31 protein-coding genes, 1 tRNA gene and 14 pseudogenes are annotated in these 44,137 nt (G+C 64.7%); 19 read left to right on the top strand and 27 right to left on the bottom strand.

The genetic code is table 11. From position 1 onward, the window contains the following. From YO9_RS0102860 to YO9_RS16510, 9 genes and pseudogenes are all read left to right on the top strand, one after another. The coding region (locus YO9_RS0102860) for an SDR family NAD(P)-dependent oxidoreductase (protein ID WP_016996161.1) at positions 1–542 on the top strand (542 nt) is incomplete at its 5' end. 50 nt (positions 543–592) lie between these two features. Beyond that, a pseudogene (locus YO9_RS0102855) lies at positions 593–1,738 on the top strand (acetyl-CoA C-acetyltransferase). 51 nt (positions 1,739–1,789) lie between these two features. Further along, a pseudogene (locus YO9_RS0102850) lies at positions 1,790–3,393 on the top strand (fatty acyl-CoA synthetase); the annotation flags it as partial. A 134-nt stretch (positions 3,394–3,527) separates the two neighbouring features. Then, on the top strand, positions 3,528–4,727 hold the full coding sequence (locus tag YO9_RS0102845; RefSeq protein ID WP_016996158.1) for an acyl-CoA dehydrogenase family protein: 1,200 nt from the start codon (positions 3,528–3,530) through the stop codon (positions 4,725–4,727). 40 nt (positions 4,728–4,767) lie between these two features. Next, positions 4,768–5,556, top strand: a complete 789-nt coding sequence (locus tag YO9_RS0102840) for an enoyl-CoA hydratase/isomerase family protein (RefSeq protein ID WP_016996157.1) — start codon at positions 4,768–4,770, stop codon at positions 5,554–5,556. Between the two features lie 253 nt (positions 5,557–5,809). Continuing rightward, entirely contained in the window at positions 5,810–7,075 is a 1,266-nt protein-coding gene (locus tag YO9_RS0102835) for an FAD-binding oxidoreductase (protein ID WP_317259719.1), read from the top strand. Next, positions 7,042–7,230: a BBE domain-containing protein gene (locus YO9_RS20455; RefSeq protein ID WP_317259718.1), complete on the top strand. Its 189-nt coding sequence runs from the start codon at positions 7,042–7,044 to the stop codon at positions 7,228–7,230. Before YO9_RS0102835 ends, YO9_RS20455 begins: the two co-directional genes overlap by 34 nt. A 640-nt stretch (positions 7,231–7,870) precedes the next feature. Then, positions 7,871–8,683 (top strand): MsnO8 family LLM class oxidoreductase, encoded by an 813-nt coding sequence (locus YO9_RS0102825; protein WP_223286010.1) that lies wholly within the window; start codon positions 7,871–7,873, stop codon positions 8,681–8,683. Continuing rightward, the gene (locus YO9_RS16510; protein ID WP_223286009.1) at positions 8,680–8,895 is read left to right on the top strand and encodes a hypothetical protein; all 216 of its coding nucleotides are present in this window, start codon (positions 8,680–8,682) and stop codon (positions 8,893–8,895) included. The genes YO9_RS0102825 and YO9_RS16510 overlap by 4 nt, the downstream gene beginning before the upstream one ends. A 36-nt stretch (positions 8,896–8,931) precedes the next feature. Here the strand turns inward: YO9_RS16510 and YO9_RS0102820 are convergent. From YO9_RS0102820 to YO9_RS0102805, 6 genes and pseudogenes are all read right to left on the bottom strand, one after another. Further along, positions 8,932–9,008, bottom strand: a tRNA-Leu gene (locus YO9_RS0102820). A gap of 69 nt (positions 9,009–9,077) precedes the next feature. Continuing rightward, positions 9,078–10,456: pseudogene (locus tag YO9_RS0102815) on the bottom strand (NAD(P)/FAD-dependent oxidoreductase). Positions 10,457–10,537: 81 nt separating this feature from the next. Next, entirely contained in the window at positions 10,538–11,392 is an 855-nt protein-coding gene (locus YO9_RS0102810; protein ID WP_016996156.1) for a S8 family serine peptidase, read from the bottom strand. 59 nt (positions 11,393–11,451) lie between these two features. Then, positions 11,452–11,613 (bottom strand): annotated as a pseudogene (locus YO9_RS19590) (peptidase S8); the annotation flags it as partial. A gap of 23 nt (positions 11,614–11,636) precedes the next feature. Further along, complete coding sequence (locus YO9_RS16505; RefSeq protein WP_223286008.1) at positions 11,637–11,915, bottom strand: hypothetical protein; 279 nt, start codon at positions 11,913–11,915, stop codon at positions 11,637–11,639. A gap of 75 nt (positions 11,916–11,990) precedes the next feature. Continuing rightward, positions 11,991–12,938 (bottom strand): annotated as a pseudogene (locus tag YO9_RS0102805) (Ppx/GppA phosphatase family protein). A gap of 242 nt (positions 12,939–13,180) precedes the next feature. On the opposite strand from YO9_RS0102805, the gene YO9_RS0102800 reads away from it, so the two are divergent. The 3 genes from YO9_RS0102800 to YO9_RS19580 all read left to right on the top strand — a co-directional run bounded on the left by YO9_RS0102800 (position 13,181) and on the right by YO9_RS19580 (position 15,826). Further along, complete coding sequence (locus tag YO9_RS0102800) at positions 13,181–15,043, top strand: cation-translocating P-type ATPase (protein ID WP_223286007.1); 1,863 nt, start codon at positions 13,181–13,183, stop codon at positions 15,041–15,043. A gap of 67 nt (positions 15,044–15,110) precedes the next feature. Next, positions 15,111–15,623, top strand: coding sequence for a cation transporting ATPase C-terminal domain-containing protein (locus YO9_RS19585; RefSeq protein ID WP_262925554.1), 513 nt, complete (start codon positions 15,111–15,113; stop codon positions 15,621–15,623). Further along, positions 15,620–15,826 carry a cation transporting ATPase C-terminal domain-containing protein gene (locus tag YO9_RS19580; protein WP_262925553.1) on the top strand — a complete coding sequence of 69 codons (207 nt, stop codon included), beginning with the start codon at positions 15,620–15,622 and terminating at the stop codon, positions 15,824–15,826. Before YO9_RS19585 ends, YO9_RS19580 begins: the two co-directional genes overlap by 4 nt. A gap of 54 nt (positions 15,827–15,880) precedes the next feature. Here YO9_RS19580 and YO9_RS0102795 read toward each other — a convergent pair whose 3' ends face one another. From YO9_RS0102795 to YO9_RS0102765, 7 genes and pseudogenes are all read right to left on the bottom strand, one after another. Continuing rightward, entirely contained in the window at positions 15,881–16,501 is a 621-nt protein-coding gene (locus tag YO9_RS0102795; protein WP_016996153.1) for a DUF501 domain-containing protein, read from the bottom strand. 86 nt (positions 16,502–16,587) lie between these two features. After that, positions 16,588–17,226: an FtsB family cell division protein gene (locus YO9_RS0102790; RefSeq protein WP_016996152.1), complete on the bottom strand. Its 639-nt coding sequence runs from the start codon at positions 17,224–17,226 to the stop codon at positions 16,588–16,590. Positions 17,227–17,362: 136 nt separating this feature from the next. After that, positions 17,363–18,645, bottom strand: a pseudogene (gene eno / locus YO9_RS0102785) (phosphopyruvate hydratase). A gap of 76 nt (positions 18,646–18,721) precedes the next feature. Further along, positions 18,722–19,480, bottom strand: a complete 759-nt coding sequence (locus YO9_RS0102780; protein ID WP_016996150.1) for a nucleoside triphosphate pyrophosphohydrolase — start codon at positions 19,478–19,480, stop codon at positions 18,722–18,724. Continuing rightward, positions 19,477–20,614: pseudogene (locus tag YO9_RS21275) on the bottom strand (adenosine deaminase). Before YO9_RS21275 ends, YO9_RS0102780 begins: the two are co-directional and overlap by 4 nt. A 3-nt stretch (positions 20,615–20,617) precedes the next feature. Further along, positions 20,618–21,811, bottom strand: coding sequence for a hypothetical protein (locus YO9_RS0102770; RefSeq protein ID WP_016996146.1), 1,194 nt, complete (start codon positions 21,809–21,811; stop codon positions 20,618–20,620). After that, positions 21,796–22,773, bottom strand: coding sequence for a hypothetical protein (locus tag YO9_RS0102765; protein WP_016996145.1), 978 nt, complete (start codon positions 22,771–22,773; stop codon positions 21,796–21,798). The genes YO9_RS0102770 and YO9_RS0102765 overlap by 16 nt, the downstream gene beginning before the upstream one ends. 396 nt (positions 22,774–23,169) lie before the next feature. Between YO9_RS0102765 and YO9_RS0102760 the strand changes: the two genes are divergently transcribed. Together YO9_RS0102760 and YO9_RS21270 are read left to right on the top strand one after the other, a co-directional pair. Continuing rightward, positions 23,170–24,534: a cholesterol oxidase substrate-binding domain-containing protein gene (locus tag YO9_RS0102760; RefSeq protein WP_262925552.1), complete on the top strand. Its 1,365-nt coding sequence runs from the start codon at positions 23,170–23,172 to the stop codon at positions 24,532–24,534. Continuing rightward, a pseudogene (locus YO9_RS21270) lies at positions 24,461–25,059 on the top strand (cholesterol oxidase substrate-binding domain-containing protein). The gene YO9_RS0102760 and the pseudogene YO9_RS21270 overlap by 74 nt, the downstream one beginning before the upstream one ends. Positions 25,060–25,153: 94 nt before the next feature. Here the strand turns inward: YO9_RS21270 and YO9_RS0102755 are convergent. From YO9_RS0102755 to YO9_RS0102725, 8 genes and pseudogenes are all read right to left on the bottom strand, one after another. Further along, the gene (locus tag YO9_RS0102755; RefSeq protein WP_016996143.1) at positions 25,154–25,546 is read right to left on the bottom strand and encodes a cytidine deaminase; all 393 of its coding nucleotides are present in this window, start codon (positions 25,544–25,546) and stop codon (positions 25,154–25,156) included. Between the two features lie 2 nt (positions 25,547–25,548). Continuing rightward, on the bottom strand, positions 25,549–26,859 hold the full coding sequence (locus YO9_RS0102750) for an ABC transporter permease (protein ID WP_016996142.1): 1,311 nt from the start codon (positions 26,857–26,859) through the stop codon (positions 25,549–25,551). Continuing rightward, positions 26,856–28,064 carry an ABC transporter permease gene (locus YO9_RS0102745; RefSeq protein ID WP_016996141.1) on the bottom strand — a complete coding sequence of 403 codons (1,209 nt, stop codon included), beginning with the start codon at positions 28,062–28,064 and terminating at the stop codon, positions 26,856–26,858. The genes YO9_RS0102750 and YO9_RS0102745 overlap by 4 nt, the downstream gene beginning before the upstream one ends. After that, on the bottom strand, positions 27,991–29,628 hold the full coding sequence (locus YO9_RS0102740) for an ABC transporter ATP-binding protein (protein WP_016996140.1): 1,638 nt from the start codon (positions 29,626–29,628) through the stop codon (positions 27,991–27,993). Before YO9_RS0102740 ends, YO9_RS0102745 begins: the two co-directional genes overlap by 74 nt. A gap of 31 nt (positions 29,629–29,659) precedes the next feature. Continuing rightward, positions 29,660–30,749 (bottom strand): annotated as a pseudogene (locus YO9_RS0102735) (BMP family lipoprotein). A 179-nt stretch (positions 30,750–30,928) separates the two neighbouring features. Then, positions 30,929–31,357: a M20/M25/M40 family metallo-hydrolase gene (locus YO9_RS21265; RefSeq protein ID WP_396350716.1), complete on the bottom strand. Its 429-nt coding sequence runs from the start codon at positions 31,355–31,357 to the stop codon at positions 30,929–30,931. Next, positions 31,270–32,100: pseudogene (locus YO9_RS0102730) on the bottom strand (amidohydrolase); the annotation flags it as partial. The gene YO9_RS21265 and the pseudogene YO9_RS0102730, both read right to left, overlap by 88 nt. A gap of 63 nt (positions 32,101–32,163) precedes the next feature. Then, positions 32,164–33,278, bottom strand: a pseudogene (locus YO9_RS0102725) (mannose-1-phosphate guanylyltransferase). Between the two features lie 328 nt (positions 33,279–33,606). On the opposite strand from YO9_RS0102725, the gene sdhC reads away from it, so the two are divergent. From sdhC to YO9_RS0102705, 4 genes and pseudogenes are all read left to right on the top strand, one after another. Then, complete coding sequence (sdhC, locus tag YO9_RS0102720) at positions 33,607–33,984, top strand: succinate dehydrogenase, cytochrome b556 subunit (RefSeq protein ID WP_016996138.1); 378 nt, start codon at positions 33,607–33,609, stop codon at positions 33,982–33,984. A 4-nt stretch (positions 33,985–33,988) separates the two neighbouring features. Continuing rightward, positions 33,989–34,474, top strand: coding sequence for a succinate dehydrogenase hydrophobic membrane anchor subunit (locus YO9_RS0102715; RefSeq protein ID WP_016996137.1), 486 nt, complete (start codon positions 33,989–33,991; stop codon positions 34,472–34,474). A gap of 103 nt (positions 34,475–34,577) precedes the next feature. Beyond that, positions 34,578–36,327 (top strand): annotated as a pseudogene (sdhA, locus tag YO9_RS0102710) (succinate dehydrogenase flavoprotein subunit). Then, positions 36,327–37,109 carry a succinate dehydrogenase iron-sulfur subunit gene (locus YO9_RS0102705; protein WP_016996136.1) on the top strand — a complete coding sequence of 261 codons (783 nt, stop codon included), beginning with the start codon at positions 36,327–36,329 and terminating at the stop codon, positions 37,107–37,109. The pseudogene sdhA and the gene YO9_RS0102705 overlap by 1 nt, the downstream one beginning before the upstream one ends. Before the next feature lie 74 nt (positions 37,110–37,183). On the opposite strand, the gene YO9_RS0102700 is transcribed toward YO9_RS0102705, so the two are convergent. The 6 genes and pseudogenes from YO9_RS0102700 to YO9_RS0102675 form a co-directional block, all read right to left on the bottom strand. Continuing rightward, entirely contained in the window at positions 37,184–37,987 is an 804-nt protein-coding gene (locus YO9_RS0102700; protein ID WP_016996135.1) for a hypothetical protein, read from the bottom strand. 112 nt (positions 37,988–38,099) lie between these two features. Next, positions 38,100–39,266 (bottom strand): YihY/virulence factor BrkB family protein, encoded by a 1,167-nt coding sequence (locus YO9_RS0102695; RefSeq protein ID WP_223286006.1) that lies wholly within the window; start codon positions 39,264–39,266, stop codon positions 38,100–38,102. A gap of 16 nt (positions 39,267–39,282) precedes the next feature. Then, positions 39,283–39,840 (bottom strand): 2'-5' RNA ligase family protein, encoded by a 558-nt coding sequence (locus YO9_RS0102690; RefSeq protein WP_016996133.1) that lies wholly within the window; start codon positions 39,838–39,840, stop codon positions 39,283–39,285. 51 nt (positions 39,841–39,891) lie between these two features. Beyond that, positions 39,892–40,868, bottom strand: a pseudogene (trpS, locus tag YO9_RS0102685) (tryptophan--tRNA ligase). 164 nt (positions 40,869–41,032) lie between these two features. Further along, a pseudogene (locus tag YO9_RS0102680) lies at positions 41,033–41,796 on the bottom strand (exodeoxyribonuclease III). A 144-nt stretch (positions 41,797–41,940) separates the two neighbouring features. Then, positions 41,941–42,474 carry a hypothetical protein gene (locus YO9_RS0102675; protein ID WP_223286005.1) on the bottom strand — a complete coding sequence of 178 codons (534 nt, stop codon included), beginning with the start codon at positions 42,472–42,474 and terminating at the stop codon, positions 41,941–41,943. 120 nt (positions 42,475–42,594) lie between these two features. On the opposite strand from YO9_RS0102675, the gene YO9_RS0102670 reads away from it, so the two are divergent. Next, positions 42,595–44,052 (top strand): MFS transporter, encoded by a 1,458-nt coding sequence (locus YO9_RS0102670; protein WP_016996130.1) that lies wholly within the window; start codon positions 42,595–42,597, stop codon positions 44,050–44,052. Positions 44,053–44,137: the final 85 nt, after the last annotated feature.

Raw genomic sequence — 44,137 nt, 5'->3', positions numbered from 1 at the left:
TCGGCCCCTTGCGCACCGTGGTCAACTGCGCGGGCATTGCGCCCTCCGCCCGCATCCTGGGCAAGAAGGGACCGCACGACCTGGGACTGTTCGAGACCGTGATCCGGGTGAATCTGCTCGGCACGTTCAACGTTTTGACCCTGGCCGCCCAGGCCATGGCGGAAACGGAACCCGTGGACGAGGACGGCCAGCGTGGGTTGATTGTGAACACGGCCTCCGTGGCTGCATTCGAAGGACAGGTGGGTCAGGCGGCATACGCGGCGTCCAAGGGCGGCGTGCACAGCCTGACCATCACTGCCGCTCGTGACCTGGCGAGCCTGGGCATCCGTGTGAACACCGTGGCCCCCGGCATCGTGGAGACGCCCATGCTGGCCACGGTGAGCGAGGAGTACCGCGCCGGTTTGGCCGCCGGGGTGCCCTTCCCCCATCGCTTGGGCCGCCCCTCGGAGTACGCGCACATCGTGACCACGTTCGTGGACAACGACTACCTCAACGGCACCACGCTGCGCATGGACGGCGCCCTGCGCATGGCCCCGCGCTGATCACGTGTGTCTGTCGCACCCCACTCAACTGACCGTTCGGAGATCTGTTCATGGCTGAGGCCTACATCGTTGATGCTGTCCGCACCCCCGTGGGGCGCCGAGGTAAGGGGCTCGCGGAGGTTCATCCGCTCGACCTGGCCGCCGCACCGCTGCGGGAGCTGGTGAACCGGCAGGGCATCGATTCCCAGGACTACGACGAGGTGATCCTGGGGTGCATCGATCAGCTGGGCCCGCAGTCCATGGATATCGCCCGCAACGCGTGGCTTGCGGCCGGGCTCTCCCATGCGGTTCCCGGCAGCACCATCGAACGGCAGTGCGGTTCGGGACAGCAAGCCATCAGCTACGCGGCGCAGGCCGTCATGAGCGGCACGAGTGACCTGGTAGTTGCCGGTGGAGTGCAGTCCATGTCGAGCATTCCGCTCACGTACTCCAACGTGGCCGCCGAGAAGTTCGGTTTCCCGGATCCGTTCACCGGGTCCACCGGGTGGGCCGAGCGCTACGGCGACCAGGAGATCTCCCAGTTCCGAGGTGCGGAGATGATGGCGCGTCGCTGGGGCTTCACGCGCGATGAGCTCGAGCTTTCGCCGTGGAATCCCACGAGCGCGCACTGGCCGCCCAGCGGGAGGGCCGCTTCGATCGGGAGATCCTTCCGTTGGCCGGGCTCTCCGCGGACGAGGGACCGCGCGAACCCGATCTCAAGAAGCTCCGGTCGCTGAACCCCATCGTGAGGGTGGCCTGCACACGGCCGGCAGCGCGTCACAGATGTCCGACGGCGCCGCGGTCCTGTTGATCGCGTCCGAGGGCGCCGTCGAGAAGTACGGGCTCACACCGCGAGCGCGCATCCACCACATCTCTGCCCGCGGCGATGATCCGGTGATGATGCTGTCCGCGCCGATTGCCGCGACCCGTCACGCGCTGGAACGCACGGGCATGAGCCTGGACGACATGGACCTGATCGAGATCAATGAGGCCTTCGCCGCTGTGGTGCTGGCGTGGCAGCGCGAGACCGGTGCGGACATGTCCAAGGTCAATGTGAACGGTGGGGCCATCGCGCTGGGTCACCCCATCGGTGCGACCGGGGCCCGGCTCATGACCTCTCTACTGCATGAACTCGAACGCCGGGATGCCGCTGGGGGCTGCAGACCATGTGCGAGGGCGGCGGTCAGGCCAACGTCACGATCATTGAACGCCTCTGAACACCCCCGCTAACCCCCGGATCCACTCTCCGCTTAAAGGACACGAACAGCATGAACGCAGCATCCCAGAACCACGAAACCGAATACGCGGTGGCCACGGCACAATCCAACACGGTCGGTGACCTGCTCCGTCGCACGGTCACTCGCAACGGTCCCGCGACCGCCCTCCTGTTCGAGGAGCGGCGCTGGACCTACTCCGAACTGGGCGATGCCGTTCATCGCGTGGCTCGTCGACTCTTGGACGCCGGGCTGCCCTCCGGTGCGCGGGTCGCCGCCTACGGCGCCAATTCGGATGCTTATCTCCTGCTGTACCTCGCGTGTGCAGAAGCCGGGTTGGTGCACGTTCCCGTGAACTTCGCGCTCAAGGGTGACGAGCTGGCCTACATCCTGGAGGATTCCGGAGCGAGCCTGCTCGTGGTCGACAACGCCCTATTTCCGTTGGTCGACGACGTCCGTGCCTCCGGGCGCGCCGCAGGTGTCGGCCAGGTGTGGTCGATGTTCCCGAACGCAGAGCCTGCCCCCGATACCCGACCAGAAGAGGTCTCGCTGCTGGAGACGGCCCTGGACCGGGCGGCGTCGTCGGAACCGGTGGACGTGCCCGTGGACGAAAGCGACCTGCTCCAGTTGCTGTACACCTCAGGCACCACGTCCGCGCCCAAGGGTGCGATGATGACGCACGCCGCGCTGATCGCCGAGTACGTCTCCTCGATCATCGCGCTGGATTTCACGGCCGAGGACCGCCCGCTGATTGCCATGCCGCTCTACCATTCGGCCGCGATGCACGTGTTCCTGCTGCCCTACCTCACGTTGGGTGCCACAGCGCGCGTGATTGCCAAGCCCGACGTCGCTCAGATCCTTGAGCTCGTCGAGACAGAACACATCGGGTCGCTGTTCCTGGCGCCCACCGTGTGGGTTCCGCTGGCGAACTCCCCCGAGCTGGACACCCGCGACCTGTCCTCGCTGACCAAGGCGCAATACGGGGCGTCCATCATGCCGGTGACCGTGCTGCAGCGGTTGCGCTCGCGGTATCCGAGGATCGGTTTCTACAACTGTTTCGGCCAGTCCGAGCTGGGCCCGCTGTGCACCGTGCTGCGACCGGAGGAACATGAGGCGCGGCCGGCCTCGTGCGGTCGGCCCGTGTTCTACGTGGAAGCTCGAGTGGTCAACTCCGCGGGCGAGCTGGCCGCACCCGGTGAACCCGGCGAGATCCAGTACCGCTCCCCGCAGTTGCTGACCGGGTACTGGAACAAACCCGAAGCCACCGAGCAGGCGTTCGTGGACGGGTGGTTCCGTTCCGGTGACCAGGTCACCCAAGATGCGCAGGGGTTCATCCAGGTGGTGGACCGCATCAAGGACGTCATTAATACCGGTGGCGTACTCGTGGCTCCGCGGGAGGTCGAGGACTGCATCTATGAGCTGGATGAGGTCGCAGAGGTTGCCGTGTCGGTCTGCCTGACGAGCGCTGGATCGAGGCCATCACCGCGGTGATTGTGCTCAAGGAGGGCACCACGCTGACTCCGGAAACCGTGCGCGCGCACGTGAAGTCGCGGATCGCCGACTACAAGGTGCCCAAGCGGGTGGACTTCGTCGCGGAACTACCCCGCAACCAGTCGGGCAAGCTGCTCAAGCGGGAGTTGCGGGCGGAGCGAACTCAGGACGCCAACGGAGCATCGTCCAGACAGGGTGACGCGGGTGTGTCCGGTACGGAAGGTGGCGGAGCGGCGTCGTCGCCGGTGGCTGCGGAAGCGAGCGAATCCGGGGCCGGGACCGGGGCCACGGAGGATCACGCATGAGCGCCGGGCCGTCGCAGCGCTATGACCTGGCCGATGCCCTAGGCACCGACTATCTCTCGGTGCTGGACGATTTGAGCGACGAGGACCGGACGCACTGGGACCATGCCCGCGAATACGGTGCGGAGATCCTGCCCCTGATCAACGAGTACTGGGATCGCGGTGAGTACCCCACGGACCTGGTGCGCCGGGCCGGTGAACTCGATCTTCTGACGGATGGTCTGGAGGTCTCGGGGCATCGGTCCATGTCGCCCTTGGCCGCGGGGTTGGTCACGATGGAAATCTCCCGCGCGGACGGTTCCCTGGCCGCCGCCGCGGCCGTGCAGGGTGGTCTGGTGCTGCGCAGCTTGGTGCTGTTCGCGAGCGATGAGCAGAAGCAGCGGTATCTGGAGCCCGTGGCCAGCGGTGAGCTGCTCGGTGGTTTCGCGCTGACGGAACCCAATCACGGCTCGGATTCGGTGTCGCTGGAGACCACTGCGCGGCGCGAGGGCTCCGAGTGGGTTCTGAACGGCTACAAGAAGTGGATCGGCAACGGTGCCGCCGGTGGCATCGCCATCGTGTGGGCGCGAGACCAGGCGGACGGCCAGGTCAAGGGCTTCATCGTGGAGCAGGCCACCCCGGGATATTCGGCCGAGGTCATTCAGGGTAAGGGCGCGTTGCGTGCCATTCATCAGGCTGAAATCACGCTGGACAATGTGCGCGTTACCGCCGATTCCCAGCTGCCCAACGTGAGCTCGTTCAAGGACGTGTCCCGCGCTCTCGTGGAGACGCGCGTGAACGTGGGCTGGTCCGCGCTGGGCCACGCGACATCCATGTTCGAGGCGGCACTGTCCTACGCAAAGCAACGCACACAGTTCGGCAAACCGCTGGCCGGTCATCAAATGGTGCAGGAGCGCCTGGCCCAGATGCTCGCGGAGCTGACCAACATGCAGTTGCAGTGCGTGGCGGTGACGCAACTTCAGGCCGCGGGCACCATGAGGCCCGCGCAGGCCTCGATGCTCAAGTACCACAACACGCGCGCCGCCCGTCGGATCGCTACTGTGGCCAGGGACATGCTGGGCGGCAACGGGATTCTGCTGGAGAACCACGTGATCCGCCACATGACCGATGTGGAAGCACTGCACACCTACGAGGGCACGGAATCGGTTCAGGCTCTCATCCTCGGCCGCGACCTCACCGGCGTCAGCGCCTTCGCGTGAGCGCATCCAAACCATCCCCGACCAGTCCAACAGGAGCACCATGACCTCGAACGACACCCCCTCGGCCGTCCGGATCGAACGCCGCCCCGGCGTGGTTCGGCTCATCATGAACCGCCCGGCGGACGGCAATGCCTTCACGCTCGACATGGCGCGGGAGGCGGTGGCCGCCCTGCGCGACGCCGAGTCCGACCCGGACATCCACGTGCTGACTCTCACCGGCGAGGGCCGGTTCTTCTGCGCAGGCGGGGACGTCACGAGCATGGCGTCTTACGAGCCCGCGGATCGTCCCGCCTTCTTACGCGACCTCGCCGACGCCGCCCACGACGTAGCGCTGGCCATGATGCGTTCGCGTCTGCTCATCGTCGCGGGAGTCAACGGGACGGCGGCCGGCGCAGGGTTCGGCCTGGTCCTGAACTCTGACTGGGTGCTGGCCTCTGATCAATCGAGCATGCTGGCTGCGTACTCAAAGATGGGCCTGTCACCGGACACCGGAGTCGCGTACCTGCTCCCCCGCGCGCTGGGACACCACCGCGCTACCGAGCTGGCGCTGAACGGCCGGGTCCTGAGCGGCGCCGACGCCGTGGACTGGGGCCTTGCGAACGAGGTGACGGCAGCGGCGTCGTTCCCGGAGCGGCTGACCGAGACCGAGGACCGTTTTCTGGCCGGGGCGGTTCAGACGTACGGGCCCACCAAGAAGCTGCTGCGGGCCGCCACGCTGGAGGGGTACGAGCAGCACCTGCGCAACGAATCAGCGAGCATCGCGAAACTGTCCGGACATCCGGAGAGCGTGCAGCGCGTGGATCGGTTCGTCGGCAAAAAACGCAGTTGAGGGCTGCTTCTTTTTGATCACGACGAGATTTTCTACCGTGATGGCTCACTGGCGTAGACCGGGTTACCAAGTGGACTTATAATTGGTTCAGCGTCGTACCGTTCCAGCCCGGAGACACATTGGGAGGCTCCGAGGCCCGGGAATGTCATTCCCCGAGTTCTGCAGTGGCGGCGTGGAGAAACTTCGATCCCTGCAGCCACCATTCATCGTCACGGTAGAGATGCAGATCTCTCATCGGGGAAGCAGCAGCATCATGAGCACGCACACTTCGCACACCAACAGCCCCGAGATCACGGCTGCGCTCAAAAAACTGGACGATTCGTTGTCCGGGGATCTGATCACCCCCGACGATTCCCGGTACGACAGCGCACGAGCGGTGTGGAACGGCATGATCGATGTCTACCCTTGCGCAGTGATCCGTGCGGGATCAGACACTGACATCGATATGGTCCTGGAGGCCGCGCGAGACACGGGACTGCCGCTGGCGATCCGCGGAGGCGGACACAACGTGGCCGGGCACGGCACCGTGGAGGGCGGGCTCGTCCTGGACCTGTGCCAACTCCGGGCCGTGGAGGTTGATCCGGAACGTCTCCTGGTCACGGTCGCAGCTGGAGCCACTCTCTCGGACGTCGATCATGCGACCGCGCCTCATCAACTCGCGATTCCCATGGGCGTGATCAGCGCGACCGGGATCGCCGGGCTGACGCTGGGCGGCGGCGTGGGATGGTTGACCAGGTCTTGCGGCCTGAGTCTGGACAATCTGGAATCCGCCCGTATCGTCACAGCTTCCGGGGAGCATCTCACGGCGAGCGCCGGGGAGAACCCCGACCTCTTCTGGGGACTGCGCGGCGGGGGCGGAAACTTTGGCGTGGTCTCGTCCTTCACGTTCCACGCTCGGTCACTGTCATCGCCCGTATTGGTGGGAAACTTCTTCTACCAGCCGGCTCACTGGCGTGATGCCCTGACTTCATTCGAACACTGGACTCAATCCCTGCCCGACGAGATGACACCCATCATCTCCATCCTGGTGCTGCCACCAGAGTTCGGCATGGGCGACGACCCGTGGATGATCGTGGGTTTCGCGTGGGCTTCGGAGGACCAGGCCGCGGGGTTGGAGCTGATCCAGCAGTTGCGGGAGATTGCGCCACCGGATGGTGAAGACGTACACCTCACGGACTGGATCGGCTGGCAGTCGAGTCTGGACGTTCTCTTCCCCAAGGGCTCACGCGGGTACTGGAAAAACGTGTCCTTCTCCCGGATGGATCGTGAGGTCGTGGATGTCCTGGTCGACATCGCCTCGGAAGTCACCTGGCACGGAACGGGCATCGACATCCATTGCTTAGGCGGTGCGTTTAGTCGCGTAGCGGAAGATGACACCGCATTTCCCAACCGCTCCGCCCGGTTCTGGCTCAACATCTACGGATTCTGGACCGATCCTGCCGAGGACGAGCGGTTGACAGCCTTCGCACGGAAGCTCACGGGCGCATGCAGCCCTTCGCCGAGCAGGGGCAGTACGTGAACTTCCTGGGAGCTGAGGGCGGTCACGACATGACCCAGGCCGCCCGACAGGCTTACGGCCCACAGACCTACGACAGGTTGAAGGACCTGAAGAATCGCTACGACTCTCAGAACCTATTCCGCCTGAACCACAACATCGTGCCGGACCCCACCTGAGCCGACACAGAACCATCGAATATGAGCGGCCCGCTTCTGCGAGAATCTTCACGGAGTTGCGGGCCACATCCTGTGGTGCAGGGATGAAATCGGATCAGATGCGCTGGCTAGCCAACGCCGAGTTCCTTCTTACGCTCATCACGCACTTCTTGCAGCTTTCTTGATCGCTTCAGAAGCTGCTGCTGCTGTTTGGCGCTGTGCGTGTTGACCTTGCCCGGACGAGCGGCGCTGTCAGTTTTGGCCGCCGTCCTGTTCCGCGGATTGCGACCACTAGCGGACGAAGCTCTCATCGTCGCCACGGGTTACACCGTCCTCCTGTGGGAATCCACTCAACACATCGTCCTTGCGACGCTGGAGTGTTTTCCGGGTCACTTGACTCTTCATCCTCCTCGGTGCGTGGGCCCGAGAGTCGATCGACAACTATCTCGTTGACCTGCTCGATCATTTCGATGTCCTCGGTGGTCATGTCAATTTGCAACGACGAGGGCGCGGTTGAACATTTGAGGCTTCGGATCGCAGCTGATCAGGGGGGAATACTGCGAACCCGAGCCATAATTGTCATCGACTGGCAGGGGCGCGATCTACGACCAACTCCCGTAGGGTCGAAAGCATCCGTCGCCCACGTCGAGGAGCGCCCGCTGTGACATTGTCCATCGTTGACCTCGGAACGGTCGCCCCCGGAACCACCGAGAAGGATGCTCTGGCCGACTCGCTGGAAAATACCCGGCACGCTGAAGAGCTGGGATTTCACCGAGTCTGGTTCGCCGAGCACCATCTGAGCCGGTCCGGGGCATCGCACTATCCCGAGCTGCTGATCGCAGCGGCCTCGGCGATGACCTCCCGCATCAGGTTGGGATCGGGCGCGGTGCTGATGAACCACTACAGCCCGTTCAAGGTCGCAGAGATGTTCAAACAGTTGGAGGCCATGGCGCCGGGTCGGATCGATCTGGGCATGGGGCGCGCAACCGCGGGTCCGGTGATCGATGCGGCGTTACAGCAGAACCGCCAACGCCCCGCTCAGGTTGATCACCAGCAACAGATTCTGGAGACTCTGGCCTGGTTGTATGAGTCCTTCCCCGAGGATCATCCCTTCGCCGGAAACCCGCTCATGACCACCGTGCCCGAGGTTCCGCAGACCTGGCTGCTGGGGTCCAGCCCCAACGGATCGAATCTGGCGGCAGGATTGGGCATCGGCTACACCTTCGCCGGGTTCATTAATCCACAAGGCGCAGCCCCGGCCCTGCGTCACTACCGTAAGAACTTCAATCCACAGGGGTTCGGGCTGGACTCACCGCGAGCGATTCTCGCGGTCAACGTGGCCGTGGGTGAGACCACCGCCGACGGCCTGCACCTCGCGGGCTCCCCGAAGGGTTTCTACGCACGCTGCGCCGAGCGGGCCGGGACGCGGGAGCGGTCATGGTCCCCTCCCCCGATGAAGCAGCCGCTGAGATGAGCCAGGCTGAGCAGGATGAGCCTGTCACGATCACCGGCGGCCAGTGGCCCAAGTTCGTGGCAGGCAGCCCTGATGATGTGCGCGCAACGCTGGAGCAGATGGTCGCCGAGAGCGGGGCGGACGAACTCATGATCCAGGATCTCATTGCTGATCCCGCGGCCCGCCGCCGCTCACACGAACTTCTGGCGCAGGCGTTCGACCTCACGCCCTAGTTCGGGCCCGCCGGCGAATACGCGGTCCCCGTCAAATGGTGCCCCCAGTGGGACTCGAACCCACACTGCGCGGATTTTAAGTCCGCTGCCTCTGCCAATTGGGCTATGGGGGCCAGTGCAAAAGCTACCGGTTCACCGCCCGTGAAGGGAGCTGAACCGGTAGCTTCGCGAGCAACCGTAGGTTACAGCCTTGCCTTGGCCTTATCCACTTCGTCACCTGCGGCGATCTTGAACGAACGGCGCGGGTCACGCACGTGGCGCATGCCGGTGGTGTCGCGGCCGAAGAGCAGGTTGATGCCCCATTCGCTGAACACGCGGACCTTGCGCTCCACCGTGGGGATCGCGTAGCCGTGGTACAGACGGTGTGCGGCCCAAGCGGCAGTCCACCGAAGTCCACGCCGCGAATGGTGGCTGCGCCCTTGTACAGGCCCAGGCCCGCCACGGCTCCGAGGTTCTCGTGGTAGTAATCCTCGAGCGGCTTGCTCGCGGGACGCATGATGTTCTTGGCCATGGTCTTGGCTTGGCGCACGGCGTGCTGAGCGTTGGGAACGCAGAAACCGCCGGGGCCGGCACCGGTGAGGTCCGGAACAGCGGCGATGTCGCCAGCGGCCCAGGCACCCTCGATGGGGCCGTCGTCGCCGGTCACACGCAGATCAGCACCGGCACGCACGCGGCCGCGCTCGTCCACGGGCAGGTCACTGTTCTTGACGAACGGCGAAGCTGGACACCAGCGGTCCACACCAGGGTGTCGGTGTACATCTCGCCGGCCGGGGACTTGTCCTTCATGTTGATCAGCTTGACCAACTGGTCCTTGGCGGAGTCCAAGGAGGTGTTCAACAGAACTTCGATGCCGCGCGAACGCAGGTCGGCCACGACCTTCTCGGCGCGTTCTTCGGTGACCTCGGGCATGATGCGGCCCATGGCCTCGACCAGCACGAAGCGCAAGTCGGAAACCTTGAGGCGGTCGTTGCGCTCCACGGCGGTGCGGGCCATGTCCTCGAGTTCACCGATGGCCTCGATACCGGCGAAGCCGCCACCGACCACGATGAACGTGAGCGCTTGCGCTTCTCTGCCTCATCATCGGTCAACGAGGCGATCTCGATGCGCTCCAGAACCAGTTGCGCAGAGATACAGCCTCTTCGATGGTCTTCAGACCGATCGCGTTCTCAGCCAGCCCCTCGATGGGGAACGTGCGGGTCATGGAACCACCGGCAATGACGATCTCGTCATAGGGCAGTTCGAAGTTGGGACCCTGATCGATGCCGCGGATACTGACCGTACGGTTGGCGTGGTCGATGCTCTCCACGCGGCCACCGATGAGTTCGCAGTCCTTGAGGTGCTGACGGTGCGGAACGATGGCGCTACGTGCCTCGATGTTGCCGGCGGCAACCTCGGGCAGGAACGGCAGGTAGGTCATGTACGGGTTGGGATCGACAACCGTAACCACGCCACCCGATTCTTTGATGCGGGTTTGCAGCTGTTGTGCGAGCGTGAAACCGACGTATCCGCCGCCGACGATCAGGAGACGCGGGCGGTCTTTAGCCAATTGATTGAAAGCCATGTCTGAAAGTCTACTCATCGCTGACCTAATTTCCGCTTTGAAAGGCGGGCGCCGGACTGCGCTGATCGTGAAATATCGGTGTCAGCGGTTCATCGAGCGGATGTGCAGCACCGCGGCCACGGTGAGCCCGGCAACGACCAGCCCGAAACCGGCCAGGATCACCACGGGCAGGGCACCGGTTTCATTGAGCGGCGCCTGAGCCACCGGCGGCGTTGCTTCCTCTGTCACCTGTTCGGTGTCCGGGGTCTCGGACGCTTCGGGTGACGACGCCGTTTCGCTGGCTTCCGGAGCCGCAGGCCGGTGCACACTCATCCAGTGCTTCATGCTGCCCAGCGGATTCTCGTCCACCTCGGGCACGTCCTCTTCCACGGCAGCCTTCACGTCCAGGATTCCGTGTCCGTAGAAGGAGTCCTGTCCTTCTTCACCGGCGTCGTGGGCTGTCCGGATGATCTGGTTGGCGATCTGCGCGGCACTCAGGTCCGGGTTCTTGGACTTGATCAGCGCGGCAGTGCCGGAAACCAGCGGCACGGTAGCGGAGGTTCCGGACCATTCGGCGTAAGCGTCGCCGGGCATGGCACCGACCATGTCCTCACTGGGACCCGCCACCGCAATCGAGATGCCCTGGGAGGATGAGTCCCAGCTCGCCTGCCCAGCTCGGTTCACGCCACCCACCGTGAGCACACCGGGTATCGTGGCGGGCGCCCCCACCTGGTTCAGCCCGGAGCCACGGTTGCCAGAGGCTGCAACGACCAGCACGTCTTTTTCCTCCGCGTACGCGAACGCGGAATCCCAAGACTTCGGCCATTCCGTGGAATCCGAGCCCACGGACATGTTGATGACGTCCGCGCCGTTGTCCACGGCCCAGCGCACGGCGTTGGGGATCTGCTCGTTGACATCCTTGACGCCCGGTTCCTCGTTACCGAGCCACAGGGACACCGGAGGATCTCCGCTTCAGGAGCCACACCCACCACGCCGCTCTGCTTGCCAGGGCCGTCCGGATTGTCCTCACCGTGGCCGGTTCCCGCGGCCAAGGATGAGACGAGCGTGCCGTGTTCGGGTTCCGAGCCCAGACCGCGGTGGCCCTTGCCATCGCCCTTGCCGGAGACGTCCGTCCCGTCTTTGACGGTGTCCCGCAAATCCTGATGGGTCGCGTCCACGCCGGTGTCGATCACGGCGATCTTCACGCCCTTGCCGGTGGATTCTTTCCACGCATCCCGCACGCCGTATTCGTCCAGCCAGTACTCGCGGTCGCGGATCGAGTCCACGGGAACGGGCACCTTGCCGTCCGGTGGCGGCGGTGCACGGGGGTTTCCACGGGGATCGACGGCGCGGGTGCGGGAGCTCCCGGGGGCTGTTCGTTGTCGGGCATGGCCACCGCGGGGGCTGCGGCGAAAGACAGGACCATGGCGGCAGCGGCAGCACCCGAAAGTACGCGGCGGCGCTTGGGGTGAACCGACATTACTAACCTCAACTCGACTAGGAACGCACCGGTGGGGACGTCCCTGGCCGTTGGATGTTCAGGACGATCGCGGGGTCAGCGGACCAGGGACAGACCGATGCCGTCCAAAATATCGTGTTCGCTGGCTGTGACCGACTGCACGCGGCCTTGTGTCGCGGAAACCACGCGCTCGATCACGCGCCGCCACACCAGGCACCGCCGCCGATCACGTCCACACGACCCTCGTGCATGAACCCCAACCGGGCCCGTTCCTTCTTGGTCATGGCCGTGAGGTCCTTGCACGCCTTGGCAATCGAGTCCACGGACATGGTCGAGCCGTGAATCTTGTCCGGGTTGTAGCTCTTCAAGTCCATGGCGTGAGCCGTGACAGTGGTGATCGTCCCCGCGACGCCCACCAAGTGAGTGGTCTGGGACAGCGGAACCATGCGGGATACGGAATCCATGGCCTCGTCCACGTCCTGGAGTACCTGGCGCTGCTGTTCGTCGGTGGGAGGGTTGGAGCCAGGTGCCGTTCGGTCATGCGCACGCATCCCACGTCCACACTCTTGGCTGCCCTCACACCGTCTACGGTGCCCAGCACGCACTCGGTGGAACCGCCGCCCAGGTCGACCACCAGCACACGGTCCTCGGGGCTGAGGGGTCCGGTGGCGTTGGCGGCACCGCGGAAGGACAGGGCTGCTTCTTCATCTCCGGTGACGACCTCGGGTACGACACCTAGCCGTTCCTTGATGCCGTCCATGAAGACCTGACGATTGCCCGCATCACGCGTGGCGGACGTCGCGACGAACCGGATCTTGTCCACCTTGTGCTTCTTGATCAGCCGAGCGTATTCCTCGGTCGCGGCGAAGGTCCGTTCCAGGGCGCCTCGGCCAGCCAGCCGGTGGCATCCACGCCCTGTCCCAGCCGAACCACGCGCATCTCACGCACGATGTCGACGAGTTCGGGGTGTCCGTTGGTGTCCTTCACATCCGCGATCAGCAGGCGAATGGAGTTGGTACCGCAGTCAATGGCAGCAACGCGCATGGGTGGTGGATCCTCGGTTCGGTGGGGAATGCGCCCATTCAGCAGCGCGGTCCCACTTTACCCGCGTTACGGGCGTGCCTTGGACCGAATGGTCTGACCAAGGTGTGAAAAAATGAAGGCAGCTAACGATTTCCCTGCCTGACACGCGACAACACGAACGAGACCATCGATGACCTCAGAAATCGGCGACACAGTATCCACCCGTGCCTTCCACGCGCTCACTCCGGCGGAAGCCTGCGGGAATGGGATTCGCAAGAATCGGGCCTGACCAGCGCGCAGGCAACGGACATCCGGGATCGGGTGGGCCCAATCGGTTGCCGGCCGCCAAGCGCAAACCCGCGATTCTGAGGTTCCTGGCGCACTTCAAGAACGTGCTCATCTACATCCTGTTGGTCTCAGCGGTCATCACGGCCTTCTACCGGGAGTGGGTCGACTTCTGGGTGATCATCGCAGTGGCCGTGGGCAACGCGGTCATCGGTTTCGTGCAGGAGGGGCAAGCGGAGAAGGCACTCGCTGGGATCCGCAGCATGCTCTCCGTGCACGCGTCGGTGCTGCGCGACGGCGAGTGGCAGCAAGTGGAGGGCGAAGATCTGGTGCCCGGCGACGTCGTTCGGTTGGGTCCCGGGGACAAGGTCCCGGCGGACCTGCGCCTGCTGGATGCCAACCGCCTAGCCATCGACGAATCCGCGCTCACGGGTGAATCCGAGCCCAGCGACAAGCACGTGGAAGCCGTCGCGGAGGACGCCGGCATCGGCGACCGCACCAGCATCGCGCACTCCGGCACCGTGGTCACCCGCGGCACCGCGCTGGGCGTGGTGGTCGCAACCGGCTCGAACACGGAGATCGGCCGCATCCAGTCCCTCGTGGACGACATCGACCAGCTGGCCACTCCCCTGACCGAACAGATGGACCGCCTGGGCAAACAGTTCGCGCTGGGCATCCTGGTCGTCAGCGCCGTGATGATGCTGGTCGCGTGGTTCATCTACTCAATGCCCACGCAGACGGTACTGAGCTCGTTCATCAGCTTTGCTGTGGCCACGGTGCCCGAGGGCCTGCCGGCGCTCGTCACCATCACACTGGCGCTGGGCGTCCAGCAAATGGCGCGGCACAAGGCCATCACCCGCACGATGACGGCGGTGGAAACTCTCGGCGCGGTCACCACGATTTGCTCGGACAAGACCGGAACGCTGACCCGCAACGAAATGACCGCCCGCGTGGCTTCCGTGCCCGGCGGTCGCTTTGCCATCACCGGCGAGGGGTACACGGATCAGGGCACGGTCGTGGCCTCCGGTGAGGCCGCCGAAGAAGCCTCCCGCAACGCGCGGACGCTCGCGCGCGCCGTCGTCCTCTGTAATGACGCCACCCTGCGCGGGACCGGCGAGCGCATCCAGATCGTGGGCGAGCCGACCGAGGCGGCGCTGGCGATCTTCGGACGCAAGGCCGGGTTCGACGCCGCTCCCTACAGTCGCGTGGGCGCGCTCCCGTTCGATTCGGCCAATAAGTACATGGCGGTGCTGAGCGAGGCTCCCGGCGGCGAGCGCGAGATCCTGGTCAAGGGAGCCCCGGACCGGCTGCTACAGCGTTGCTCGACCCAGTTGCCGGACGCTCACGGCGCCACTGACTTCGATCCGGACGAGTGGGAACGCGCCAACACGGAACTGGCGTCGCAAGGGCTGCGGGTGCTGGCCGCCGCGCGCAAGACCGTTGCCGCGGGCACCGCCACCCTGTCTCACGAAGACCTCGACGACGGGCTCGAATTCGTGGGGCTCGTGGGTCTGGTGGATCCGCCGCGTGAGGAGGCCATCACGGCGGTGGCTTCGTGTCACGGTGCCGGGATCAGCGTGAAGATGATCACCGGTGACCACGCGGAAACCGCTCGTGCGATCAGCCGCGAGCTGGGCCTGTCCACCAATGACGACCCCGTGGTGGTGACCGGCGCCGAGGTCGAGGCCATGACCAAGGAGGAACTGGTCGAGCGCGTCACGGACGTGGACGTCTTTGCCCGCACGAGCCCCGAACACAAGATCCGCATCGTGGACGCCCTCCAGGCCCGCCGCGAAGTGGTGGCCATGACCGGCGACGGCGTCAACGACGCCCCAGCCTGACCCGCGCCAACGTGGGTATCGCCATGGGCATCAAGGCACCGAAGCGACCAAGGAAGCCGCGGACATCGTGCTCGCGGACGACAACTTCGCCACGATCGAGGGCGCGGTCCACGAGGGTCGGCGAATCTATGACAACATCCGTAAGTCCGTGGTGTTCCTGCTCCCCACGAGCATCGGCATGGGCCTGGTGGTCTTGGCGTCCGTGCTCCTCGGCGCAGAGCCGCCCCTGCGACCCACGCAGATCCTGTGGGTCAACCTGGTCACCGCGATCACGCTGTCCATCACCCTGGCCTATGAACCGGCCGAACCAGGCATCATGCAACGCCGTCCCCGTGACCGCGATGCCAACCTGCTGCCCATGTCCCTGTGGTTCCGCGTGGTGTGGGTGGCGTTCTTCATCGGTGCGGCCGCGCTGCTGTCCTACCGGGTCATGAGCGACTCGGGCGCCTCGGACGCCGTAGCCAGCACCACGGCGGTGTCCGTGCTGGTCCTCGGCCAGATCTTCGTGCTGTTCAACTCGCGTTTCCTGCACCTGTCCAGCCTGCACCCGCGCGCCCTGACGGGGAACAAGGCCACGTGATCTCCACGGGCATTCTGTTGGCGGTCCAGATGGTCTTCACCTACGCGCCGTTCATGAACGCGTGGTTCGGTTCTGCGCCGCTGGGCTGGGTGGAGTGGGGCTTCGCGCTGCTCAACGGCGTGGTGATCTTCCTGTTGGTCGAGCTGATCAAGGCCGTGCAGAACCGCGGTGGACGCGGCGCACCCACGTCGGTGCAGCGCTAGCGGTCCGGTTTTGGCGGCCCTGCGGCAGCCCGTTCTGACAGTACGACGCCCGCCTCACGGATGAGCCGTGAGGCGGGCGTCGTTGTCTGCGGTGCACGCGGGTCGTGTGCGGTTGGCGCGGTCAGTCTCGGTGCGCCACTCCGGGTCGCACGCGCACCGGTCCGTGCTCCAGGTGTCCGCGATGAGTTCCAGGGTCTCGTCACCCAGCGGGTTCACGCCGGGGCCGGCGGCCAGGCTGTGGCCCACCAGGACGTGCAGGCACTTCACACGAGTGGGCATGCCACCTGCGGAGATCCCTTCGATCTCGGAGACTTCGCCGATTCCGGCCTTCTCGCCAATCCGACGCCGCTCCCCCAAGTACTGCTCGTGGGCCGCCTGATACTGCTCCGCCAGCTCGGTGTCCTCCTTGATCCGGTCCGACATGCCGTACATGCTGCCCTCGGCCTCCAACCGGGACACGGCGGAGGTGATGACGGGGTGTGTCAGGTAGAACACCGTGGGGAACGGGGTGCCGTTGGCCAACCGCGGTGCGGTGGCAACAACCAGCGGGTTACCGCACACGCAGCGGGCGGCGATTTCCACCACGTCACGCGCCGGGCGGCCGAGCTGGTGTCCCACCACCGTGAGATCCTGCTGGGTCACTGCGGGGTCGTGAGTCGGCTGAGCTTCAGTCACTTGCGTACTACTTTCCGGCGCGCTGCTGGGCCAGTTGGTCGAGGGAGACGGATTCGATCGGAACACGATCCGTCAGGAGGGAAAGGTTACTGCTCGGGCTCCACCGGAGCGATTTCCGGCTCGCTGCGGGGGAAGGCCGAATCCACCACGGACTGCCACAGGCCATCAGCCCAGGCAGGTTTACCCGCTTCGACCTGTTCCGCGGAGGACTCCGCGGCCTGTCGACCCGTTTGGTCGGCTCCGAGCACCAGGTAGGCCCGTTCACCGGGCATCACGTAGAACATGCGCTCACGAGCCTGCTGCTCCACGTACGCTTCGTCACCCCAGCGTTCCTCCTGGAGCTTGAGCTGTTGCTGTTCCTGCTCCTTGGCCGCAATGGATTCTTCGAGAGCGGCAATCTGCGCACGCTGGTCGAAAAAGATCTTGGCGGTGGGCGCGGCCAGGAACAGGATCAGGGTGGCCACCACGATCAGAGCGATGAGTCGACCGTTGAACGAGTGTGCCGGGGTCGGTGCCGTGACCGTGGACGAACCGCCGCCGGAGTGACCGGGGCGCTGGTCCTTGGGTGCCGGTGCGCGGGCTTGAGGTGGCTCGGCCCTCGGACGCCGAAGGCTTCCCGTCCGCGCCCTGTTTCTTCCCGGAGAACCGGGGAATCCTGGGCCTGGGGCCGACCATGCACACCTCCCGCGCTCCACGGTGGTCTCAGCGTGAGACGCACCTTCCATCAATCCTGCGGGTCATTCTAGCGACCCGAACTTGGCTGTTGCCCGCACGCACCGTGGCGAGCTTCAACACACGCAACCGCCCGGTCCCCGCGAGGGGAACCGGGCGGAATGCTCGCCCATAACTGGGCGGTGTGTCTTACTTGGCCGAGAAGCGCGGGAACGCGGAAGCGCCGGCGTAGCGAGCGGCGTCGCCGAGCTCCTCCTCGATGCGCAGCAACTGGTTGTACTTGGCCACGCGCTCGGAGCGAGCCGGAGCACCGGTCTTGATCTGGCCGGCGTTCACCGCCACGGAGATGTCCGCGATGGTGGTGTCCTCGGTTTCACCGGAGCGGTGCGAGACCATGCAGCGGTAACCGTTGCGCTGAGCGAGCTCCATGGCGTCGAAGGTCTCGGTGAGGGAACCGATCTGGTTGACCTTCACGAGCAGCGCGTTGGCCACGCCACCCTCGATACCGCGAGCCAGACGCTCCGGGTTGGTCACGAACAGGTCGTCACCGACCAGCTGCACCTTGTCGCCGATGGCGCGGGTCAGGGTGGTCCAGCCTTCCCAGTCGTCCTCGTCCAGCGGGTCCTCGATGGAGACCAGCGGGTACTTCTTGACCAGGTCCGCGTAGTAGTCGGACATGTCCTTGGCAGAGCGCTTCTTGCCCTCGAAGGAGTACTTGCCCTTCTCGAAGAACTCGGACGAGGCAACGTCCAGGGCCAGGGCGATGTCCGAACCTGCCTTGTAACCGGCCTTCTTGATGGCCTCGAGGATCAGGTCCAGTGCCTCGGCGTTGGACTTGAGGTTCGGTGCGAAACCGCCCTCGTCACCCAGGCCGGTGGACAGGCCGCGGTCCTTGAGCACGGACTTGAGCGAGTGGTACACCTCAACGCCCCAGCGCAGTGCCTCAGCAAAGGTGGGCGCACCGATCGGAGCGATCATGAACTCCTGGATGTCCACGTTGGAGTCAGCGTGGGAGCCGCCGTTGAGGATGTTCATCATGGGTACCGGCAGCACGTGCGCGTTGGGGCCGCCCAGGTACTTGTAGAGCGGCAGGTCCGCGGAGCTGGCGGCGGCGCGAGCCACGGCCATGGATGCACCCAGGATGGCGTTGGCGCCGAGCTTGGACTTGTTGTCGGTGCCATCCAGGTCGAGCATTGCCTGGTCCACAGCGCGCTGGTCGGAGGCGTCCAGGCCCACGATGGCCTGTTCCAGGTCCTCGTCCACGGCATTGACGGCGTCCAGAACGCCCTTGCCAGGTAGACCTTCTTGTCTCCGTCACGGCGTTCGGCTGCTTCGAATTCACCCGTGGATGCTCCCGAGGGAACTGCCGCGCGGCCAAAGCTGCCGTCTTCGAGCAGTGCCTCGACCTCTACGGTGGGGTTGCCACGTGAGTCCAGAATCTGACGGGCTTGCAAAGCAATGATCATTGCCATGGATAATCTCCTTGCTGGTCGTTGACCTATCGGGCGGTGCCCTGTCTTCAGCCTACCGATCTCGGTCGGTTCCGGGCTAAATGGGCCGATTATTCGTGTGGATGTAACGTCGCACGGCCCCGCGCAGGGCGCGTTCCGCGTCCAGCCCCTCCGCCGACGCCGCTCGCACCTGTTCCAGCAGCCGGTCACCGAATTCGGCTTCGGCGCGTTCCAGTGCCGCGGTGTCCTTGGTCTCCGACGGTTCCGGCTTACTTTCGACGCCGTGCCTGCGAGCCTTCGACAAGGCCTTCTCCGCGAGCGCGAGCGCCGGGAGTGCGGGCGGAATACCGTCGAACACGTTGGTGCGGTGCGGCTTCTCCGAACGCTTGACGGCGTCCCACCGGGCGGAGAGTTCTTCGTTGCTGGCACCGGACTGACCGGCCGCCGTGGAAACTGCCGAATGCTCCCCGGACTGTTCGCTGAACACGAGTGGATGCCTGCGGACCAGCTTGTCGGTCACGGAGGAGATGATGTCGGTGACGTCGAAGGCCTCGTCCTGGCCATGTTCTTGGCCGATGCGCGCGTGGAAGACGACCTGGAGCAGAATGTCACCGAGTTCCTCGACGAGTTCCGCCCGGGCGTCCGCCGCGCTCTCCCCCGCAGCGCTCGGGGACTCGACCGCTTCGACCACCTCGTAGGCTTCCTCGACCAAGTAGCGCAGCAGGGACTCATGGGTCTGGGCGCCGTCCCACTCGCAACCTCCCGGGGACCGCAGCCGGTTCATCACGCTCACGAGCTCTTCGAACCGCTCGCCCGTTCCTTCCGGAACGGCCGGTTCCACGTCACGGGAACTCACGCGGAGGCCTCCTCGATCCGCTCGGCCAACCAGTCCTGGTAGGCGCTGGGCACGAACGCCGCGCGGGCCGCATTGAGCTGGATGTCCGCCAGATCCTGGTTGGACCAGCCAGCTTCTGAGAGCAGCAGGGACATTTCGTGGGACACGGACGTGGCACTCATCAACCGGTTGTCCGGGGACAGCGTGACGGTGAACCCGGATCGGTGCAACTGCGTGATGGGGTGATCCTTGATGGTCTCTCCCCAGTGGCTGATCGCACCGGTCTGCAGGTTGGAGCACGGGCACACCTCGAGAGCAATGTGGCGGTCGCGCACCCACCGGGACAGCGGTCCGGTGGCGTCCGGGTCATTCTCGAGCAGGCGAACGCCGTGGCCGATCCGCAGTGCACGGCCGGATACCAAGGCGTCCCGAATGGATTCCGGGCCGTCCGCCTCACCGGCGTGCAGCGTGACGGGAACCAGGTTCTCGGCCAGCAGGTCCAGTGCTTCCCGGTGGTCCGACGCGGGGAACCCCTTCTCGGGACCGGCCAGGTCGAACGCGACCACCGACCCGGGTGCGGGCTCGCCCGGAACGTCCCCGAGCGACGTCGTACCGCCGCCGCGTGCACGCGATCGACCACCAACTGCGCGATCTCGCGTGAGTTGTTCAGGTGGCGCATCGCGCACAGGATCTGCACGGCGGAAATGTGGCCGCCCGAGGCCTTGACCTCGGCCACGCCACGCGCCAGGCCCTCTTGGACGGCGTCCACGGCCTGCTCGAGCGAGAGGCCACCGGCCAGATGCTGCTCGGGTGCCCAGCGGACCTCGGTGTGGATCAGGCCGTCGGCCGCGCAGTCGAGCACGTACTCCTCGGCCACGCGCGCCAGGCCTCTGCCGTCTGCATGACCGCAGTGGTGTGCTCGAACGTGGTCAGGTAGCGCTCCAGGCTGCCGGAGTTCGCGCTGTCCTCGAACCACTGGCCGAGAGCCACGGGATCGGTCTCAGGAAGTTCATGGTTGATCTCCCGTGCGAGCTCCACGATGGTGGCCGGGCGCAGTGCGCCGTCCAGATGATCGTGGAGACACACGGCTGGAATAGGCCCGAGGGCCCCGTCCATAGCGCGGACGGAGCCCTCGGTGGAGGTTGACTGCCTCATGAATCAGTAGTTCCAATCCTGCAGAGCGTCGTTCATGTGCTGGGGGATGTTGGAGCCGGTGCGCGGGAACATGCGCAGCTCCTCCAAGTAGTTCTGACCCGGCAGGCGCTGCTCGTAGCGCACAAAGGCTTCCTCGTCCGAGTAGTCGAAGGAGACCTCCGGGGGAACGCCCGGGCGGAAGCGGAACATCATGGCCAGCGGGGCGCCGGAGCCCTCCACGTAGGAATCGTCCTTGAGCTCCTGAACCTTCAAGAGGTTCTCGGGAACCAGCTCGAACGTGCCGCGCTGATCCCAGAAACCGTTCAACCGGACGTGGGTCAGGGCGTCGTAGTAGGTGCCCAGGGCACGAACACGGATGAGAACGGTCGAGACGTCGCGAGCCGTACCACCCTCGCCGAACAGGTGGCGCTGCGCCTCGCTCAAGCGGGACTGCACGTCACCCAGGGTCAGCACCAGGTTGCCGGTGGCCGGCGAATCACCGCTGGGCTGCTCGCTCGGTGCGGTGTGGGACGGCGCCACATCAGTGCTCTGCGCCATCTGCGGGGCATCCGTGGGGTCGTCATCGGCTGCTAGCGCGGCCGCACCGGCGCCGGAGGGTGCCACGGGCGACTCAGGCTCGGTGAAACCACCGAACTCGGACTCGTCCACGTGCTCCGGGAGATCGTTGCGGTCATCGCGCAACGAATCACGCTGGTGGTCCTCGTGACCCTCGTGGTCTTCCAGGACCGAATCCCGAGCGTCACGATCGGCCGACTCACCATAAGCGGCGTCCGAATCGACACGCTGGGAATCCGCGGCCAGCTGAGTGTCGTTCCGATCTGCGTCCCGCCCAGCGTCTCCGTGGAAGGAATCCTCGCGGTAGGACTGGTCGCGATCTGCCTTGTCACGATCCGCCTGGCCGAGGCCGGGACGATCGTCAGCCGGCACCACGATGGGGTCGGGATCGCCCTTGGTCACGATCTGACCGTCGGCCACCGGGGAGGCGTCGGTCCCGTCCACCACGCGCACGGACTCGATGTCCGTTTCAGATTGGTCCTGAATTCCGTCGCGGTCCGAAACAGCGGTTTCGGAGTAGCGCTCGCCGGAGACCTCGGAGTCACGAAGCTCGGAGTCTCGGCTGTCGGTTCCGGTGAGTCCATCGCGATCGGAGTCTGCGGTTCGACGGTCGTTCTCGTCACGGTTCAGTCCCGAAGCCACACCGGCTCCCGCTGCCGCACCGAGACCCGCGCCCGCCAGGCCAGCGCCGGCCGACGACGTCGCATCACCGTGAGTGCGTGCCTCATCCGCACGCACATCGTTGGAGCGACCGTCTTCGGCGCGTGCGTCCTGCGCGCGATCCGTGCCGTGGGGTGCGTTGTCCCGAGGCGCATTGTCATCACGCGCGGGGCCGTCCAGGCGACCGTCGGTGAGGGAGGCACCCGAAGCGGCGTCGTCGTGTCGAGCGTCCTGACGAACATCGTCACGGGCGTCAGTCGAGTCGGTGCCGCGGCCGGACAGGCGCGACCCTGCACGTAGCTCTCCTTGCGGGACTGGCCGCTGGGGAACGCGTAATCGACGGTGACCAGACGCTGGCCGTTCTGCTCGGGAGCAACCGCCAGGTCCAACTGACGCCACGGACCCACGGGAGTGTTCATGGCCTGGGTGTACAGGTCCGCGACGTCGTCGAACAGGGGGGATCCCTGATCCACGGTGCCGTTCTCGACCTCGTCCTGGGCCTCACCGTGAGCCTGGCGCGTCTGGTGCGTCATGACGTTGCCGGACTGCACCAGAGTCAGGCGAGCGCGGTCCGCGCCGCGGGACAGCAGGATGTCGACCAGGTTACGCAGCGGGCCGGATTCGGGCAGCTGCTGCTGCTCGGTTCCACGGGCATCGGTTCCTTGCGTGCTGTTCACGCTCGGAGTGGCATCGGTGGCTCGACCGTCGTGACCAACCAGGTGGTCGTTGTCGGCAGCATTTGCGTGATCATTGCGATCGTTCACATCGCGTTGCTGCGGAGCGTTGGTCTCGGGAACTGCCTGCCCCGACTTGTCTGCATTCTGGATGCCCTGCGCGCGAGGATCGGTCTCCTGGGCGCGAGGGTCATTGGCGGGGGCTCCGGGTGATGGCTGCGGAGTATTGGGGGTGTTGCTTTTACTGCGGAACAAGTCTCTCAAACCCACGTGTAATTTCCTTCCGGACCGTCGCTTACTCTTCTGCCAAAGTATAGGGCCGTGCTCGGTGTAGCCGGTGGGAATTCGGGGTCCGAGTGTCCATGAAAATACATGGCGCCCGAGCCTGAATCTTGTAGGCCGAACAGCCTACAACTATTGCCGTTCGTCCCCTAAAGATCCCACCTGTCTGACCGATAGCCTACTGACCTCCTTGGCAAACTAGGAGACATAACCGGAGAACCGGTTAATGAGAAGCACTGGGGAACTAGGGGTCGCGGGGGGCGATGGCGGGCTGCCATCGCACAGCGTTGATCGGGCTGGATCAGCGTGACGCGTGTTCGTCGGTGCCCAAATTGTCCGCGCACGGGGACACGGAGATGGTCGCTGCGCGCATAGGAGTTCATCATGCCCGCACACAGACTGTCCACATCACAGGGAATCACTAGAACTGCTCGCTCGGTGCGGCGTTTTTTCACTCCCCGGGCAACCATGACGGCCGACGGGGAGCGCGTGCCGCTGGGTCGGCCGCGGCATCGGGCCTCCGCTCAGGGTGATGTGGCCCTGGAACACGAAGGCATCAACCGCCGGACCGCACTCGCAGCGGTGGGTGTTGCCGGCGGCGGGTGGACCTTGTCGGCCATGTTGAGTCCCGCTGAAGCCGCAGTTCGTGTGCCCGGTAATCCTGCGCCCGCGCTGCCCGCTGGGATGACGCCCTGGCTCGAAGTCTTCGCCAACTGGTCCGGGGAGACGCGCACCGCTCCCCTGTGGACCGTTGCACCCGCCACCGCCGATCAGGTGGTGGAACTAGCTCGCTGGGCGTCCGCCAACGGCTGGAAATTGCGGGCCCGCGGGTACCGACACAACTGGTCGCCGCTGAGCGTCGAGTCCGGCAGCACCCAGGAGACCCGTGTCCTCATGGTGGACACCGTCAAACACCTCAACACCATTACCGTTGATGCCGCCGCGAAGACCGTCACCGCGCAGGGCGGGGCCTCGCTCGAGGCAGTCCTGAACGCGGCCAACAGAAGCGGGTTGGGCATCATGCACCACCCCGCCCCCGGTGACATCACCGTTGGTGGCGCACTGGCCATCGGCGGGCACGGAACCGCGGTGCCGGCGTCGAACGAAACCCGCCCGGCCGGAGCCACATACGGTTCACTGTCCAATCTGGTGGTCTCCATGGAGGCCGTGGTGTGGGACGAGGCCGCCGGGGACTACGCGGTCCGCCGATTCGAGCGCACCGACCCGGACATCGCTCCGCTGCTCACCAATCTGGGGCGCACCATCGTGACGTCCGTCCAGTTGCGCGTGGCCCAGCTCGGCAACATGCGCTGCCGCAGTTACATCACCGTGCCCACCTGGGAACTGTTCGCCAAGCCCGGTTCGTGGGGTCGCACGGTGGACTCGTACCTGCGTTCGTGCGGGCGCATGGAAGTGATCCTGTTCCCCTTCACATCGTTCCCGTGGTTGAAGACCTGGCAGTTCAGCCGCTACAAGCCGCTGCTGTCCCGCTCGACCTCTTCGCCCTACAACTATGTGTTTTCGGACAATATCCCGCAGCAGATCTCGGACCTGTTCAAGAAGATCCAGACCGGTACTCCGGCGACTGCCACCCAGTTGGGCCCGCTCAGCAGAAGATCACGCGACCTCGCTCGCCACGTCATTCGTCTCCGACCTGTGGGGCGCACCCAAGAACTTGCAGTTGTACGTGCGTCCCAACACTCTCAAGGTCACGGCCAATGGCTATGCAATCCACTGCCGCCGCGCTGATGTGCAACGGGTGCTGTACGAGTTCCACAACTATTACAAGTCCAGCGTGAACAACTACGCCAAGCGGTGGCGGTTCCCCGTGAACGGTCCGCTCGAAATCCGTGTGACCGGCGTGGACAACCCCGCCGACGTGGAGATTCCCGGGGCCGTTACCCCCACGCTCTCCCCGTCTCGGCCGTTCGCAGATCACCCGGAATGGGACACCGTGGTGTGGTTGGACATCCTCACCTTCCCGGGCACCCCGTATTCCCTGCAGTTCTTCCAGGAATGCGAACAGTGATCATCAACAACTACGCCTCCTACGCCGGTGTGCGCATGGAATGGTCCAAAGGTTGGGGATACTCCGCGGAAGGCGCATGGCAGAACCAAGACATCCTGCGCAACCAGGTGCCCCGTTCCTACAACCAAGGACAACCGGCGGACCAGGGGTGGGAATCCGCGGTACGCACCCTGGAAAAACTGGATCCTTCGCGGATCTACTCCGCTCCCCTGCACGACCGGCTCATGCCACCGAGTGGCGTCTGAGTCGCGTTTGAGCGGACGCTGACCAGAACAGCGAACGAACCCCGGATCATCGTGTGATGATCCGGGGTTCGTTCTTGACGGAATGCTCACCGCGTCATTCCAGGTTCTGCGGTCCGAACGCATCCGGAAGGACCTGGTCCATGCTCCGCACACCGCTCACGGTCAGCAGTTCCATACCGGGTGCCCGGTGTTCGTAGAGCAGCTGACGGCACCGACCACACGGCATGAGAACTTCGCCATTGGCATCCACGCACACGAAAGCCGCGAGCTTGCCGCCTCCGGACATGTACAGGGCGGACACCAACGAGCACTCGGCACACAGGGTGACCCCGTACGAGGCGTTCTCGATGTTCGCGCCGGTGACCACGCGCCCGTCGTCCACGAGAGCCGCGGCACCCACCGCGTAGTTCGAGTACGGCGAGTACGAGTGTTGGAGCGCATCGGTGGCGGCTTGTTGCAAACTGCGCCAGGCGGCGTCGTCGATCATGGTTACTCCTTCACGTAAGGCTCGCCGGAAGCTGCGGGGCCGCGCGAGGCCCCGACCAGTCCGGCGACGGCCAGGATGGTCACGATGTAGGGCAGCATGGCCAGGAATTGGCTGGGAACGGACGTGCCCAGGAACGACAGGATCGATTCCAGGTTGGACGCGAAGCCGAACAGCAGCGACGCGAGCAGCGCGCCCACCGGGTTCCAGCGGCCGAAGATCAGCGCGGCCAGTGCGATATAGCCCGCGCCCGAGGTCATGTCGCGAGTGAAGGCGGAAACCGAAACCAGCGTGTAGAACGCGCCACCCAAACCGGCCACCGCACCACCCATGAGCACGTTGCGGACGCGCAGCGCGTTCACGGACACGCCCAGGGTGTCGGCGGCCTTGGGGTGCTCACCCACGGCGCGGGTACGCAGACCCCAGCGGGTGCGGTACAGCGCGTACCAGACGACCGCCACGGTCACGTACATGATGTAGCCGATGATCGATTGGTCGAAGAAGACCGGGCCGATCACGGGAATCTCGGACAGCACGGGAATCGTGATGTGCGGCAGGCGTGCCGGGGAGTTGAAGTCCGCCGCATTGGGCTGCAGCACGGTGGCGAAGATGAAGCCCGTGAGTCCCGAGACCAGAACGTTGAGCACCACGCCCACGATGACCTGGTTCACGCGGTACTTGATCGAGAAGATCGCCAGCACCAGCGAGACCATCATGGAGCCGATCACGGCGGCCAGCAGACCCACCCACACGTTGTTGGCGACCGTGGAGGCCACCGCCGCGGAGAAGGCACCGAACAGCAATTGCGCCTCGATCGCGATGTTCACCACGCCGGAACGCTCACACAGCAAACCACCCAGCGAGCCGAAGATCAGCGGCGTGGCCAGGGCGACCGAACCCGCGAGCAACGCGGTCACCGAGATGCTCGGGGTCTGCGCGGTACCCACGATCCACACGAGGAATCCGGTGACGAAGAAGAACCCGGCCAAGATCAAGGCCCAGCGGGGCAAGCTGCGCGCCCTGACCGCGGCGAACGCTGCGAGCGCGGCCAACGCCACGGTGACCACCCAGCCGTAGGCCGTGATCGGTACGGACAGATTGGGCAACTGAATGGCGTCACCGGAGTCGGAGAGTCGGAACTCCACGGAACCGCTCGCGGCATTCAGGGCGAAGAGGATCAGCGCCACCAGGGCCAGGATGGCCAATCCGATAGCGGGCCGGAAGGTGCGAACACCCACGGTCCGGTTCGCGGCAGCGGTGGACAGTTCCTCCTGGGGCGCGTTCGAGGACTCGGGGGCCGAGGTCGTGGTACTCACGCTGCCACCTCCTTGCGACGGGACTTGAGTTTCAGCAGCGGGGGCAGCGCCACGAACAGCACGATCAGGGACTGCACGACCAGAACGATGTCGATGTTGGTTCCGGTCGAGGTCTGCATGGTCACGCCGCCCGCGCGGAACGCGCCGTAGAGAATGCCCGCGAAGAACGTGCCCCACGGCTTGGAGCGGCCCAACAGGGCCACGGTGATCGCGTCGAAACCGAACGACGCCGCGATGCCCACCGTGAGCGAGTGTTCCGTTCCGGCGATCTGCGCGGTACCGGCCAGGCCGGCCAGCATTCCGGCGATCAGCATGACCACCACGAAGCCCTTGGTCACGGAGATGCCCGCGGTGCGTGCGGCGCGCGGGTTGGCGCCCACGGCGCGCAGTTCGAAGCCGATGGTCGACCGGTTCAGCAGCCACGCCACGGCCACGGTCGCCGCGATGGCCACCACGAAGCCCCAGTGCAGCCGGAAACCATCACCCAGCAGCTTGGGGAACATCGCGGTTTCCGCAATGGGCGGGCTGATGGGGTTGGACGATCCCTCGCGCTGGAAGGTCGAAAGGGTCAGCAACCAGGACACCAGGTTGATCGCGATGTAGTTGAGCATGATGGTCAGGATGACCTCGTGGGCGCCGGTTCGTGCCTTGATCAGGCCGACGACGCCGCCCCAAATGGCACCTCCCAGCGCACCGGCCACGACGACCACCAGCAGGTGCAGACCCACGGGCAGCTGCCACGCGAAGCCCACGTAGCCCGCCAGGGTGGCACCGATGAGGATCTGGCCCTGCGCACCGATGTTGAACAAGCCGGTGCGGAAGGCCAGTGCAACACCCAGACCCGCGAGGATCAAGGGCGTCGCCACAGTCAATGTTTCGGTCAGCGGATACAACTTGCCGGCCAGACCGCTGCCATCGGGGTTGTACACGGCACCGTGGAACATGGCGATGTACGCGCTGGAGGCGGCGTCCCACATGGCGGTGAGGGTGTCCCCCGGCCGCGCGAAGAAGTAGCTTGCCGATTCGCGCACCGTTTCATCGGTGGCCGCGATCAGCAGGCCTCCCAGTAGGAGTGCGGCCAGAACGGCCAGCACCGACTGCAGCGTGGAGCCCAGCAGTGAACGGCGGAAGTCATCCGGATTCAGTTCGACCGGTGAGGGTGCTGAGACCTGATTCGATTCCGGAGAGGTGGTCGTGGCGCTCATGCCGTGTGCGTCCCCTCGTGTTGGTGATGGTCTTGGCTGTCGTCCCAGGCGCGGGCGGGAGGACCTCTTCCGCCGTTTCACCGGCCATCATGCGGCCCAACGTTTCTCTGGGGGTGTCCGGGGGCACGATGCCCATGAGCTTGCCGTGGAAGAACACGGCGATCCGGTCCGCGAGCGCGTACACCTCGTCCAGTTCGGTGGACACGATGATCACGGGCACGCCCTTGTCACGTTCGGCCACAATGCGCTTGTGAATGAATTCGATGGAACCCACGTCCACGCCGCGCGTGGGCTGCGAGGCGACGAACAGTTTGAGCGGTCGGGACAGCTCTCTGGCGATGACCACTTTCTGCTGGTTGCCGCCGGACAGCGTGGACACCGGGGCATCCACCGAACCGGCACGGATGTCGTAGCTGTCCACGGCCTGCTGCGCATTCTCACGCATGGCGCCGAGCTTCAGAGACGGTCCGGACGCGAATTCGCGGTCCTTGTAACGATCCAGGACGAGGTTCTCGGAGACGGAGAAGGGACCCACGAGGCCCTCGGTCGAGCGGTCCTCGGGAACGAATCCGACGCCGGCCGACAGCACCTCGCGCACGCCCCGCCCGGCCAGTTCCTGGCCCTCGAGCTTGATGGACCCGGTGACGTGGTCGGCAAGACCCACGAGGGCTTCGGTAAGTTCCGTCTGGCCGTTGCCCTGCACACCCGCCACGGCCAGGATCTCGCCGGGCGCCACGGAGAAGGACACGTTGTCGACCAGCACCACACCGTTCGCCCCCACCACGGTGAGGTCTTCGACCTCGAGGGCGGAGCCGATGGCGTGGGCGGGTTCCTTGTCCACGGTCAGCGAGACATCGCGGCCCACCATCAGAGCGGCCAGCTGATCGGTGGACGTCCCGGGGCCGACCTGGCCCTCCACCTTGCCGCGGCGGATCACGGTGATGACGTCCGAAACGGCTTTGACCTCGCGCAGCTTGTGGGAGATAAAGACGATGGACGTGCCGTCGTCACGCAACTGTCGCATGATGTTGAGCAGCTCGTCGGTTTCCTTGGGGGTGAGCACGGCGGTGGGCTCGTCGAGAATGAGCACCTCCGCCTCACGCACCAAGGCTTTGATGATCTCCACGCGCTGCTGGACACCCACGGGAAGATCCTCGACGATCGCGTCCGGGTCCACCTGGAACCCATACTGGTCCGAAATCTCACGGATTTTACGGCGGGTGGTGTTCAGATCCAGTCCCACGCCCTTGGTGGCCTCGTTACCGAGGGCCACGTTCTCGGCCACGGTGAACACCGGGACCAACATGAAGTGCTGGTGCACCATGCCGATCCCGGCAGCCATGGCGTCACCAGGGCCGGAGAACGTCACGGGCTTGCCGTCGATCTCGATGCTGCCGGAGGTCGGTTCGTACAACCCGTACAGCACGTTCATGAGGGTGGACTTGCCCGCGCCGTTCTCCCCGAGCAGGCAGTGGATCTGGTGCGGCTCAACCGTCAGATTCACATTCTGGTTGGCCGTGAAACCGCCGAACTTCTTGGTGATGTCACGTAGCTCTAACTTCACAGATTCACTCCTGCCCGGGGGCGGTGACTACTTACGCCTTGGGCGCGTTCTCGGATTCGACCTTGACCTTGCCGTCAATGATGTCCTGCTTCAACTGCTGGACCTCACCGTCGAGCTCTTCGCTCACGGAATCCTGCTGATCGTGGTACGGAGCAATGCCCACGCCACCGTTCTCCAGGGTGCCCACGTACAGGCTGTTGTCGAAGTTGCCGTCGACGCCTGGGTCACCACGTCCTCCACGGAGGTGGACATTTCCTTGAGCACGGACGTCAGGACGTATTCCTTACCGGTGTCCAAAGTCTCGTAGCCATCGGTGTCGGGCCAGATCAGCCGCACGTTGTCGCCGCCATTGTTGGCCTCGGACACGGCGTCCAGGGTGCCTGGGCTGCCTGGCCGGCCACGGGCAGGACCACGTCCGCGCCGTCGCCGATGAGGTTCTGGGTGACGGTCTTGGCGCGGGAGGAATCCTGGAACGAGGTCAGGAACGTGCCGTTCTGGGAATCCTTGTTCCAGCCCAGCACCTCCACGTTCTCGTCCTTCTGCTCGTTGTAGTAGTCCACACCGTCCGAGAAGCCGTCCATGAAGACGGTCACGGTCGGGATGTCCATGCCACCGTAGGTTGCAACCTTGCCGGTCTCGGAAGCACCCGCAGCCAGGTAACCGGCCAGGAACGCGGCCTCGGCCGTGTTGTAGACGATGGGCTTGACGTTGTCCGCTTCGATGGACTGGTCATCCACAATCGCGAAGTGCTTGTCCGGGTTCGCCTCGGCCACCTTCTTGGTGGTGTCAGCGAGCAGGAAGCCCACGGAGACCGTGAGGTCGCAGCCCTCCTGCGCCATAGCGGTCAGGTTAGGTTCGAACTCGGTCTCGGCCTGGGACTCCGCATCACGAACCGTAATCTCCAGCTTGTCCTCGACGGCCTTGAGGCCCTCGAAGGATGCCTGGTTGAACGAACGGTCCTGGAAGCCGCCGTCGTCGGAGACGATGCAGCCCTTGAAATCCTTGGCTTCGGCGTTGCCGCCGTTGGATTCTTCCGGCGCCTGGCCACAGCCGGCGAGTACGAGGCCGGCCGCGCCGGTCAGTGCAATGGCGCTCAGTGCGCGCGAGTAACGAGGGGTCATCATTGTCCTCCGGTGATACGAGAGCAGGGGCTCTCTGGATGGGGAGGCTACGGAAGTTACTCCCCGGAAACTTTAGAGAGTCTCAGTGTAGCCACGGGATCACTCGACGAGTGCCGAGTCCGCTGTGTCGTGGAGTTCTCGCACGCGCAGACGAATGGCTCGCAGCGCGGTGGAGGCCATCACTTGAACTCCGCAGCTGATGGCCTCTTCCTGCGGAGCGTAGTCGGACTGGTGCAGGTCGTAGGTGCGACCGCCGGGAGCCTGGTACCCAAACGCATCATGGCGCCGGGGACGTGTTGCAGGAACCACGCGAAATCCTCGCCGCCCATGGACTGTTCCACGAGCATCACGCTGTCCTCACCCAGCTCGGCGCGGGCGGCGATCTCCAGCAGAGTGGTTTCGGTTTCCCCGTTGACCACCGGGGGCACTCCCCTGATGTGTTCGAGGTCTACGGTCACCCCGTACGGGCGGCCACCTGTTCGACCACTTCGTCCAGCAGGCCACCGGCCTGGTGCCAGGCCTCGGCGTCGAGGCAGCGCATGGTCCCGGCCATGAAACCGGACACGGGAATCGCATTGGGGGCAACACCGGCGTGGAACTGGCCCCACACCACGGCCACGCCGGAACGCACGTCGATGCGGCGCGAGAGCACGGCGGGAACGTTCACGGCAATTTGACTCATCGCGTAGACGAGGTCTTCGGTCAGGTGCGGGCGCGAGGTGTGACCGCCGCGGCCCGACAGTTCGATCCGAACGGTGTCCGAGGCGGAGGTGATCGCGCCGATGCGCGTTCCCACGTGGCCCACGTCCACCTTGGGTTCGCAGTGCAGCGCGAACATGCGAGGTACACCGTCCAGCACGTTCTGATCGATGATGGTCAGCGCACCGCCGGGAAGCTTTTCCTCAGCGGGCTGGAACACCACGCGCACGGTTCCCGCGAACGGCGAGGAACGATGCAGATCAGCGAGCACCTGCGCCACGCCCACCATGATGGTCGTGTGGATGTCGTGACCGCACGCGTGCATCACGCCGTCGTTGACGGAGGCGTACGGCAGGCCGGTGTTCTCCTGGATGGGGAGGGCATCGATGTCCGCACGCAGGCCCACCATCACGGGACCCCGCCCCACATCCACGTAGCAGCCAGTCGCGGAGAAGCGCACGGGATTCAGGCCCACGGCCTCGAGCGCGGTGACAATGCGATCGGTGGTCCGGTACTCCTCGTACGAGAGCTCCGGATGCTTGTGGATGTCGCGCCGGAACGCAATCAGCCCGGGGAGGTAGTGCGACAGTAACGGCCCGATGGCCGGGGGGAGGCCGATGTCATCGGCGGACGGCAGCGGAAGATCCAACATGGGTTTCAGCGTACCGCTGTGGGCCCAATTGGGGCTGAGCAGCGCCGACAACTGTGTCATGGACTACAGGACGTCCGTATCGCCGTTCTTCTTGAGCGAGTTCACGGCATCCTTGACACGCTGAGCGTGTTCGGCGGTCGTGACCAGCAGGGCGTCCGGGGTGTCCACCACCACGATGTCCTGCACGCCGATCAGAGCGATCAGACGACCGGTGTCCGAGACCACGATGCCCGAGGACTCGTCCGAGAGCACTCGGTTGTTCTTGCCCAGGATCGCGACATCCGAGTCGCCGCTGGGATCCACCTGATTGAGCCGGTTGATCGCCGCAAAGTCCCCCACGTCTTCCCACGTGAAATCGCCGGGCACCATTGCGACGTCGCCGGCGGCTGCAGCGGGTTCGGCCACGGCGTAGTCGATGGCCGTCTTGGTCAGGGTGGGCCACACCTCGTCGACGACGGCGTCACGACGGTCCGTGTCCCAGGCGTCGGCAATCACGTCCAGACCGGCCGCCAATTCGGGCTCGCTCTTCCGCAGGTACTGCAGCATGAGTCCCACCGGGGCCACGAACATGCCGGCGTTCCATGTGTAGTTCCCGCTGGCCACGTACCGGCGCGCAGTGTCCTTGTCCGGCTTCTCCACGAACTGTTCCACGGTGAGCGCGTGCGGGGCTTGTCCAAGGCCCAGCGATTCCCCCGCCTTGATGTAGCCGAATCCGGTCGCCGGGGAGGACGGCGTGATGCCGATCGTCACGATGCGTCCAGTTGCGGCGGCCTCCACGGCCTCTTTAACACTGTTTGGAACGTCTCGGCCGGCTCCACCACGTGATCCGCGGCGAACGAGCCGATGATCGCGTCCGGATCACGGCGGGCGATGAGCGTGCACGCGAGACCGATGGCCGCGGCGGAATCCTTGGGAGAGGGTTCCAGCACCAGGTCATCACCGGTCAACTCGGGCAGTTGTTCCTGCACAGCACCGGCGTGGCTTCGCCCGGTGACCACCATGACCGGCCCCGCGGACAGTCCCGCGAGCCTGTCGTAGGTGGCGCGCAATAAAGAGGAGCCGGAACCGGTCAGGTCCAGCAGGAACTTGGGAGCATCCGCTCGGGAGAGCGGCCACAGCCGCGACCCCACACCTCCGGCGGGGATGAACGGATGGAAACGTTGCAATGGCGAAGTCACGAGCGCCAGTTTACGGCCCACCCGGCGCGGTCGTGGACATCTCCCGTGATCACGTGCGTGGCCTGTGTTGTGGACGGGATGATTCATGCCCCGCCACGGCGGTTAATTTGAGCACACAAACATGCCGTAATTGCCCGGAATTTCGCCTCGGTGCAGTTAGCGACACGTTGTCAGGAATTCCCTCACAGGCTGGTATCTTTGGATCGAAATAGCGCATCATCCATGACAGAGCCAGCCAGGGCTCCGCTTAAGCCGTGTAGCAGCGCGAATCCCGTTTTTTAGTTCAAACCAGTGCGCACGACGACGAGCGACACAGGGAGGTTATTCCGTGGCGAACTCATCCAGGGGCACCCTTTACCGCGGCCAGTACGGCATGTGGTCTTGGGTTGCCCACCGTATTACCGGCGTGGCCATCTTCTTCTTCTTGTTGGTCCACGTCCTTGACACCGCTTTGGTCCGGGTATCCCCCGAGGCTTACAACGCGGTGATGGCAACCTACAAGAACCCCATCATGGGCCTTGGCGAGGCGGGGCTCGTAGCAGCCATCGTTTACCACGCCTTCAACGGCCTGAGAATCATCCTGATCGACTTCTGGAAGGGCGGCACCAAGAACCAGAAGGGCCTGCTCTGGGGCGTTATCGCTCTGTGGGTCATCGTCATGATTCCGTTCCTCATCCGCCACCTGTCGATCGTATTCGGAGGCTGATTCCGTGAGCACACCTCTCAAGACCAAAATCCAGGTCCCCCGTAGCCGGGACCTCGAGGTGAACGGCGTCAAGTACAACCGTTCCGGTTCCTCCCGCAGCAACTTCGAGATGCTCGCGTGGCTGTTCATGCGCTTGTCCGGCATCATGCTGGTCGTTCTGGTGTTCGGTCACCTGTTCGTGAACCTGATGGTCGGCGAAGGCGTTCACGCCATCGACTTCGGTTTCGTGGGTGGCAAGTGGGCCAATCCGTTCTGGCAGGTCTGGGACCTGGTCATGCTCTGGCTGGCCATGCTCCACGGCACCAACGGTGTTCGCACCATCATCGACGACTACGCCGAGCGTAGCGGCACCCGTTTCTGGCTGAAGGTCCTGCTGTTCTTGGCATCGGGCTTCGTCATTCTGCTGGGCACCCTGGTGATCTTCACCTTCGATCCCTGCCCCGCCGGTGCCGATCCGGAGCTGCTGGCTTCCTTCTGCCACACCGTGTGATGACTCGGGCGGCGGAGCCTCTGGCTTCGCCGCTTGATCCATTGATCGCTCGGAACGGGCACGTTCACTTCACTTACTCATCCACATAGAAAGAGCATCTGGTATGCAGGTTCACAAGTACGATGTGGTTATCGTCGGCGCCGGTGGCGCCGGCATGCGCGCCGCCATTGAATCCGGCCAGCGCGCCCGCACTGCCGTACTGACCAAGCTCTACCCCACCCGGTCACACACCGGCGCAGCCAGGGTGGCATGTGCGCGGCTCTGGCCAACGTCGAAGAAGACAACTGGGAATGGCACACGTTCGACACCGTCAAGGGTGGCGACTACCTGGTCGATCAGGACGCCGCCGAGGTCATGGCCAAGGAGGCCATTGACGCGGTTCTCGACCTCGAGAAGATGGGCTTGCCGTTCAACCGCACGCCCGAGGGCAAGATCGACCAGCGTCGTTTCGGTGGTCACACCCGCGACCACGGTAAGAACCCCGTCCGCCGTGCGTGCTACGCCGCTGACCGTACCGGTCACATGATTTTGCAGACGCTCTACCAGAACTGCATCAAACACAACGTGGAGTTCTACAACGAGTACTACGTGCTCGATCTGATCATGGTGGACACCCCCGAGGGCCGTCGCCCCGCCGGTGTGGTCTCCTACGACCTGGCCACCGGCGAGCTGCACGTGTTCCAGGCCAAGTCCGTGATCTTCGCCTCCGGCGGCGCGGGCAAGGTCTTCAAGACCACGTCCAACGCTCACACCCTGACCGGTGACGGCATGGCCATCGCGTTCCGTGCGGGTCTGCCGCTGGAGGACATGGAGTTCGTCCAGTTCCACCCGACCGGCCTGGCAGGCCTGGGCATTCTGGTGTCCGAGGCGGCTCGTGGCGAGGGTGGCATCCTGCGTAACTCCGATGGTGAGCGCTTCATGGAGCGTTACGCACCCACCATCAAGGACCTCGCACCTCGTGACATCGTTGCCCGTTCCATGGCCAACGAGGTCCGTGAGGGTCGCGGTTGCGGTCCCAACAAGGATTACGTCCTGTTGGACCTCACCCACCTGGAGCCGGCTCACATCGATGCCAAGCTCCCGGACATCACCGAGTTCGCTCGTACGTACCTGGGTGTCGAGCCATACACCGAGCCCGTTCCCGTGTTCCCCACCGCGCACTACTGCATGGGTGGTATCCCCACGGACATCAAGGGCGAGGTCTTCCAGGACTCCGAGACCACCGTTCCCGGTCTGTACGCAGCCGGCGAGGTTGCTGCGTGTCCGTTCACGGCTCCAACCGCTTGGGCACCAACTCGCTGCTGGACATCAACGTGTTCGGTAAGCGCGCTGGTATCTACGCCGCCGAGTACGCTCGCGACGCAGAGTTCCTGCCGATCCCGGACAACGCCGCCGAGCGCACCGAGGCACTCCTCGACAACGCGCGCAGCGGCCATGGCACCGAGAAGGTCGGCGCCATCCGCAAGGATCTGCAGGACACCATGGATCTGAACATGCAGGTGTTCCGTACCGCAGAAACCATTGAGCAGTGCCTTGCTGACATTGCCGCTCTGGAAGAGCGTTACGCCAACATCTCCATCCAGGACCAGGGCAAGCGATTCAACCTGGACCTGCTGGAAGCCGTGGAGTTGGGCTTCCTGCTGCAGTTGGCCAAGGTCATGTCCGTGGCCGCCCTGCACCGCGAGGAATCGCGCGGCGGTCACTTCCGCGAGGACTTCCCCGACCGTGATGACGAGAAGTTCATGCTTCACTCCATGGTCTACGAAGATCCCTCCTCGCCCACGGCCGGTATCCGCCAGGAGACCAAGCCCGTGATCTTTACCCGTTACGAGCCGATGGAGCGTAAGTACTAATGTCCACTGCAGTAACTGAGAACGAAAACGAGAACCAGGACGTTCAGCAGGATTCTTCTGCTGAAGAGATCCCCACGTACGACGTCACCCTCAAGGTGCGTCGCTACGATCCCGAATTCAGCGAGGAAGCCCACTGGGACGAGTGGCAGCTGACCATGTACGGCACCGACCGCGTGTTGGATGCCCTGCACAAGGTCAAGTGGGAGTTGGACGGTTCGCTGTCCTTCCGCCGCTCGTGCGCACACGGCGTGTGCGGTTCCGATGCCATGCGCATCAACGGCCGCAACCGTCTCGCGTGCAAGACCCTGCTGAAGGACTTGGATCTGAACAAGCCCATCTTGGTGGAGCCCATCAAGGGTCTTCCGTGCGAGAAGGACCTGATCGTGGACATGGAGCCCTTCTTCCAGTCCTACCGCGAGATCATGCCGTTCCTGGTGAACGACGATCACGAGCCCACGTACGAGCGTTACCAGTCCCAGGAGGACCGCGAGCGCTTCGATGACACCACCAAGTGCATCTTGTGTGCGGCCTGCACCTCGTCCTGCCCGATCTTCTGGACCGACGGCCAGTACTTCGGCCCCGCAGCGATCGTGAATGCTCACCGCTTCATCTTCGACTCGCGTGACCAGGCCGGCGACATGCGTCTGGAGATCCTCAACGACAAGGAAGGCGTGTGGCGTTGCCGCACCACCTTCAACTGCACCGAAGCATGCCCCCGTGGCATCCAGGTGACCAAGGCCATCGCCGAGGTCAAGAAGGCGGTCTTCGCCAGCGCCCTGTAAGCAATGGTCAGTGAAGCGGCCCGGATCCATTCGGATCCGGGCCGCTTTTCTGTGCGCAGAAGGAACTCAGAGGGTCACAATCCCAACATGTGGGGGAGCCGCTCTCCCCTCTCATCGGGCTTGGTGCGTTGTCTTGCGAGCGCGCCGAGCAGCACCAGAACTGCGAACACAGCGAGAAGGATCATGCCGGCAGCCAGTGCCACCCATCCCCCGCTGTCGCCACTGCCGGTCAAGACACCGAAGGCCTTGGAAAAGGTTTCCGGAATGTGGATGTCCCAGACATCGACATCGAGGGTTTCCATGCCCACGGCCACAAGGGCGCTTGCGGGCATGGTGATCAGCAAGCATGCCCCAACAAGGGCCGCGGTGAGCCGAGCTGCGGGAGATGCCGTCTTGTCGGGGTTTTCCCGACCGGTCAGGAGCGCCTTGGGGTCACGCACCGCGAGGAAGGGTGCCCCAATGGTCATGAATCCGAAGATCCATCCCACACCGTAGATGGCTATTGCCGTGGTGGTGACGAACATGAACGGGTCTCCCGATCCCCACAAGTAGTGCGGTGACCACGCAGCGGGATCTTCAGGGGGAAGCGCGAGCGCGGTAGCCAGGCCGCTGATAATCGACACCGGTAAAAGTGGTACGGCAACTTGGACGACCATGCGCCAAGGTAAGGTCATCTCCGTCTTGACGATTCCTGAACGAGCCCCGTACCAAACACCGGTCACCGCGGGTCCCAGCAAGGGTGCATAGGTGAGCCAGGAATCAAGATCGTGATCCGGCGTCATCTCCGCCGTACCAACCCAGGAGACGATGGCCGTGGCCACTAGGAAGACCACACCGTGCCAGGACAGCACCTCGGCCGTTTGCTTCAAGAACGTCACAACACCCTCCGTTCGGTGACACTCGCCACGCTACCGGAGACGCTCGATGGCCGGAACACAGTCGGCTCTCAAGCCGAACGCAGCATTGGACTCCACCCGACCGTGTGGGCGCTTACGAATTCGGACGGTAGGCACTGCTGCCCTCACGGCTCGCGAGGCTCTCAGCGGCGTGCTCCGCAGGCTCCGAAGCGCCGTACGGTTCCAGCCCGCGCGAGGCGGTCGGCAAGGACGACGCCGCCACCACGGTCACCGCCCGCGTCTCCCGTTCGGGTTGTGCTCGCGCGCCGCGAATGTCGGCTTGTACTACGGCACCCGCAGCCGCCGCGATGAGCAGGATCTGTCCGTACAGGTTGAACCACAACAGCACACCGACCAGCACGGCAAAAGAGAAGAGATAGGGGTTGTTGGTGGTGCGGGCAATGATCTCGCCGCCGGCAAAGCGCAACAGCTGCGAACCGATCGCTCCGACCAGAACGGTGACCAGCAGAGCCTTGCGGTGCAGCTTGAGCTGGGAAACACCCCGGACCAGTGTGAAGCTCATGAGCAGATCGACCAGGAAACCCAGACCGATAGCGAGAAGCACATTGAGGCCACTGTCCAACCATTCCTGCGGTTGGATCCACCCGGTGCTCTCCAGCCAGCGCGTCACGGACTCCACGGCACCGGAGGCGAACACGCTGATGGCCGCCGAAGACAGCAGAAGAATACCGATCACCGCCAGCCATGCCAGATCTCGCGGCACCGCCGCGATGGGCATTCCCGGAGCCGGGGGCAGTTCGAACAGGCGACGGGTGGCCAGGCGGATGCCCGCGATCCACCGCCACGCGGTGAAGACCAGCACGCCGGCCGCAATGCCCGAGGCCACGGTGAACGGCGCGGTGTTCTGCAGGAGGCTGAGGGGTATCACTCCCCCTTGGCCGTCGCCCACGTCCAGCAGCCCTGGAATGGCCTGACCAATGCTCTGCACGAGTGACTGCTGCAGCGCGGAGTCTCGGCCCAGGAACATGCCCAGCAACGAGAATCCGATGACGGACAAGGCCGTGGACGCGAAGAGCAGCTGATACGCCAGTCCCGCGGCCATGAGCGGTCCGCCGTGGAACATGTAGTGCGTGATGATCCTGGCGGGGAAGAGCGACATGAGCCGCGCGAAGGCCCACCCGACCAGCGCGCCCAGCCGTTGACCCAGTGGTGCATCATCGGCGGCGAGTTGCTGACGTACCCGGGCGAGTCTCCGGTGTTCCGCGGTGAGCCCACGCCGGTCGGTGATCGGAGGGACCACCGGTGGCGGAGCGTTATCAGGCGCGGCCATCACCGGCGAACGCAATGCGTTCGCGTACGTGCCATTGGCCGTTCTCGTCGCCCTCGTAGAGGTCGATGTGATCCACCAGGAAGGAGGCCCGATAGGTGCGTAAGGTCTGCTCAGCGCGGTCCAGGAACTCGTCCGGAACCGCATGAGCCAGCGTCACGTGGGGGTGGAACTCGAAGGGTGAGGCGGAAACCATGTCCGCGTCGTTGAGGCGGTTGTGCAGCGCCACGCAGTCGTCGTAGCCCTTGTCGATGCGCAGGAACACCACGGGCGTGACGGGCCGGAAGGTGCCGGTCCCGTTGATCTCCACGTGGAAGGGCTTCCAACCGCTCACCACGGAGCGCACGTGATCGACCAGCTCTTCCCAACGGTCCTCGCGCGCGGCGATCATGAGCGTGATGTGCGCGGGAACGCTACCGGCCACCGGGTCGCCGAAGGAGGCACGCCAGTCCTGGAGCTCCTTGCCCATGGGTTCGGGCAACTCGATGACCACACCCGCGTAAACCTGCCCCGGCTTGACCGTGGGTGAACTGTGTTGGTTTTTCACTGGGCCTCCTCGCCTCACGCGAGTTTCAGCCTAGTCGAGGCCCCCATGGGATCACACACCCGGCAGGAAGCCCATGCGGTCGTAGACCGCCTTGATGGTTTCCGAGGTCATCTCACGGGCCTTCTCCGCGCCCCGGGCCAGGAGCCGGTCCAGCTCGGCCGGGTCGTCCAGCAGCTGCTGGGCGCGCTGCTGGATCGGGTCCAGAGTCTCGGTGACGACCTCCGCGAGTCCGACCTTCAGATGGCCGTACATCTTGCCCTCGTACTGCTCCACGATCGACTCGATCGGATCACCGGTGAGCGAGGAGTAAATGGTCAGCAGGTTCGCAATACCCGGCTGCGCCTCACGATCAAAGCGGATCACGTTGCCGTCGTCGGTCACGGCGGACTTGATCTTCTTTGCGTTCTTCTTGGCCGGATCCAGCAGACGAACCAGACCGTTCTCGGATGCCGCGGACTTGGACATCTTGGCGGTGGGGTTCTGCAGATCGTAGACCTTGGCCGAGTTGGTCAAGATCTTGGCGTCGGGCACCACAAAGGTCTCCCCGAAGCGCGCGTTGAAGCGCTGGGCCAGGTTACGCGTGAGCTCCAGGTGCTGGCGCTGATCCTCGCCCACCGGAACCTGATTGGCCTGGTAGATCAGGATGTCCGCGGCCATCAGCACCGGGTAGGTGAACAACCCCACGGTGGTGTTGTCCGCGCCTGCTTGAGGGACTTGTCCTTGAACTGGGTCATCCGAGCGGCCTCGCCGTAACCGGTGATGCAGTTGAGCACCCACGACAACTGGGTGTGCTCGGGCACCTGCGACTGGATGAGCAGCGTGGAACGCTCCGGGTCGATACCGGCCGCGATGTACTGCGCGGCGGTCACGCGGGTGCGCTCGGCCATGGTGGCCGGGTCCTGCCCCGCGGTGATCGAGTGCAGATCCGCCACGAAGAACACGCAGTCGTTCTCATCTTGCATGGACACCCAGTTACGCAGCGCCCCCACATAGTTGCCCAGGTGCAGGGAATCCGCCGAGGGCTGCACACCGGACACCACGCGGGGCTTGGTCGTTACGGGGGTGGTCTGCTCGTTCACGAGTGTTGCTTCTTTCACCTAGTGCGAATCATTGTGTGTCACGGGCAACGACGCCGCTCGATCGGCTACGCGGCCAAGGTCACCGAGCGGCGTCGTCGCCGGAAAATTTCGAATCAGTCGAAGCTGTAGTCGACCACGAGCGGCGCGTGGTCCGAGAACCGCGTGTCGTAGCTCGCGGCGCGATCCACCGTGGCCGACTGCGCGCGGGACGCAAGCGCCGGGGTGGCCATGTGGTAGTCGATGCGCCAGCCGGCATCCGTGTCGAAGGCCTTGCCGCGGTAGGACCACCAGGTGTACGGGCCGGGCACCTCACCGGCCAGGGAACGGGCGACGTCCACGTAGCCGAGGTCACCGAAGAAGCGGTCGAAGTAGGCGCGTTCCTCGGGCAGGAACCCGGCGTTCTTGACGTTGCCCTTCCAATTCTTGATGTCCAGCTCGGTGTGGCCCACGTTGAGGTCGCCCACGATCAACGCGTGATCGCTGTGCTCGGTGAGCGCGGGCAGACGCTCGATCATGAGGTCCAGGAACTTGTACTTGTCGACCTGGCGCGGGGTGTCCACCTCACCGGAGTGCACGTATGCGGAGATCAATGTGAGGGTTTCGCCGTTGGGCAGGGTGAGGTCGTTCTCGACCCAGCGGCCGGAATCCGCGAAGTACTCGTCCCCGATCCCACCGCGAGTTGCCACAGGCAGCAGTGAGCCGTCGAAGGCGTCGCGGCGGGTAGCGATCGCAACACCGGCGCGCCCTTGGCCGCGGCCTCTGCGTGGTGGATGTGCCAGACGTCCTCGTCGAGCAGCTCGCGGGTGATCTTGTCCGGAGCTCGAACCTCCTGGAGGCACAGGAGATCCACGTTGCGGTCCTGAAGCCAGTCGGCCATCCCGCGCCGGTAGGCGGCGCGAATGCCGTTGACGTTGACAGTGGCAATGCGGACCGTGGACGCGGAATCAGCCATGAAAGATCAGTACCTCACTGTGCAGGGAATCGTCGAGAGACATCTCGCCGGGAAAAGTAAATGGGTGTTTCAGTCGACCACGGTACCGTCGACCGGCTTGGATGACTCCTTGAGGCTGTTGAGCCCGTTGGCCGCGGTCATGTCAATGGTTTCCAAAGCACGGCGTACGGTCTCCGCATCCGGATCGGTTTCGGCCAGTTGTTCCTTGACCACCTTGGACTGCACCAGAATGACCTGCATACCGTGGGCCAACTTCTGATCGCGCAGTGACTGACCGGATCCTGCGTCTCCACCGGCCACCGGTGCGCGACCGTGCTGCGAGTCGAATCGCTCCTGGGCCTGCTTTACCTGGTCACGACCGTAGCGGGCGGCCTTGCGAACCATGGAGAGCGCCCACACCGCCAGCATGAGCCAGCCCAGGGCAATACCGGCCAGGATCCAGCCGAGCACGGAGTTGGTGTTCGCCGCCTGCAGCAGTGCCACGGCAAAAATGATCACGAGAACCGCAAGCCCGATGATCGTGCCCCAGAGAGCTCCGCGAGTGCGCTTGGCGCTCTGCGGATCGACCGTGAACTGAGCTTGAGATGATCCAATCTGCTGCATGGGCACCATTGTCTCAAAGACCACCCCGGCGCACGAATCGAACGCCCGGCCACACGGGCCGGTCTCACCCTTTGGCGCGGCCCGTAGTTTCCGAGACGGTAATGGGGTATCAAGGATCGAGTGAGCAGCCCCATTTCAGCACCCGAGCCACTGACCCCGCGCGAGCGCAGCAAGATCCTGTGGGTCCTTCTGGTTCCCTTGTTCATGGCGCTGGTCAGTGTGTCCATCGTGAACGTGGCCCTACCCGCGATCCAGGCCGACCTGCACGCAAGTTCCTCCGCGTTGCAGTGGGTGCTCACCGGTTTCGCGCTGGCCTTCGGTGTACTGCTGGTAGCCAGCGGGCGGGCCGGGGACATCTTCGGCCGCCGCAAACTGTTCATGGCCGGCATCATTTTATTCGCGGTGGCGTCGCTCGTGTGCGGGCTGGCTCCCAACACCACGGTGTTGAACATCGGGCGCGTGGCTCAAGGGCTCGGTTCCGGTCTGATCAATCCGCAGAGCGTGGGCATGATCCAGCAGTATTTCCACGGACCGGCCCGCGCCAAGGCCTTCGGAATGCTCGGTGCGGTGGTTGGTGTTGCCGTGGCCATCGGTCCCGCGTTCGGTGGGTTCCTGATCGGCGCCCTCGGAGATGGCCCCGGTTGGCGCGCCACATTCCTCATCAACGTGCCCACGGCCGCGGTAGCTCTGCTGTTGGCCGCCCTGTGGCTACCGAGGCAGAAGCGAAAACCCGGTCGGGTGGACATGGACCCCGTGGGAGTCATCTTGTTCGGGCTGGGAATCCTGGCCCTGTTGTTCCCGTTCGTGGAATCCCGGCTGGGACCCCTCGTGTGGCTGTCCCTGCTGCTGGGCGCGCTGCTGCTGTTCGTATGGACCAGGTGGGAGGCTCGGTACAAGGCCCGCGGCAACGAACCCATGGTGGACCTGGACCTGTTCCGGATTGCGAGCTTCAGTTACGGCTCCGCCATGATCACCGTGTACTTCCTGGGCATGACCAGCGTGTGGGTCGTACTGGCCATGTACGTGCAGCAGGGGCTGGGCCGCACCGCGCTGGAAGCCGGCATGTTGAGCCTCCCGGCAGCGCTCATGTCCGCAGTGGTGGCGCCGCTGGCGGGGCGCGGGGTGCTGCGCTTCGGCCGCCTCGTCATCCTGGCCGGTATCGCGTGCGCCATGACGGGGCTGCTGACAACCATCGGTGTGGTGTACGGCGTGGTGCACTTCGACTGGAACATCTCGTGGCTCTACCTCACGCTACTGTTGGTGGGCGTGGGACAGGGTTCAGTGATGCCTCCCAACCAGACCCTGAGCTTCTCGGAAGTTCCCCTCAAGTTCGCGGGTGCGGCCGGTGGTGTGATGCAGACAGGACAGCGGGTAGGCACAGCGGTCGGTACGGCAGTGATCACGGCCGTCGCTTTCGGGGTGCTGGCGCGTTCCGACTGGGACACGGCCTTCACCATGAGCGTTCTCACCATCGTGGCCGTCCTGGTGATCGCATTCGTGATCGCTCTGCTCGACCACAGGCGCCCCAAACCACCTGGCCCCACCACCGGTCCGTTGCAGCAGATACCCGCAGAATAGGGTGCGTCACCAAACGCCGACGCCGCGCTGCCCAGTGGGCGGCGCGCGTCGCGTTTCGCGTGGTCCGGGATCGTTACGCGAGGAG

The organism is Kocuria atrinae C3-8 (assembly GCF_000286355.1).
GTDB lineage: Bacteria > Actinomycetota > Actinomycetes > Actinomycetales > Micrococcaceae > Kocuria > Kocuria atrinae_A.
Note: the sequence above shows the minus strand (reverse complement) of the source record. Positions and strands in the feature narration are given on the sequence as shown.

Bases quoted from the DNA above. Each gene is read 5' to 3' on its own strand.
- YO9_RS0102845 (WP_016996158.1), top strand. From the start codon at position 3,528: ATGAGCGCCGGGCCGTCGCAGCGCTATGACCTGGCCGATGCCCTAGGC.
- YO9_RS0102840 (WP_016996157.1), top strand. From the start codon at position 4,768: ATGACCTCGAACGACACCCCCTCGGCCGTCCGGATCGAACGCCGCCCC.
- YO9_RS0102835 (WP_317259719.1), top strand. From the start codon at position 5,810: ATGAGCACGCACACTTCGCACACCAACAGCCCCGAGATCACGGCTGCG.
- YO9_RS20455 (WP_317259718.1), top strand. From the start codon at position 7,042: ATGCAGCCCTTCGCCGAGCAGGGGCAGTACGTGAACTTCCTGGGAGCT.
- YO9_RS16510 (WP_223286009.1), top strand. From the start codon at position 8,680: ATGAGCCAGGCTGAGCAGGATGAGCCTGTCACGATCACCGGCGGCCAG.
- YO9_RS16505 (WP_223286008.1), bottom strand. From the start codon at position 11,915: ATGTCGGTTCACCCCAAGCGCCGCCGCGTACTTTCGGGTGCTGCCGCT.
- YO9_RS0102800 (WP_223286007.1), top strand. From the start codon at position 13,181: ATGGGATTCGCAAGAATCGGGCCTGACCAGCGCGCAGGCAACGGACAT.
- YO9_RS0102790 (WP_016996152.1), bottom strand. From the start codon at position 17,226: ATGGAAGGTGCGTCTCACGCTGAGACCACCGTGGAGCGCGGGAGGTGT.
- YO9_RS0102760 (WP_262925552.1), top strand. From the start codon at position 23,170: ATGCCCGCACACAGACTGTCCACATCACAGGGAATCACTAGAACTGCT.
- YO9_RS0102755 (WP_016996143.1), bottom strand. From the start codon at position 25,546: ATGATCGACGACGCCGCCTGGCGCAGTTTGCAACAAGCCGCCACCGAT.
- YO9_RS0102745 (WP_016996141.1), bottom strand. From the start codon at position 28,064: ATGAGCGCCACGACCACCTCTCCGGAATCGAATCAGGTCTCAGCACCC.
- YO9_RS0102705 (WP_016996136.1), top strand. From the start codon at position 36,327: ATGTCCACTGCAGTAACTGAGAACGAAAACGAGAACCAGGACGTTCAG.
- YO9_RS0102675 (WP_223286005.1), bottom strand. From the start codon at position 42,474: ATGCAGCAGATTGGATCATCTCAAGCTCAGTTCACGGTCGATCCGCAG.